General features: G+C 60.1%; 40 protein-coding genes (2 of these 40 running past the window's edge). 20 read left to right on the forward strand and 20 right to left on the reverse strand.

Annotation, left to right across the window (positions count from 1 at the left end; translation table 11 throughout):
• Positions 1–613, forward strand: partial view of an MASE1 domain-containing protein gene (locus tag IEX75_RS11680; RefSeq protein WP_188794518.1) — the final stretch only. Its footprint begins 1034 nt before the window's first position; 613 of the gene's 1647 nt are visible here — the last part of the coding sequence; its start codon lies beyond the left edge, outside the window; its stop codon occupies positions 611–613.
• Positions 614–656: 43 nt separating this feature from the next.
• On the opposite strand, the gene IEX75_RS11685 is transcribed toward IEX75_RS11680, so the two are convergent.
• From IEX75_RS11685 to IEX75_RS11740, 12 genes are all read right to left on the reverse strand, one after another.
• Positions 657–881: a hypothetical protein gene (locus IEX75_RS11685; RefSeq protein ID WP_188794519.1), complete on the reverse strand. Its 225-nt coding sequence runs from the start codon at positions 879–881 to the stop codon at positions 657–659.
• Between the two features lie 217 nt (positions 882–1098).
• Complete coding sequence (locus tag IEX75_RS11690; protein ID WP_229720794.1) at positions 1099–3990, reverse strand: TonB-dependent receptor; 2892 nt, start codon at positions 3988–3990, stop codon at positions 1099–1101.
• 285 nt (positions 3991–4275) lie between these two features.
• Positions 4276–6228 carry a glycoside hydrolase family 127 protein gene (locus IEX75_RS11695; protein ID WP_188794520.1) on the reverse strand — a complete coding sequence of 651 codons (1953 nt, stop codon included), beginning with the start codon at positions 6226–6228 and terminating at the stop codon, positions 4276–4278.
• A gap of 163 nt (positions 6229–6391) precedes the next feature.
• Positions 6392–8743, reverse strand: coding sequence for a twin-arginine translocation signal domain-containing protein (locus tag IEX75_RS11700; RefSeq protein WP_188794521.1), 2352 nt, complete (start codon positions 8741–8743; stop codon positions 6392–6394).
• A 363-nt stretch (positions 8744–9106) separates the two neighbouring features.
• The gene (locus IEX75_RS11705) at positions 9107–10543 is read right to left on the reverse strand and encodes an amino acid permease (protein ID WP_188794522.1); all 1437 of its coding nucleotides are present in this window, start codon (positions 10541–10543) and stop codon (positions 9107–9109) included.
• A 321-nt stretch (positions 10544–10864) separates the two neighbouring features.
• Complete coding sequence (locus tag IEX75_RS11710; protein WP_423373299.1) at positions 10865–12646, reverse strand: DUF885 domain-containing protein; 1782 nt, start codon at positions 12644–12646, stop codon at positions 10865–10867.
• A gap of 210 nt (positions 12647–12856) precedes the next feature.
• Complete coding sequence (locus IEX75_RS11715) at positions 12857–14443, reverse strand: aldehyde dehydrogenase family protein (RefSeq protein WP_188794524.1); 1587 nt, start codon at positions 14441–14443, stop codon at positions 12857–12859.
• 1 nt (position 14444) lies between these two features.
• Positions 14445–15350 carry a dihydrodipicolinate synthase family protein gene (locus IEX75_RS11720; RefSeq protein WP_188794525.1) on the reverse strand — a complete coding sequence of 302 codons (906 nt, stop codon included), beginning with the start codon at positions 15348–15350 and terminating at the stop codon, positions 14445–14447.
• The gene (locus tag IEX75_RS11725; protein WP_188794526.1) at positions 15347–16636 is read right to left on the reverse strand and encodes an FAD-dependent oxidoreductase; all 1290 of its coding nucleotides are present in this window, start codon (positions 16634–16636) and stop codon (positions 15347–15349) included. Before IEX75_RS11725 ends, IEX75_RS11720 begins: the two co-directional genes overlap by 4 nt.
• Positions 16629–16871, reverse strand: a complete 243-nt coding sequence (locus IEX75_RS11730; protein WP_188795615.1) for a (2Fe-2S)-binding protein — start codon at positions 16869–16871, stop codon at positions 16629–16631. Before IEX75_RS11730 ends, IEX75_RS11725 begins: the two co-directional genes overlap by 8 nt.
• On the reverse strand, positions 16868–17989 hold the full coding sequence (locus IEX75_RS11735; RefSeq protein WP_423373028.1) for an NAD(P)/FAD-dependent oxidoreductase: 1122 nt from the start codon (positions 17987–17989) through the stop codon (positions 16868–16870). The genes IEX75_RS11730 and IEX75_RS11735 overlap by 4 nt, the downstream gene beginning before the upstream one ends.
• Positions 17968–18909 carry a 4-hydroxyproline epimerase gene (locus IEX75_RS11740; RefSeq protein ID WP_188794527.1) on the reverse strand — a complete coding sequence of 314 codons (942 nt, stop codon included), beginning with the start codon at positions 18907–18909 and terminating at the stop codon, positions 17968–17970. The genes IEX75_RS11735 and IEX75_RS11740 overlap by 22 nt, the downstream gene beginning before the upstream one ends.
• Before the next feature lie 397 nt (positions 18910–19306).
• Here IEX75_RS11740 and IEX75_RS11745 point away from each other — a divergent pair, with 397 nt between their 5' ends.
• A complete protein-coding gene (locus IEX75_RS11745) occupies positions 19307–20413 on the forward strand; it encodes a transglycosylase SLT domain-containing protein (protein ID WP_188794528.1) in 1107 nt (368 codons plus the stop codon).
• Between the two features lie 244 nt (positions 20414–20657).
• Here the strand turns inward: IEX75_RS11745 and IEX75_RS11750 are convergent, their stop codons facing one another.
• Positions 20658–22604: an alpha/beta hydrolase family protein gene (locus IEX75_RS11750; protein ID WP_229720795.1), complete on the reverse strand. Its 1947-nt coding sequence runs from the start codon at positions 22602–22604 to the stop codon at positions 20658–20660.
• Between the two features lie 160 nt (positions 22605–22764).
• Between IEX75_RS11750 and lgt the strand changes: the two genes are divergently transcribed.
• The 6 genes from lgt to IEX75_RS11780 all read left to right on the forward strand — a co-directional run bounded on the left by lgt (position 22765) and on the right by IEX75_RS11780 (position 27058).
• The gene (gene lgt, locus IEX75_RS11755; RefSeq protein ID WP_188794530.1) at positions 22765–23655 is read left to right on the forward strand and encodes a prolipoprotein diacylglyceryl transferase; all 891 of its coding nucleotides are present in this window, start codon (positions 22765–22767) and stop codon (positions 23653–23655) included.
• 10 nt (positions 23656–23665) lie between these two features.
• Positions 23666–24460, forward strand: a complete 795-nt coding sequence (locus tag IEX75_RS11760; RefSeq protein WP_188794531.1) for a thymidylate synthase — start codon at positions 23666–23668, stop codon at positions 24458–24460.
• 153 nt (positions 24461–24613) lie between these two features.
• Positions 24614–25102 (forward strand): dihydrofolate reductase, encoded by a 489-nt coding sequence (locus tag IEX75_RS11765; RefSeq protein WP_188794532.1) that lies wholly within the window; start codon positions 24614–24616, stop codon positions 25100–25102.
• Positions 25103–26065, forward strand: coding sequence for a Nudix family hydrolase (locus IEX75_RS11770; RefSeq protein WP_284358141.1), 963 nt, complete (start codon positions 25103–25105; stop codon positions 26063–26065).
• 40 nt (positions 26066–26105) lie between these two features.
• Positions 26106–26384: a putative signal transducing protein gene (locus IEX75_RS11775; protein WP_188794533.1), complete on the forward strand. Its 279-nt coding sequence runs from the start codon at positions 26106–26108 to the stop codon at positions 26382–26384.
• 155 nt (positions 26385–26539) lie between these two features.
• On the forward strand, positions 26540–27058 hold the full coding sequence (locus IEX75_RS11780) for an adenine phosphoribosyltransferase (RefSeq protein ID WP_188794534.1): 519 nt from the start codon (positions 26540–26542) through the stop codon (positions 27056–27058).
• Positions 27059–27137: 79 nt separating this feature from the next.
• On the opposite strand, the gene IEX75_RS11785 is transcribed toward IEX75_RS11780, so the two are convergent.
• The 4 genes from IEX75_RS11785 to IEX75_RS11800 all read right to left on the reverse strand — a co-directional run bounded on the left by IEX75_RS11785 (position 27138) and on the right by IEX75_RS11800 (position 32631).
• Positions 27138–27719 (reverse strand): DUF3501 family protein, encoded by a 582-nt coding sequence (locus IEX75_RS11785; RefSeq protein WP_188794535.1) that lies wholly within the window; start codon positions 27717–27719, stop codon positions 27138–27140.
• A 35-nt stretch (positions 27720–27754) separates the two neighbouring features.
• Complete coding sequence (locus tag IEX75_RS11790) at positions 27755–29098, reverse strand: heterodisulfide reductase-related iron-sulfur binding cluster (RefSeq protein WP_188794536.1); 1344 nt, start codon at positions 29096–29098, stop codon at positions 27755–27757.
• A 61-nt stretch (positions 29099–29159) separates the two neighbouring features.
• Positions 29160–29579 (reverse strand): rubrerythrin family protein, encoded by a 420-nt coding sequence (locus IEX75_RS11795; protein ID WP_188794537.1) that lies wholly within the window; start codon positions 29577–29579, stop codon positions 29160–29162.
• Between the two features lie 367 nt (positions 29580–29946).
• Positions 29947–32631 carry a M1 family metallopeptidase gene (locus IEX75_RS11800; RefSeq protein ID WP_188794538.1) on the reverse strand — a complete coding sequence of 895 codons (2685 nt, stop codon included), beginning with the start codon at positions 32629–32631 and terminating at the stop codon, positions 29947–29949.
• Between the two features lie 143 nt (positions 32632–32774).
• Here IEX75_RS11800 and IEX75_RS11805 point away from each other — a divergent pair, with 143 nt between their 5' ends.
• The 12 genes from IEX75_RS11805 (at position 32775) to IEX75_RS11930 (ending at position 53434) form a co-directional block, all read left to right on the forward strand.
• Complete coding sequence (locus IEX75_RS11805) at positions 32775–33521, forward strand: response regulator transcription factor (RefSeq protein ID WP_229720796.1); 747 nt, start codon at positions 32775–32777, stop codon at positions 33519–33521.
• A 724-nt stretch (positions 33522–34245) separates the two neighbouring features.
• Positions 34246–43071, forward strand: coding sequence for an ESPR-type extended signal peptide-containing protein (locus IEX75_RS24155; protein ID WP_229720797.1), 8826 nt, complete (start codon positions 34246–34248; stop codon positions 43069–43071).
• Positions 43072–43210: 139 nt separating this feature from the next.
• The gene (locus tag IEX75_RS11895) at positions 43211–45148 is read left to right on the forward strand and encodes a S8 family peptidase (RefSeq protein WP_188794539.1); all 1938 of its coding nucleotides are present in this window, start codon (positions 43211–43213) and stop codon (positions 45146–45148) included.
• A 423-nt stretch (positions 45149–45571) separates the two neighbouring features.
• Positions 45572–47155, forward strand: a complete 1584-nt coding sequence (locus IEX75_RS11900) for a S8 family serine peptidase (protein ID WP_188794540.1) — start codon at positions 45572–45574, stop codon at positions 47153–47155.
• A 230-nt stretch (positions 47156–47385) separates the two neighbouring features.
• The gene (locus IEX75_RS11905) at positions 47386–47625 is read left to right on the forward strand and encodes a hypothetical protein (RefSeq protein ID WP_188794541.1); all 240 of its coding nucleotides are present in this window, start codon (positions 47386–47388) and stop codon (positions 47623–47625) included.
• 116 nt (positions 47626–47741) lie between these two features.
• Positions 47742–48104, forward strand: a complete 363-nt coding sequence (locus IEX75_RS24455) for a BP74-related protein (protein ID WP_423373026.1) — start codon at positions 47742–47744, stop codon at positions 48102–48104.
• A gap of 72 nt (positions 48105–48176) precedes the next feature.
• A complete protein-coding gene (locus tag IEX75_RS24310; RefSeq protein WP_268236477.1) occupies positions 48177–48311 on the forward strand; it encodes a hypothetical protein in 135 nt (44 codons plus the stop codon).
• Positions 48312–48329: 18 nt separating this feature from the next.
• Positions 48330–48686 carry a BP74-related protein gene (locus IEX75_RS11910; RefSeq protein WP_423373298.1) on the forward strand — a complete coding sequence of 119 codons (357 nt, stop codon included), beginning with the start codon at positions 48330–48332 and terminating at the stop codon, positions 48684–48686.
• A gap of 172 nt (positions 48687–48858) precedes the next feature.
• On the forward strand, positions 48859–49035 hold the full coding sequence (locus IEX75_RS11915) for a transposase domain-containing protein (RefSeq protein WP_188794543.1): 177 nt from the start codon (positions 48859–48861) through the stop codon (positions 49033–49035).
• A 145-nt stretch (positions 49036–49180) separates the two neighbouring features.
• On the forward strand, positions 49181–50125 hold the full coding sequence (oxyR, locus tag IEX75_RS11920) for a DNA-binding transcriptional regulator OxyR (RefSeq protein ID WP_188794544.1): 945 nt from the start codon (positions 49181–49183) through the stop codon (positions 50123–50125).
• A 44-nt stretch (positions 50126–50169) separates the two neighbouring features.
• Positions 50170–51036, forward strand: coding sequence for a peptide chain release factor N(5)-glutamine methyltransferase (gene prmC / locus IEX75_RS11925; RefSeq protein ID WP_188794545.1), 867 nt, complete (start codon positions 50170–50172; stop codon positions 51034–51036).
• An 85-nt stretch (positions 51037–51121) separates the two neighbouring features.
• Positions 51122–53434, forward strand: coding sequence for a TonB-dependent receptor (locus IEX75_RS11930; RefSeq protein ID WP_188794546.1), 2313 nt, complete (start codon positions 51122–51124; stop codon positions 53432–53434).
• Between the two features lie 86 nt (positions 53435–53520).
• Here IEX75_RS11930 and IEX75_RS11935 read toward each other — a convergent pair whose 3' ends face one another.
• The 3 genes from IEX75_RS11935 to dxs all read right to left on the reverse strand — a co-directional run.
• Positions 53521–53727: a hypothetical protein gene (locus IEX75_RS11935; protein ID WP_188794547.1), complete on the reverse strand. Its 207-nt coding sequence runs from the start codon at positions 53725–53727 to the stop codon at positions 53521–53523.
• Between the two features lie 206 nt (positions 53728–53933).
• Complete coding sequence (locus IEX75_RS11940) at positions 53934–56534, reverse strand: MMPL family transporter (RefSeq protein ID WP_229720798.1); 2601 nt, start codon at positions 56532–56534, stop codon at positions 53934–53936.
• Between the two features lie 228 nt (positions 56535–56762).
• Positions 56763–57671 carry the 3' portion of a 1-deoxy-D-xylulose-5-phosphate synthase gene (gene dxs / locus IEX75_RS11945; RefSeq protein ID WP_188794548.1) on the reverse strand. Its footprint extends 882 nt past the window's final position, so 909 of the gene's 1791 nt are visible here — the last part of the coding sequence; its start codon lies off the right edge, out of view; its stop codon occupies positions 56763–56765.

A 57671-nucleotide genomic window follows, 5' to 3' on the forward strand; every position in this document is an offset into this window, starting at 1 on the left:
CGTACAGCGCTTCCTGTCCCCGGATGAACGCGCGATCCTCGTGAGGGACGCGACACAGACCAAGGACCGCATTTTCGGGCTTGCCGAGTCGTTTCATCCCATCGCGTGGCGCGAGCGCGGATTGCCTGCAGCGCTCAAGGAAACGATTGGGCGTGTGCTTGACGAAGCGGGCATCGCTTACCGTTTCGAAATGGGCGGCCGCGGGTTGTCGAAGTTGGCGCCGTCCGTGCACCAGGCGATCTATCGCGCGGCATGCGAGGCGATCGCGCAGGTATGCACGCAACTCACCTGTTCGCAAGTTACCTTGCTGCTGCGTGGAGGCGAGTTGCATGGCCGGCGGTGGGCTGCTCTGCGTGTGGTGGGCATCAATGACGAAATGGACGTCGGCAGGTTGGCGCGCCGCATTGCGCTGTCCGGCAACATTGCGGCAAAGCTCGGCGTGAATCCGAATCAGGGGCCATCCCTGACGACACAAGCGGAGTTGTTCGACGGCATTGTGCACTCCGCCCGCAGCGCGGCGAGCAGCAGCGTTTCCGTGCTGCTTTATGATGCGCAGCACCTATGGGGAATTGAGCGAGTCCAGCCGCGTCAAGCTCAAATGTGGGTGCGTTGAAGTCATCGCAGCACCCACATCGCGCCTCCTGGCATGCCTGGCATCAGCTGCGGCGACCTCCTCCGCAGTTGTACGTGTTGCAGATCGTGTCCGTCGTTTGCGTTGCGTCGACCTGCGTTGCGCCACGCTGTGCCGTGATCGTTGTTGAACCGTTGCGGTAAACCTTGGCGGTATTCGATGCGGACGTCTGCGCAAAGGCAGTGGACGTCATGCCGATAGCGACCAGGCTGGCGAGTAGAACGTTGCGGATTTGTTGGATGCGTACCATTGGGTTTTCCCCTTCGAGAGCCGGTAGACCACCTACCGGATGGGCCGAATTTAGCAGGGGAAATAGCTGCCCAGTGACGGAACGCCTGGGCGTTGGATGGCCGAAAAACCCTCGTACAGCGGGGGTTTTTGATCCTTCACATCCGCTACACGCATGATGTCTCGCAGCAGCCCATGCCGGCGATCGCATAGCGCACGATCGCCGGCCCATGGCACTGTTAAAACGACACAGTCGCCCGCATCCAGTAATAGCGGCCGATCAAGTCATAGGTATACGCATCCGTGTTGCCATTGCTGCCCCATTGATAAAACATCGGCGGCTGTTTGTCGGAGAGGTTGTCGATGCCGGCGGAGATCGTGGTGTGGTATTTCGCCAGCGTGTAGCTGCCGGAAATGTTGTGGTACACGTAGGCGCCGATGGCGTGCACGATGCCGGGAATGTTTTCGTCCGCCGAATAGCCTTGCGAGAGATCGGTGCTGCCCACGCGGGTGCGTCCCACGTAGCGCATCGTCCAGCTCGCGCTCCACGGGCCTTTGTTCCAGTTGAGCGTGGCCAGGCCGCGCCAGCGCGGGAATTCGCCGTACACGGAGCAGTAGGAGCCGGCGCAATGCGTGACCGGCACGGCGCTGTCGCCGGGCGCGGTGTCCACGTCGTAGCGCTGCATGTAGGTGCTGGCCAGGCTGAGGTTGAACTTGCCGTAGTCCCCGGCGTTGAAGTTGTATTGAATGGTTGAATCGATGCCGCTGGCCGAGGTTTCGCCGAGGTTGACGGTAGGCAGGCTGATGTAGCTGATCTGGCCGTTGCCGGCGCGATGGATCAGGCTGCAAAGCCGATCGCTGTAGTAGCACTCGTTGAGGATGGTGGTGGGGTCCAGGCCGTCCACGATGGTGTCGCGCAATTGAATGCGCCACGCATCGGCGCTGAGCGACAGACCCGGCAGCCAGTGCGGGTCGTAAACCATGCCGTAATCGAATGAATGGCCGTATTCCGGTTTCAGGTCATAACCGGCCGCGACCGAGCCGGAGCCTCTTACGCCAAGCTGCGGGTTGCTCTGCTGGAAGCTGCCATCGGTCGGCACGTTGGCGCAGGCCTGTGGATGTCCGCCGGTGTAGCCGTTGCAGATATCGGTGGCGGCGTCGGCACCGCCTGCGGTACCGGCGAACAGTTCGTTGATGTCCGGCGCGCGGAATACCTGCGATGCAGTGCCGCGCACCAACAGGTCGGCAACCGGCTTCCATTCCAGCGCAACCTTGCTGTTGGTGGTGGTGCCGGAAAGGCTGTAGCGGGAGAAGCGCGAGCCGATGTCGATGTTCAAGGAGTGCGCGAACGGAAGATCGGCCAGCACCGGCACAAACAGTTCGCCATAAGCCTCTTTCACGTTATAGCTGCCGCTAAGCTGGGTGGCGCAGAACTCCACCACGCCGCAAAGACCGGCGTAAGGACCGTTGTTGAGGGCGATGGCCGTGGGCGTATCGGTGCCATCGGACTGCGATTCGCGTCGATAGGAAAGACCGGCGGCCAAGTTCACCGCGCCGGCGGGCAAGTCGAACAGCTCACCGTTGGCGCCTATTTCAAATTGTTCGAGCGTGTAGCGGTAGAAAGAATCGGGATTCACCACCAGTTTCCTCAAGGCCGCCACCGAGGCCGGGTCGTTGGGATTGAAGATGTTGATGGGCGTGCAATTGGCAATCGGCGCCGACGGTGTGCCGCAGGTGACCACACCGTTGCCGGACAGGAATGACGGGCCGATCGCCTGCTCGAAGGCGGAATAGTCGAGGAACCCGTTGTTGAGCGTTTTTTGCCTGACCTTGCCGTAATTGAAGTCCACGTTCCATTGCCAGCTGCTGTCGCCGAAATTGCCGCGCAAACCGGGAGTGAACTGAAAATCATAGGTCTTGTTGACGTAGGTGCGATTGCCCAGCGAGGTCAGGCGAATATCGAAATCGTTATAGCCATTGCCGGTCGTGCGATCGGTGCCGAAGTTGAGCCCGAACGGGTTGTAGTAATTGGTGGATGGAATAAAGAAATCATCCGAGTTCGCGAAGATCGGCACCGGCGCAATGATCGAAGACGCTGACGTCCGGGTATAGAACAGGTTGAAATAGGCTTCGACGTCAGGCGTGACTTTGTAGGAGCCGAACAGTGAGATGTTGGTGCGATCCTGCGGCGTGAGCAGCAAGTTGTAAGGTGCGTAGTTGTAGGAGTCGGTGGCGGAGTTGTACGGATGGTAGTCCGCCAACGTGGTGATGCCGTTCACGCCACTGTTGAGCGTGACATTGGTGCCGCTGGCATTCTGGATCAAACCCGTGGGCGTCGCCGACGAACCCACTCGCACCACTTGGCCATTGCGAAACGCCAGCGTGTAGGCCGAGTAGTCGCGTGCACCCGATGCGATCGGGTTCTGCGTCTGGTGGGTTATCGACACGATGAATTTCGCGCGCGCGCCAGACAAGCCTGCAAGCAAGTTGAAGCTGCGGCGATTGCCATCGCTGTGCGAGCTTTCACCGTAGTCGGCGCTCACTTGCACGCCCTGGTAATGGTCTTTCAGGATGAAATTCACCACGCCGCCGATCGCATCGGAGCCGTATATCGATGAAGCGCCATCCGTAAGCACCTCGACGCGTTCGATCATGTTGGAGGGAATGCTGTTGACATCGTTGTAGGCCACACGATGCCCGTTCACCAGCACCAAGGTGCGGTTGTCGCCCAGGCCGCGCAGCGAAACGGTCGACGCACCGGTGCCGCCGCCACTGTTGATGCTTGGATTGGTCGCGTTGCCCGCGACGGAAGGCAATGACTGCATCAAATCGCCCAGCGTCGGCTTGCCGCTGGCGGCAATCTGGCCGCTATCGATCGTGGTGACCGGATTGGCGGTTTCCAGATCGACACGCCGGATCAGCGAACCGGTCACCGTCACGGCCTGAAGCGTCTTGGCCTTGGTATCGGAGGTGTCGTTGCCTTGCGTTTGCGGCGTCGTGCCGGTGTCTTGCGCATGCAATGCGCCGCTTGCGAGCAGGCCAAATGCCAGCGCGACACGAATAGCCTGCGCCATCATCGGGGAACGGCGGCGCGGCGGTTGGCTGACAGAAACAGGCAGTGCATTAACCATGTTGTTTTCTCGCTGAAATGGGCGTGGCGACTGTGGTGACGGATGAAAAAGGCGCAGCACTAGCCATGCACCGGCACGCGGCGCAGACCGAAGACAAGGTTGAAAGGCTCCATGCCTGTTCGCTGCCGTCACGTGGGCGGCATGCGCAATGGTTATTCCTGATAGGTCCTTGACGACGCAGCGCACGCGCTGAACCGTTCCCCCTGACGAACGCAGCGGCGAGCGCTCGCTGCTGCGGATCGTTCCTTGTTCGTGCTCACCGCGATAACGGTAAGCGCACGACGCTCATCCGTTGTCGGACGTGTCGTGATCGTTCTGCCAGTACACCGCATAGCGTTCGCCGTAGACCTCGTTCAACGGCGCGACAGCTTGCTTGCCCTGGCTGGTAGTGGCTTCAAAGCGCAGTTCGTCTGTGGAGACGATGCGCATCCAATCCGTTGCATTCGGAGTTGCTGCGGTGATGCGCGGCGCGGCTTGTGCGGGCGGCTCCGGATCCGGACCGGTGCCGTAGCCACCGTATTGCACGGCATGCGTCAGGCCCTGGCCACCCAGCCGCGCCGCAAGCACCAACGGTCCGTAAAGCATGGCGATCTGGCTGTCATCGCCCGGTAGCGGCATGGTGTGAAGTTGCATCGGCAGGTCGAGTTCGATCCGATCGCCATCGCGCCATTCGCGCCGCACGCTCAGGTAGCTGCCGGGCGATGCAAAGGTATCCAGCGTTTCGCCATTGATGCGTACGTTTGCGTTGGAGCCGATCCAGGATGGAATGCGCAGATGCAGCGCGAACGGCTTCGATTGTGCAAGCTTGAGCTGCAGGCTGGTGCGCGGCTCGCGCGGGAAGCGCGTGTCCTGGCGCAAGGTGACACCTTGCTGTGTCCAATTCAGCTCGGAAGGCACGAACAGGTTGACGTAGAGATCGCCACCGTCGTGGAAATAGATGTTGTCGTTGAAGCGCGCGAACTCTTCCGCTCCGGTGCCGGTGCAGCACCAGAATGAATCGGTAGGCGAGTTGTAGAACTTGTTGGCGCCCGCGCGCAGCGCGTAGAAATAGAGCTTCAACCCGTCCGCATCCTGGGTGCCGAGGCGCGCGTTGTAGAGCGTGCGCTCGTAGTAATCGAAGGCGCGCGGGTCGCCGTTCCAGGTGTAAACGTGGCGCGTGAGCTTCAACAAGTTATAGGCCACGCAGGATTCGGCGGTGTACAAACCGAGTTGACCCTTCAGGTCGCCAGGGCCGGTCTGCCAGAACTCACCATTGCTGGAGCCGCCCGTGGCGTAGGTGCGGTGTTGCGTGACGGTTTCCCAGAAAAACTCGGCAACGCGCCGGTAGCGTGGTTCGCCGGTCAGTTCGTAGCGCCGTGCCGCACCGATGATCTTGGGAACTTGCGTGTTGGCGTGCAGCCCCTGCAATTGATCGCTGTAGGAGGCCAATGGATCGAACAGCGACGCCTGGTCGAAACGGTGCGCAGCATCGCGATAGCGCTCGTTGCCGGTGATCGCGTACAGCTCATACATGGAATCGTTGATGCCGCCATATTCCGTCTTGAGCATGTGCGCCATGTTGGCATCGGAAAAACCGTTGGCCCAGTGGACTATCCAGTCGCCCATGCCGGTGGCCACTTGCAGCGCTTGCTGATTGCCGGCAAGGCGATACATGTCGAGCATGCCGGCCTGGATCTTGTGGAGGGTGTAGAACGGCGCCCACACTTTTTGTCCGCTGCTCAGCCGATCGAAGAAGCTTTCAGGGAAAGCGCTGAGATAACCGTTCGGGCGTTGGCATGCGGCAAGCGCCTTCACCAGCTCGTCGCCGCGCGCCTTGAGCGCTTCGTCGCCGTTACTGGCATAAGCCAATGCGCATGCAGACAGATAATGGCCGCCGGTGAAATGGCCGCGCAATTCGCAATCGGGTTTTTCCCAACCGCCCAGTGGCGTGGCGTGCGAGGCCAGGCCGGCTTGCAAGCGGAAGGTATGCACCAGCCGGTCGGTGGGCAGGCTTTGCAGGTAGCGGCTGTTGATGGCTGCTGCCCGCGTGAAATCGCTGTCCAGCAAGCGCACCTGGTTCAGCGCAAACGGCTGCACGCAGCGTACCGGCTGGTCGGGTATGGCCTGCTTGGATGTTGCTGCTGTTCCGGCCGGTTCGGCCAGATCGAAGGCGCGCAACCGCGGTGCTGCCATCGTTACGGCAAGGGCTGTTGCTGCGCCCTTGAGAAATCGCCTGCGTTGATCTGCCCCGTGTTGCATGCCGCTCCCCACACACTGGTAACCGCTAAGTCACGAATTGGTCGTACTAGTAATATTAAATCGTGATGGGCTTCATCCTGCCGCAGCAATCAACAAGACGTCTTGTGCCAATTGCTGCCTCTCCATGCGGAATTCTGCATAAACACGCCGTTATGGCGCTTATTCAGGTGAAGCGCGCGTGCACGTGAATGCGCTGGCCGGGGCTGCCTTGCAGTTTCACGTCATCGCCATGCCAATCGGCAGCGGTGCCGTTCACCTGCACGGCGGCTAAAGCCTTGCCTGCCGGAACGCGCAAGCTCAACCATAAGGTGGGAACGCCGCGGTCGGGCAGCGTCACGATGCCTTCGATCGTACTCTCGTCCGTGGCCCGCAGTTGAAACCCGGTACGGCCCCAGCGCGTGGGCGCGTCGCTTATGCGGATCGATTGCCCGCTGCCGATCCAGGCGCGTGGAATGGCACGCCCCAGATACAGGGTTTCGCCGGCACTGTCTTCGAACACCAGCATCCAGCGCAGCAGCAGCGGAATGGTGAGTTGCGCCGGCATGCAAAACAGCGGCATGCCGCCGGTGATATCCGACACTTCGCCGGCCGTCCAGCTTCCCGGCGTGTGCGCGTGATAGCGATGGGCGTATAGGAACAGCAGAAATTCGTCGATGCGGTTCAGGCGCAACAGCTGTTGCGCATAACCGTAGGAAATGAAACCGAGAATGTCGCGGCTGTCCGGCGCTACCGGTGCGACGTTGGCCACGACGCCGATGCTGGTGGCGCCGTGGCCGCGCAGGCAGTCGATGACGAGGTGGCTGAGATCGCCGGGTAACACATCTGCTTGCAGCAGCTCGGAATAGGCGCGATGCGGCCATTGCTGTTCGCTCGGTTTCTCCTTGGCCAGCGATTCGCGGAAAGTGAGCGTTACGCCTGGCAACGGTCCGACGTAGGGTGGTTTGAGGTCATGGCGCACGTTGGCGCGCAGCGTGCGTTCCACTTGATGCGCAAGCAGGTCTGCACGCTGTTGCCACTGTGTTGGCTGGGAACTCCCGCCATGCGTTATCGCTTGCCACACTTGCGCGATATCGCGCAGGCCGCGCGCTGCCATGGCGCTGTTGGCGTAATAAGGTTTCCACCACAACGTGGGATCGGGAAACAGGCAGGCGTCCGATTCGTTCCAGCCATGAATCAAGCCGTAGCCTGGATCGCTGCTGGATAATTGCAGGCTGGCATCATGTAATGCCAGCAATAGCTGCACCGTGGCTTCGATCTTGGCGCGATGCTTGTCGAGCAGCGCGCCATCACCGGTGTAGTGGAAATAACGCGCCAGCAGCGAGAGCGTTAGTCCAAATTGTCCGGTCTCCGCGCCGCGCATGTTGATCATGCCGTCCGGCTGCACGAAGTCGGTGAAGTATTCGTCCAACACCGCAGCGGCCTGTGCGAAACGTCCCCACTCCAGGTTTGCATAGAGCGAACTGGTGAAGGTGTCCTGGAAGCCGTCGTATTCGTTGCCGTAGTAGTCGCGATCCACCGCGCCATATTTCGGGTACGTACCATCCGGACGCACGATCAACTCGCGCGCGAAGGCGTGATGCACCATGTCGGTCCAACCAGCGGCAGGCACTTCAGCGATGCAGAGGTCAGCAAGTTCGGCCTGCCAATAATCGTGAAAGCGCAGCAGCGCAGCGTAGAACGCGGATGCATCCGGCGGCATCCGCCGCGGCGGGTAACTGGGATAGCTGTGGCCGTAGCTCACGTGAACCATCTTGCCGCGCTCGATGCGTGCGGTGCGATGCCAGGTCTGCACGACGAAGCGGTCCGTGGCGTCCACATCGGCAAACACCAGTACGTCGTACCAGCTTTGCTCATCGATGGGGATCACTTTGTGCACGGCCGGCAGCCAACCGCCAAGCAAGCCTTCGCGACGACGCGCGACGCGTTTTGGATCGTGCAAATCCGCAAACACCTGGTCGGTGTGATACGTGCGCGTGCTGCCGGAGGTGTAGACCGGCATCGTATCCGCGCATTGGCGCGTGCCCACAAAGGTGGTCCACGGCAGGCGGCCGTAGTAGTTCTCCGGATTGAGCTGGGCGGCGACTGGCGGCGCCGCACGCCGCACTTCGTCTTCCGCCGGTTCGCCGTGGCGCAACAAGTGATCGGCCAGCAAGTCTGCTTCGGCGAGCGCGATATCGGCGAGTTTCATGCCGAAGTAGGGCGTATCTGTTTCGGCGTAAACCGGTTCGGTGCGCTTGCCAAGCACGCATGCGTGATGGCCGTCGCTTAGTGTCAGTGTGCCATGCGGATCGCGCAAATCTTCGAATACCTGCCATGGTTGGCCGGCTGACGTGAAGCTTGTCTGCAGCGTGTGCCCTTGCAGCGACAAACCTTGCACAGGCACGCGTACCGGAGGAAGGGTGGCGCGTCGGGCTGGTGAAGCAGCCGTTGGTGTGGATTGGCTACGGCTTACGCCGTTCAGTCCGACCGCGGCGCCAGTGGCAGCCAGGCCCTGCAGAAAACGTCGACGATCCACGCGATCAGCCCCTTCGAGAACGGTGATGCGTTGTCCCGTTCACTACAAAGAAATGGAAATGGCCCGTGCACGTCTTGGGGAGGAGGCACCGGCGTGTTCGACCGGTGGAGGTGGTGCCGTGCACGGGCCTGTTGGCATGGTGCGACTGCCTTCTAGGGCGGTCTTGGCGATATGCCGCGGGTTGGATGCGGATTTGGGCATAGTTGCCTTATGCCGCGAGGTTGCCAGGAAATCTGCCGTGTCTTCTGATTCGTCGCCCCGGCGAAAGCCGGGACCTGGCGATTTGCGGCTTTTTCAAGTCGCTGGGCCCCGGCTTTCGCCGGGGCGACGGATGAGGCCAGAACATAGGGTTATTACTTGCATTTAGGATGCGGATTCGCGCACGGCCGCCACACCATCGCTGGATGCACTCAAGCGACTGTGATGCCGTCCATATCCGACATACACCAGCAGCCCAAGCAACAGCCATATCCCAAAACGCCAGTACGTGATGTTGGGCAGGCCCCAAATCAGCCAGCAGGAAAAGCCCACGCCAATGATGGGTACCAGCGGTACCAGCGGCGTGCGGAAGGGGCGTTCCAATTCAGGACTGCGCCAACGCAGAACAGCTACCGCCGCGCAGATCACGATGAAGGCGCTGAGCACGCCGATGTTGACCAGCTTGGCGAGCTCATCCAGTGGAAACAGGCCGGAGGCGATCGCGGTCACGGCGCCGAGCAGCAGCGTGGTCCGGTGTGGTGTATGCCAGCGCGGATGCACCTTGGCGAACCATCCCGGCAGCAGACCGTCGCGCGACAACGCGAACCAGATGCGCGCACCGGCGAGCAGGTTGGCGAAGATCACGCTGGTGATGCCGCAGATCGATGCGAGCGAGATCGCCACCATCACTTGCGGCAGGCCGATGGCGCTGAACGCGCTCGCCACCGGTGCGGGCGTATCCAGCGTGGTGTAAGGCACGATGCCGGTGAGTACCAGGCAGATGGCGAAATAGAGCAACATCGCAATGCCCAATGACAGCAGCACAGCGCGTGGCAGGTCGCGTTGCGGATGGCGTGATTCTTCCGCGGCGGTGGTGAGCATGTCGTAGCCGAACACCGCGAAGAACACCACCGCGGCACCGGTAACGACGCCGTGCACGCCAAATGGCATGAACGGGTGCCAGCGCTCCGGCTTCACATACGCAGCGCCTGCGATCACGATGCCAGCGGCGGCAGCGATCTTGATCGCCACGATGGCGGTGTTGAAACGCGCGCCCCATTGCATGCGCATCGCCAGCAAGGCGGTGATGGCGAGCGACACGACCACGGCAGGAAGATTGAACAAGCGGCCCGGTGCGCTGCCGTAAGCGCCTTGCGCCCACACCGGTAGTGGAATGCCTGCCGCATCCAGCAGGGCTTGTACGTAGCCGGACCAGCCCACTGCGACGACGGCGGCGATCAAGGCGTATTCCAGCAATAGATCCCAGCCGATGACCCAGCCGGCGAATTCGCCAAGCACCGCATAGCCATACGTGTATGCACTGCCCGATACGGGAATGAGTCCGGAGAATTCCGCATAACACAGTGCCGCTGCACCGCTGGCGATGCCTGCCAGCAGGAACGACAGCACCACGGCAGGTCCTGCCTGTGTCGCGGCTACGGTACCGGTCAACACGAAGATGCCGACACCGATGATGCCGCCGAGGCCGATCGCGGTGAGTTGCCACAAACCGAGCACGCGACGCAGCCCGCTGCGTTCGCCGGTTTCCTGTTGCATGGCCGCGACGGATTTGCGGCGGGTCATGTCGGTGATCAGGCTCATGTCAGGCTCCCCTTAAGGAATATCGAATACGCGAACTGCACTGATCTTGTGGCACGTTTCTTCAGAGCGCCTCGCAGTACCTCACCGTCATTCCGGCGAAAGCCGGAATCCAGTCTAAATAGGCGTCCGAGGGACACAACACCTTTTATGTTGAGTGCTGCGCACGGCGTATTCGAACTGGATTCCTCGCTCCTCAAAGCCGAGCACATCCATGTGCTCTCCCCGCGTACCGGCTTTCGCCGGAATGACGACGGGGCAAGATTTCGGTTTCCCGAAACAGCTAGCTTCCGCCAATAGTGTTTTGAGAAAAGGGTGTTCCCCTCACTGCTGTGCATACGGCGACTTCCCACCATCCGCAATGAACTGATCGATCCGCTTGTGCAACACAGGCAGTGGCACCGACCCCGTCAACAGCACCGCGTCATGGAACGCACGGATATCGAATTTATCTCCCAGTGCCTTTTCTGCCCGCGCACGATCTTCGCGTATCTCCAGTTCGCCGAGGTAATACGACAAAGCCTGCCCTGGCCACGCAATATAGCGATCCACCTCGGTGTCGATTTCATGCTCGGCCAACGCGGTGTTCTGGCGCAGATAGTCACGCGCCTGTTCGCGTGTCCAGTGCATGTGATGCAAGCCGGTATCCACCACCAGCCGCGCCGCGCGCCAAGCCTGGTAGCTCAGGTAACCGAACTGATCGTACGGCGTCTTGTACATGCCCATTTCCTGGCCCAGGTATTCGCAATACAAGGCCCAGCCTTCGCCATAGGCGGAGATGTAGGTGTAGCGGCGGAAGTCGGGCAGGCCCTTTAATTCGGCGGCCAGAGGCATCTGCAACGCATGGCCGGGCGAGGATTCGTGCAAGGTAAGCGCGGGCAGCGAATAGAGTGGGCGCGAGGGCAGATCGTAAGTGTTGACCAGATAAATGCCAGGGCCGCCGCGGCCGCCGGTATAGATCGGCGCGAGATCCGCAGGCACCGGTTTGATCGTGAAGCGCTCACGCGGCAAGCGGCCGATGTAATTGCCCACCTTGCCGTCGACTTCCTTGGCAATCCAGGCGGCATCCTTCAGCAACTCATCCGGTGTCTTCGCATAGAAGCGCGGATCGGTACGCAGAAAGTGCAGGAAATCGGCAAAGCTGCCCTTGAAGCCGGTCTGCTTGATGATGGCCAGCATCTGTTGATGGATGCTGGCCATTTCCTTCAAGCCCAGTGCATGGATCGCATCGGGGCTCATGTCCAGCGTGGTGAATTCCTGAATCCGCGACTGATAGAAAGCCTTGCCGTCAGGCTGGTCTTCAGCGGCCAGGGTGGTGCGTGCATGGGGGAGGTAGTCGTTGCGCATGAATGCCAGCAGCTTCGTATAGGCAGGAAGCACATCCTGCTGGATCTCTGCCAGCGCCTGTTTGCGCAAGTCGTCTTGCTGTGCGGCGGGGATGGTCGCCGGCATCTGCTTGAACGGCGTGTAGAACAGATTTTGTTCGCCCTGTGCGTCGGCGACGGCGGTGATCGATGAATCCTGCCCTTGCAGGATCACTTTCGGTTGCGTGAAACCGCGCGCCAATCCCAGGCGCATATTGGCGATCTGTTCGTCGAAGTAACGCGGAATGTCGTACAGCTTGCCGAGATAGTTCTGGTAATCCTTCGGGGTCACGAAGTTGCCGCGCGCACTGAAGCCCAGGTCACTCCAGAACGCCGAGTCGGCGTTGAACGGCATCTGCCAGGTCTGGAACTTCTGGTTCGCCAACAGTGTTTGGATCTGCTGCTTGTAGACCTCGTAGTTGAGCTGGTCTTCCTGGCTGAGTTTTGTCTCGGGTATGGCGTTAAGTTGAGTTAGTACGTCGGCCCAATAATGTTCGCGCATCGCCTGGGTGGTGGCGTCTACCTTTGGCAGATATGCAGCAGCCTTTCCGTTGCTGTCCTCGTCATCGCCGCCGGCGAATTGTTGTTGGCGCCATTGCCATTCGCGGGTGTAGAGGGCGTGGAAGGCTTGGGTGGCGTCTTGCTTGGGTGGATCTGCCTGTGCCGTGACGGATATCGCCGCGATGCTGCAGGCGATCACAAGTGTCTTTACTCGCGATTTCCAGGCGTGCAATGAAAGTATGTGTTCCCTTACGGCCGTCATTCCCGCGAAAGCGGGAATCCATTTTCGGGGATGTATCAAAGCAAGATGGATTGACCAGCATTCGCTGTTGAAAAGCGCCTCCGCTTTCGCGGGAATGACGGCCATGGAGGTAACTTTCATCATCACGAATGTCCTCAGGTACGGAAAGTCGCTGGGCCCCGGCGTTCGCCGGGGCGACGATGGATAAAACTATCCCTGGCCGATATCTCCATCCGTCCATCGCCCATCCACCAAGCGCTGCACGCCACCGGGATTGCGATTACGCAACTCCACCGGCAATAGCGCCTCCGGCACATTGTCGTAACTGTGCAACGCACTGAAGCGCCGAATCGAAGCGGGCATGCCCACCGAGGTGAAACCAGGATTGCTGGTGCTCGGATACGGGCCGCCATGATTCATCGCGGCACTCACCGCAACACCGGTCGGCATTTTGTTGGCGATCAATCGGCCGACTTTGTTGCGCAGGATCGGCGCGAGCGCCAGCCATGCATCGTCATCGCTGCCATCCGCAGGGCGATAAATAGTGCCGGTGAGATTGCCTTCGAAGGAGGCCGCGATGCGTTGCATGGCCGGCAGGTCCGCCGCGCGAACGATCAGGCTGACGGGGCCAAACGCTTCCGCCTGCAAGCCTTCTGCATGCGCGAGGAAGGCATCGCCATCCACATTGAGCAAAGTCGGCTGGAAGCGATAGCCTTCGCCCACGCTGCCACCTGTGAGCACTTGCGCACCCGCTGCACGCAAACCGTCCACCGCGTGCAGAAGGTTTTGCTGCACGCCGCGCGAGAACAACACCTTGGGTTCGGCTTGCGCAAACAGCTGCGTGGCGGCGACGACGAATGCGTCGCCTTGCTCGCCCTCGGGCACGATTACGATGCCGGGATTGGTGCAGAACTGGCCGCTGCCCATCGTGCAGGATGCGAAGAACTCCTGCGCCAGCGCTTCGCCTCGTTCGGCCAGTACGCCCGGCAGCAGGAATACCGGATTGACGCTGGAGAGCTCCGCATAGATCGGCACGCCGGCCTTGTCCGCGGCAGCCTTGAGTGCAAGACCGCCCGTGCGGCTGCCGGTAAAGCCGATCGCACCCAGGCGCGCATCGCCCGCCCAGGCAAGGCCAAGCGCATTGTCGAAGTGATAAAGCATCTGCACCGCAGCGGCCGGCAAGCCTGCTTCGAGCAAGGCTGCATGTGCGAGTTGCGCCAGGCGTTGGCTGGTGGCCGGATGGGACGGATGCGCCTTGGCGATGACCGGATTGCGTGCCGCGATCGCGGAGGCGAAATCGCTGCCGGCGATGGCGTTGAACGCGAACGGGAAATTGTTCGGTCCGAACACCAGCACGGGCTTGTTGAGCGGCGCGCGATGGGCGCGCAGACCGGCTTGCGTGTCGATCACCGGATCGGTCCATGCGTAATGACGCACGGCTTGTGCAGCGAGGCGCAACTGGTTGCTGGTGCGTGGCAGCTCCACCGAACGCAGGCGAGGCTCGACCGGCAATGCGGTTTCCGCATGCGCCAATGCCACCAGGCAATCGCCATCGGCATCGATGGCGGCGGCGTAGCGTTCCAGAAAGTCGGCGATGCGCGAGGGAGATATTGTGCTCAATGCATCGGCTGCTTGCAGGGCAGCTTGCATTGCCGCTTCGATGTCTGCCTTGCCGCTGATGGGAAACGCAGGGCCGATCGCTTCGGCGCGTGCGGGATCTTCCGCACGAAAACTGCCGTGCGCATCTTGCGATGCGCACCAGCGTCCGCCGATCAGGACGTGTTCGAGCGTGCTCATGTCAGACGGCCGGTTTGGTCGCGATGGCGTGATCGATGATCTTCAAGGCCATCTCGCGTTCGGCGCCTGCCACCGGCAAGCGCGGTGCGCGTACGCGCTCGCTGCCCATGCCGACTTTTTCCTGCACCAATTTGATCAGCTGCACGAAGGTCGGCACGGTGTCCAGGCGCAGCAGCGGCAGGAACCACTTGTACAGCGCTTCGGCCGCCTTCGGACCACCGTCGCGGGCGAGTTCGTACAGCTTCACCGATTCCTTCGGATACGCATTCACCAGGCCGGCGATCCAGCCGACGGCGCCCATCGCCACGCCTTCGACGATGGCATCGTCCATGCCCACCAGCAGTTGCAGGCGATCGCCGAGCAAGGCGCGAATACCGGCGAAGCGGCGCACGTCGGCGGAGGATTCCTTCACCGCTTGCAGGTTGGAAAATTCACCGGCGAGTTCGGCGATTTGCGCGGGCGTGAAATCAGTCTTGTAGGCGACTGGGTTGTTGTAGAGCATGCAAGGCAGATCGGTGGCGGCGATCACCGCGCGCACGTGCGCGCCCATTTCGCGCCAATCCGTGGAATACACGTACGGCGGCAGCACCATCAGGCCGCCACAGCCGAGCGCTTTCGCTTCCTTGGCCAGCTTCACCGCTTCGCGTGTGGAAAGCGAAGCAATGCCGGGAATCACCGGTGCGCGGCCTTCCAGTGCTTTCACCAGCGTGCGCAGGATGTCGAGCTTTTCCTCGAAGCTCAGCGTGGCCGCTTCACCCAGCGAACCCAGCGGCACGATGCCACGGCAGCCGGCATCGATCAGTTGTTTGGCGTGGGTAGCAAGAAACGCGTGATCGACCTGGTCATCGGCGGTGAACGGCGTGGTGATGGCCGGCAAAACGCCATGCCACATGCTTGCGTTGCTCATGAGAAGGATCCTTCAGTTTCGGAGGAAGAAGCGAGTTCACCCAGCGATGCAAGCCGGGCAGGGAAAAGAGGCGGGCGTTGCCCGCTACGTGGAAAGAGGCCGAGTTCGGCCAAGGCGGTGCCGCATATGCGGCCCTGGCAGGCGCCCATGCCGCAGCGCGTGGCGAGCTTGGCGCTGCGTGCATCGTCGTAGTCTTTGAGTGCCTGCAGCGGTACGTCTTCGCAGCGGCAGATCAGGGTGTCTGGCTGGGCCAGATCGTGGATGTAGGGATCGAGCTTGAAGTGCTCGCGCAACGCGGCGGCGAACGTGCGTGCGTGGCGCTGTTGCCGAAGCAGGGATGCGTCGATGTCGGCACCCGCAGCCACCAAGCCTGCGATGCGGCCTTCCAGCCACGCGCAATCGCGTCCACCGATGCCGCAAAGTTCACCGGCTGCGTAGATGTTGGTGACGCTCGTGCGCTGTGAAGTGTCGACGTCGACGCAGGGGTGGGCGCCTTCTTGTTTCATCGCGCAACCAAGCATCTGCGCGAGTTCCACGTTGGGCACGAGGCCATAGCCGATGGCGAGCTGGTCGCACTCGATGCGTTGCGTACCATGCGGCCCGTCTATCTCGATCCGTTCCAGTGCGTGCTCGCCGAGCGCACGCGTCACGATGCTGCCGCAGTGATAGGGAATACCTGCCAGCTGACTGCGCAGCACGGCCGCTTGCAGCGCCTTGCCGGGCCAACGCCACAGCTTGCGTGCAAAACCATGCACGGCGGCGTCGCTCGCTTGCTCGTAAATACCCAGCACATGGGCGCCGTGCCGCTTCGCCGTGACTGCAGCGGCCAACAACAACGGGCCGCTCCCAGCGATCACGACACGGCGTCCGTCGAGCGGCCAGCCTTGCTTGACCAGCGCCTGCAATCCGCCTGCACCTGTTATGCCAGGCAAGGTCCAACCCGGAAACGGCAGCAGCAGTTCGCGTGCGCCGGTGGCAAGAATCAAGCTGCCATACGTGATGCGCCATCCTTCACGCTCGTTCTGCAGCAATAACGCGTTCTGTTCGGCAGCGATCACCTGCGTCTGCGGCATCCATGTCGCATGGGGATGATTCACCACCTCAGTGATGACACGCGCTGCTTGCCGCGGCCAGCCGTATCGGATGTCTTTGCGCCATACCTGGCCACCGGCCGCGCTTTGTGCATCGAGCCAGGCTACGCGTGCGCCCTGTGCGAGTGCAGCTTCTGCGGCAGCCAAACCTGCCGGCCCGGCGCCCACGATGACGATGTCGTAGCGCTTAGCCATCGGTTACCACCTGCATGCCGTCACGCACAGACACCATGCACGAGCGTTGTTGTGCAATGCCATCGATCTGCACGCGGCATTCGAAACAGATGCCCATGCCGCAAAACGGTGCGCGCATGTGTCCGCTCACGGAGCGGCGAAACGGGCGTTGCGATTGCGCAATCGCTGCCGCCACGCTGATGCCCGCGGGTACATCGAGCGCGTGCCCATCAATATTGATCCGCACCTGCGTCATACGCATGCCACCGCGCGTGCAGGATCGTAGGGGCGCGCATCGATCGCGGCGGCGCGTCCCAGCCACTGGTCAATCACCAATCGCGCACTGCCCAGCGAAGTCGTGATGCCCAAGCCTTCGTGACCGGCGGCAACCCAAACGTTGGTGTGTTCGGGTACGCGTCCCAGATACGGCAGGCCATCGGCACTGACCGGGCGAAAGCCGGTCCAGATGCGCAGTGCGTCGAGCTGACGGAGTGCCGGCAGATAACGGAATGTGCGTTCCAGCATGCGCTGGATCATCGGCATCGACACCTGCGATGTCTCGCTACCGTATTCGCGCGATGAGCCGATCAGAATCTGTCCGGTCGGCCGCGGCTGGACGTTGAAGGCGACGCTGCTGTCCGCATCACCGTGTGCGCTGTCTGCGTAACCGAGTTCCAGCAATTGATGATGGATGAGGCCGGGGTAGCGATCGGTGATCACCAGATGCCCTTTGCGCGCGCGCATCGGCAGCTGCGGCAAGAGTTCGGGCAAGGCACAGCCGGTGGCGACCAGCACGCTGCCGGCCAGCGAGGTTTGATCATCAAGCTGCACACCCTGTTGGGTGATGGCGGTAACGCGTTGTGAATAAAGCAGCGCACCGCGAGCACGCGCACGATCAAGCAGATGGCGCGCCATGCCCGGCGGATACACCACCGCTTCGCGCGCCACGTGCATGCCGCCTGCCAGACCGCGTTGCAGGGCAGGTTCGAGGCGATAGAGCTGTTCGCCGTCGATCAGCTCGGCTTGTACGCCGACCGCTGCAAGGCGCGCGATTTTCTCTGGAATATGCGCGTATTCGGCGTCGCTGCTCGCAACCCACAAGGTGCCGCAGCGGTTGTATTCAATCTGCGCGACCTGGGTGAAGTCTTCCCACAAGCCCAGCGAATAATTCGCCAGCGCGAGCTCGGCCGGGTCGTCGTCCATCGCCACCAGGTGCCCCATGGCCGCTGCGGTGGCGCCGCCGCCGATCGGGCCAGGCTCGACGATGGCGACACGAAGACCCTGCTGGCTGGCGTAGTCCGCACATGCGGTACCGATGATGCCCGCGCCGACGATGATCAGGTCGTAGCTCTTCACGCCGTACCGATACCCCACGCCAGCGGATCATTGCCATCGTCGATCAGCAATTGGCCTCGCGCGGTGATGTGCGCACTGCCGGTGATACGAGGCAACACGCCGCGCATACCCGGCGTGTATTGCGCTTCGAACACGCTGTCGAGAATGCCGGCTTGCCGCCACACCTGACCCGGCGCCAGTTTGCCGTCGGCAGCCAGGCAGGCCACTTTGGCGCAGGTGCCGGTGCCGCAGGGCGAGCGGTCGTAGGCCAGGCCGGGACACAGCACGAAATTGCGCGCGTCGGCATCGGCTTGCGTGGAAGGTCCGTTGAGTTCGATATGGTCGATCTCACCATCGGCGCCGCGAATGTTGGCGGCTTCCAGCGCCAGGCGAATCGCTTCGGTGTACACCGTCAAGGCGCGCTGGTTGGCGAGCGTGAGCGGCAGCGGGCTGTCGTTGGTGATGAAGAACCAGTTGCCGCCCCAGGCGACGTCGCCTTTCACCTTGCCGTAGCCCGGCACATCCAGCGCGACATCCTTCGCGTGGCGATAGGCTTCCACGTTGTCGATCGACACGCGGCCATCGGCATGCAGTTCGATGCCGACCATGCCGACCGGTGTTTCGAGCTTGTGTTTGCCGGGTGCGATGCGCCCGAGATGATGCAGCGTGCGGATCAGGCCGATGGTGCCGTGGCCGCACATGCCTAGATAACCCACGTTGTTGAAATAGATCACGCCGGCGCAAGCGGATGGATCGGTCGGCTGCAATAGCAGCGCACCGACCATCGTGTCTGATCCACGAGGCTCGCAGGCAATCGCCTGGCGCCAATGGTCGTAGCGGCCGCGGAATAATTCGCGGCGCTCAGCCAGCGAGCCGTTGCCGAGATCCGGAAAACCGGCGAGTACCACCCGGGTGGGTTCTCCGCCGGTGTGCGAGTCGATGAAGTCGATGGTGTGCATGGGCGCATCTTGGTCGTTGTGCGCTGCGATCGTCTAGAAGAGCTTGCAGAGTGAGAATGCGGAATTTCGCACAATGCGGATGTGCCAGGATGGCAACGAATGCTGTCCTCACGGGCATGTAATCGATCCAAGCGGAATAGGGCGGCGATGCCGGATTTGGTAGGTTGGGGGACGACGTTAGGGTTTGCATGCCAACTTGCGATGCGGTGTTTGGCCCCTCCTGCGCTTGGCCTTCGGCCCGATTTGTGCTTGTCTAGCGAACTCTGCCGGCCGGCTTAAAGGAAGACGACAGGTGCTGTTGCTGCAAGCGAATCCCTTTCCCCGCACGACCGAGTCACTTCCTGCCCGAGGAAGCGAGTCCGGCATACGCGGCGATCGGGGCACGAACCGGCAGGATGTGACGCAACGGGTCTACCTGTGCGCGCCGGCCGCGTTCCGCGCCAGGCGCCTTGGCGGTTCCGGCCACAAGATCGTGATCGCAGCTCCTTGCGGTTGGGCCAGGCAGCGGCGCATCGCGCATCGTCATCAACGCGTTGCGGAGGGTCTTTCCGGACTGGGTACTTTGACGGTGCTGCCGTCGTGGCAGGCCAAACTTTCATTCGATACGTCGCACTGGTTGCCTGCCATCAAGCTGCAAGCGCAGACGTATCGCGTGCCGATTATCGGCGGTTTGGGGTTGATGGCGGGTACGGCTGCGGTAGCGATTGGCGTTCATGCTTGGCATGCGCATGCGAACACATCGCTTGCGATGAAGCCGGTGAACATAGCGAAGCCGCTGGTCGCCGCTGCGCCTGCGCGACCGTCCGTTTTGTTTGCGGGCGTCACGGGCAACGCGGTGAGCGCACCCGTACGGCGAATCGCGCCGACCAAGCCGAAGCCATCACCCGCAACGACGCTTGGGCTTGCCGACGACGGCACCATCGTCGTGGTGGCGGAACCACACGCCGTTCGTGCGGGTGGTTTCAATCTCGACATCACATCACCGGGCAGCCTGTGGGCCAAGGCCGGCGCGCGGTATCGCATCGATCCGGTGCTGATCTACGCGGTGGCATTGGTGGAAACACGTGGCACCCAGCCGGATGGTTCGGTGGCGCCCTGTCCGTGGGTGGTGCGCATCAACGGCCACTTGCACAGCGGTTCGCGCGCAGAAACGGAACATGCGATCGAACTGGCCCATCTGCTGGCTGCGCCGGTACAGGATGTCGGCATCATGCAGGTGTATTACCCGGTGCATCGCGATCTTGAACCCGATCCGATCGCCTTGCTCAATCCGGTGCGCAATATCGAGATCGGCACGCGCTTGTTGCGCAAGGCGATGAATGAGAGTGGTGATCCGGTACTGCGCATTGGCTATTACCACAGCCATGATGCGACGCTGGCCCGTGGCTATGGGCAGTTGGTGCTGAGTGTGTACAAGGAATTGAAGCTGGCAATGGGGCGCTCGCCGACCCAGGCGGTGGTGTTGGCATCGGCGAAGGCTGATGCGGGGCATGTGGCGATGTAGGTTGGGGTGCAAACCCCAACATGGTCATGCGCGTGTAGACCGCGATGTTGGAGTCTGCACCCTAAACTACGCGTCTGTATCAGAGCGAGTTGTCATTCCGGCGAAGGCCGGAATCCATGCTTCGCACTTGCCATGGATTCCGGCCTTCGCCGGAATGACGTCGGGCAGAAAATGCCTTGAGGCAAGTGCTCAACTTACTCCAGCCCTCCCCTGCAAGCGGGGGGAGTTGATCTCGACGCTATCGTCAATTCGCCTGCCCGCCTGGCCCGATGTTCTTCTCCAGAAACGCCTGCACATGCTGATACATATCAACGATGTTCTTCTCGTTGTAAAACCCGTGACCTTCGCCTGATTTAGTCAGCCACTCGTATGGCTTGTGCGCAGCATCCAAGGCAGCGCGCATCGCCTTGGCTTGCGCGAAGGGTGCACGCTGGTCTTCCTCGCCATGAATCAGCAGGACCGGTACGTCGATCTTGTCGGCGAGCTTGTCCGGCGAATTGGCGGCCAGTTCGGCGGGGTCCTTGCCTATCGTTTGCTCCAGGTAGTTCTTGCCGAACGTGCTTTCATGGGTATCGCCTTTGTCGTACATCATGGCGAGGTCGTAGACGCCGGCGTAGCCAATGGCGCACTTGAACATGCCGGGTGCGCGAATCACCGTCATCATGGCCGAATAGCCGCCGAAGCTGGCGCCGAATACGCACACGCGCTTGGGGTCGGCAAAATGCTGGGCTTCGGCCCATTTCACGCCATCGATCAGATCCTGCTGGATGCGCGTGCCCCATTTGCCGTAGCCGTCTTGTGCGAAGGCAGGGCCGCGGCCGTTCGATCCGCGATAGTTGATTTGCAGCACCAGGTAGCCACGGCTGGCCAGAAACTGCGCGTCGTTGTCGAAGAACCAGGTATCGCTGATGTCGATGGGGCCGCCGTGCGGCAGCAGCACCATGGGAAGGTCATTCATGGACCCACCCGGTGGAATCGTGAGAATCGCTTCCAGCGGAGTGCCGTCGCTGGCCTTGAAGTGCATGGGAATGCGTTCTCCCATCTTTGCCGGATCGATGCTGTCCGTTTCCGCAAACAGCTTCTGGATTTTCATGCGCTTGAAGTCGAACAGGTAGTACGCGCCGGGATTGCGATCGCTGCTCACTTCGAACACCAGCATGTTGCCGTCTTCGCTGAAGCTGGAAAAATCGACGAATTCGCCCGGAAATTTCTTACTCAAGCCCTGGTAGATCTGCGCCAGTGGTTGCTTGGCATCGAGCATGGTTTCGTTGGGAATGCCGGTGGCTGATGCCGCAGCGAAAGGCACGCTCTGCGGCGTCCATTGAATGTGGTCGATGCTGCTGAAGTCATCCTTGGCCAGCAGTTGCGATTGAGCGCCATCCGCATCCGTCTGCACCAGCGCCATCGGGCCGCCCTTGGTGCTGGTGAGTGCGTAGAGGTGCTGCTTGTCCTGCGAAAACGTCAGTGGCACGAAGCGGCTGTCGTCCCCATTGTCGGCAAGCTGCACCCAGTGATCGTTCTGCTTGCGGTAGGTGACGTATTTATTGAGCTTGTTGACGCCGTAGGCATAGCGGGCATTGCCATCGGGATCCAGCGTGAAATCCATATCGCCCACGCCGATCTCGCCGATCATGTGGCGAATGCCCGTACCGGCATTCACGTCGTACAGCCAGCTATTGTTCTCATCCCCCCACATGTAGGTCTGCATGTAGAAGTGATCGTTGGCTTTCGGTGGCTTGCCGGCCACCAGGGCATAGCCTTCGTCGGTGCTGCGCGTCTGGCCGTGGGATTCCAGGCCCCATTCGCGGCTGAACATGGCATCGATATGTTTGCCGTTGACGTCGGTAGCGATGATTTCGCCGAGCAATTCGGGGCGATCGAGCGAGCCCACGAACTTGGCCAGTTCGACCACCAGCCGGTCGTTTCCTACCCAATGGAGATCGGCCGGCAATTGAAATTTGGGCATCTTCAGCAGGCTTTTGACATGGCTCATGTCGTCGAGCTGATAGATCACCACTGCATGGTCTTCACCCTGTTCCATGGCCACGGCCAGGTACTTGCCGTCCGGCGAGAGCTTGGGCAGTGAATAACCACCACGTTGCGCAAAAGCTTCCACCGGTACCTGATCGCCTGCCAGCGCCACCGTGACAGGAAAAAACGCCACACAACATGCCGCCACGAGGGCGCGCACTCGTCCATTCCGCATAGTCCATGTCCCCCGGTAACAAGTGATGTCCGGCGCGGCTTGGCACTCCCCCGAGTGGCCGCGCCGGCCGAGTGTAGCCAAGTCGCCGGAACCGGGGCAGTGTCCTTCCGCTAAACTGCGCCCTTTGGGTTTTATCGGTTATCCCATGACGCAGCCTTTTGTCGTGCAGTTCAACCCGGTCGCCGTGAAGCTGGGGCCGATCCAGGTCCACTGGTATGGACTGATGTACCTGCTCGGTTTCCTGGGGGGCTGGCTGCTGGGCGAGTACCGCCGCAAGCGCGGACGCTTGCCGGTCACCCGCGATGCGTTGGGCGACCTGATGTTCTACATGATGATGGGCATCATCCTGGGTGGTCGCATCTGGTACATGCTGTTCTATTACGCAGGCGGCAATCGCTGGATCTGGACCGATCCGCTGGCCTTGTTCCGTGTGTGGGATGGTGGCATGAGTTTCCACGGCGGCCTGCTCGGCGTGCTGGCGGCGGGTCTGTGGTGGTCGCGCCGGCACAAGCTGCATTTCTTCGATACGGTGGATTTCGTGGCGCCGCTGGTGCCATTGGGCTTGGGGCTGGGACGTCTGGGCAACTTCATCAACGGTGAGTTGTGGGGCAAGCCGGGCGATGTGCCGTGGGCGATGATTTTCCCCAACGCGCGCGACGAAGACGCCGCGCTTGCCGCGAACGATCCGCACCTCACGCAACTCATGCAACAGTTCAACGGCTTGCCGCGGCATCCCTCGCAGCTGTACGAGCTGGCGCTGGAAGGCGTGGTGATGTTTACCGTGCTATGGCTGGTGTCGATGAAGCCGCGCCCGCGTTATCTCATCTCCGGATTGTTCGCGCTGATGTACGGCTGCTTCCGCTTCGCGGTGGAATTCGTGCGCGTGCCGGATGTGCAGCTGGGTTATCTGGCGTGGGGCTGGCTCACGATGGGGCAAATACAGTCGCTGCCGTTGATCGTGATCGGCCTCTTTTTGCTGTGGCTTTCGCGCAAGGCACCGACGCTGGCGAAAGCGGAATCCGCGCCATCGGCGTAAGCTTGCACTTATGAAACCGTATCTCGATCTGCTTCGCCACGTGCTGGAACATGGCGCCGAAAAAACCGATCGCACCGGCACCGGCACGCGCAGCGTGTTCGGTTGGCAGCTGCGCTTCGATCTCAATGAAGGCTTTCCGCTCGTCACTACCAAGAAGTTGCACCTGAAGTCGATCGTGCATGAGCTGATCTGGTTCCTGCAGGGCGATACCAACATCGCCTATTTGAAGGAAAACGGCGTCAGCATCTGGGACGAATGGGCGGACGAGCAGGGCGATCTCGGTCCGGTGTACGGCAAGCAGTGGCGTGCATGGCCGACGGCCGATGGTCGCGTGGTGGATCAGATCCGCTGGGTGGTGGAAGAGATCAAGCGCAATCCGGATTCGCGCCGCTTGATCGTCAGTGCCTGGAATGTGGGCGAATTGCCGAAGATGGCGTTGATGCCTTGCCACGCGCTGTTCCAGTTCTACGTGGCGAACGGCAAGCTGAGTTGCCAGCTGTATCAGCGCTCCGGCGATATTTTTCTCGGGGTGCCATTCAACATCGCCAGCTATGCCTTGCTTACGCACATGATGGCGCAGGTATGCGGACTTGGCGTGGGTGATTTCGTGCACACGCTGGGTGATGCGCATCTGTACAACAATCATCTCGAGCAGGCGCGTCTGCAATTGACGCGCGAGCCGCGTGTGCTGCCGCGATTGACGCTCAATCCGCATGTGCAGTCGATTTTCGATTTCCGTTTCGAGGATGTGGTGATCGAGGATTACCATCCGCATCCGGCGATCAAGGCACCGGTGGCGGTGTAAACGGCGGGGATACCAATGCCCGCTCAAGAACCTGCGAAAAAAGCTGGAATTGGCATCCCGGCCTGCGTGCCGATCCCACCGCAAACGCTATAATAGGCGGTCGGCCGGCCAAGCCCCGGTCTTTATGACAGTCACCGTTTCTTTGGAGCATCCATGGCCATTTCGCTGATCGCCGCCCTCGACGAGAACTTCGCTATTGGTCGCAAGGGCCAGCTTCCCTGGCATCTGCCGGACGATCTGAAATGGTTCAAGCAGCTGACCGTCGGCAAGCACGTGCTGATGGGCTACAACACCGCGGTGTCGATCGGCCGGCCGCTGCCTGACCGCGTCAACATGGTGCTGTCCAATCGCCATGAAGCACCTTTCCCTGGCCAGATCACGGTGCGCTCGATCGAAGAGGCGCAGGCGCGCTCCGACGGTACCGGCCTGATGGTGATCGGTGGCGGCAAGGTGTTCCACGATGCGCTGCCGATGGCGCAGCGCCTGTACCTCACCTGGGTAGGCGCGGCGGTGGATGGCGCCGATACGTTCTTCCCCGGCATCCATTTCACGGATTGGACCGAAGTCAAGCGCACCCACCACAAGAAGGATGCGCAGCACAGCTACGACTTCGATATGGTCGAGTACATCCGCACGCACTAAGTGAGCGATACGTCCGGCAACATGCTGCATGTGATGGCCGGCGTGTTATGTGACACGCAGGGCAGGGTGCTGCTGGCGCAGCGTCCGGCAGGCAAACATCTCGCCGGTTTTTGGGAATTTCCCGGCGGCAAGCTGGAGCCGGGTGAAGCGCCGCGGCTCGCCCTGGTGCGCGAGTTGCGTGAAGAACTCGGTGTTCTGATCAAGCCGCAAGATGGCGTTCCCCTCGTCCGCATACCTTGGCACTACGGAGAGCGCGGCCTGCTGCTCGACGCTTGGCAATTCACCCATTGGCAGGGCACGCCTGCACCGCTGGAAGGGCAGGCACTGCGATGGCAGTTGCCATGGGAGGTCGACCTGGCCACGCTTGCGCCGGCGGATCGGCCCATCCTCCAGGCGCTGCGTCTGCCCGTGATTTACGCGATCACACCTGCCGACGTGCCGCCGGAGCATGCCGATATGTGGTACGTGCGCATCGCCGAGGCGATGGAGCGTGGCGTCCGACTGATCCAGCTGCGGTTTCCTCTTTGGCCGATCGAGCACGTGCGCGCGTTAGCCGCGCGCTTGCAACCGCTGGCGCTTCACCACCAGGCGAATCTGCTACTCAACCGCGATATCGACGGCGCGCGGCAGCTTGGGGCAGGTATCGGCGTGCATCTGAAATCCGCGCAGTTGGATGAGCTTCTGGAGCGCCCCTTGCCGTGGTCGCAGCTGATCAGCGCCAGCTGTCACGATGCGGCTCAGCTGTGCGTGAGCGTACATCTTGCTGATGTCGCGACACTCTCGCCGGTAGGCCCCACAGCGAGCCATCCTGGTACCCCCGCGCTCGGCTGGTCGCGCTTCCAGGCGCTCGCGCAGGCCACCCCACTGCCGGTCTATGCGTTGGGTGGCATGGCGCCCGCACTGGCCGATGAGGCGCGCAAGCACGGCGCCCAGGGCGTGGCAGGCATCGGCTCCTTTTGGTGAATGGCTTGCCGAGTCGCGCAGGCAGCGGTAGCGTGCAGCCATGCGTATCGTCTATCGCGCCCAGAATCTGATTGATGCCCATCTGGTGAAGGATGCACTGGAGCATGCGGAAGTGCCCGCCTTCATCTCCGGCGAATACCTCACCGGCGGTGTTGGGCAGTTGCCCGCCCTGGATTACGTGGCGGTGTTGGTGCCGGATTCGAGCGTGGAGGCGGCCGAGCCTGTCGTGCGTGAGATCGATCATGCGCTGGCCGAGGCCAGGCTGGCGATCCGCGAGTTGGATGACGATCAGGACAGTTTGGTGCCGCAGCCTGGCTAGTTAAGCGTGAGTGGGCTTCCGTATTTGTCCTGGGGACATATCTTGCCTTGTCGTCATTCCGGCTTTCGCCGGAATGACGACGATGAGATTGAGTATGAAAAGAAATGAGGTCTTTGGAATCTACGCATGAAAAATTTGATCACTGGAGCATTTGCATGACCTCATTCGAGAACCTGATTCGTGCCGTACCGGATTTCCCGAAGCCAGGCGTCACGTTTCGCGATATCACCCCGCTGTTGGCCGACGGCACCGCGTTCGCGAGCTGCATCGACGCGCTGATCGAGCCATGGCTGGACAGTGGCGTGAAGGCCGTGTGCGGTGTGGAATCGCGCGGTTTTATTTTTGCTGCCGCCATGGCGCAGAAGCTTGGCGCAGGGTTTATTCCTTTGCGCAAGCCGGGCAAGCTGCCGCCGCCGGTGATGCATGCGGATTACCAGCTTGAATACGGTACCGATCGGTTGGAGGCACGTGTCGGCACCGTGCGCCAGGGCGAACGCGTGCTGCTGGTGGACGATGTGCTTGCAACCGGTGGCACGCTCGGCGCAGCACGCCATCTGCTTGGTCAGCTCGGTGCTGAGTTAGTAGGTGCCTCGGTGGTGATCGAGCTGCTGGCCTTGCAGGGCAGGGCGTTATGGCCGCAAGAGGTTCCGCTGCGCGCAGTACTGCACTACTAGTGCATGCATCGTAGGTTGAGGTGCAAACCCCAACATCGCTATGTTTGGGCACATGCCGTGTTGGGGTTTGCACCCCAACCTACGTGAAATCCGCGGCCAATGTTTTGCGTAACGCCTCTGAAAAAGTGACTTGTTTGCGCATCCCCGAATGCATGGATGCGAGCGTCACCGCCGCACCCGTCTTCCAATCCTTGATCATCCCGTCATCCAGCTCAAACCGCAGAAAATGCACCGCCGCGGTCTTTTCTTCCGTGCTGCGGTCCATGTCCTCATCCGCCACCGCAGTCACCGGCGCGTGTCCTGCAACGGCCAATACGATGTCGTGTTCAATGCCGGTCAGCCGTGCCAGTTCGCGTCTGCGCTCCTCGACATCTTCGTATTCCACGAACAACGTGGCCTTGAGATTCTTGCCGTCCGGAATCAGCGGGTTGTAAGCCTCCAGCTCATCGTTGATGCCGCTTGCTTCGAAGATGCGCTCGATACGCAGCATCTCCTGCACTTGATACTGGATGGTGAGCCGATCCTCGAACACAAACGTGAGATGCTCGCCGAGGTGCACGATGCGGCTTTTCTTGTGCGCCATCACGCGGGCGCGAAATTCGTTGCGCTGCGCGGCATAGGCTTCGAGCGTAAGCAGATCGTGGCGCTGCAGTTTGTTCATGATGTGAGTTGAAGGTGGCGTGTTCATGGCGGTTGTCAGATGCCGTAGGCCTTGCGTAACAGACTCAACGGATGTTCCGCTGCAGGTTTGTCGCCCAGTCCGTGCGCGATATGGTTGCCGGCCATCGGGCAATCGCTGGTAAAGTGCGTGGCTTCGGCTTGCGTGACGCGGTTTTCCACCGGTTTGGCGAGTTTGCGCGACAGCGCATAGGTTTTGTGCTTAACGCCGTAAGTGCCGTCGTGGCCGGAGCAGCGTTCGATGGTGGTGATCTCCGTATCCGGCACCAACTGCAGGATGTCGGCCGTCTTCGGGCCGATCTTCTGTACACGCTGATGGCAGGGAACTTGCCAGGCAATCCTGCCCAGCGATTGCTTGAAGTCGGTAACGAGCAAGCCGGCCTTGTGGCGTTCGGCCAGGTACTCGAAAGGATCGAAGAAACGATCGCGCACCAGCGCCACCTCTTCGTCGTCCGGAAACATCAGCGGCAGCTCCTGCTTGAACATCAGTACGCAGGATGGAATGGCCGCCGTGAAATCCCAGCCTTCGCGTGCCATCTTGGCGAGCACCGGGATATTGCGCTCTTTGTACTTGCGCACGGTTTCCAGGTCGCCCAGCTCGAACTTGGGCATGCCGCAGCAGCTTTCCTGCTCGACCAAACGCGTTGGGATCACGTTGTGTTTGAGCACCGCGGCAAGGTCTTCCACCACGCCAGGCTCGGCGTGGTCGCAATAGCACGTGGCGAAGATAGCGATCTTGCCGCGGGTACGTCCGGCGGGTTTTGCATCGCCTACGCCGTCGAGCTTGCGCAAGCGCTTGCGGGCTGTGGGTATGTGATAAGTGGGCACGCGCGCTTGCGTATCCACATCCATGGTTTTCTCAAGCAGCTTGCGTGCGGTCTTGTTCTTGTTCGCCGCATTGATGGTTTGCACCACGACCGGAATCGACGCGAGTTTGCCGACGGCACGTGTGTTGGAAAGGATTCGCGCAGACATCGGCGCGCCATGCTCACGGAAATCGACGGCTTTGGCGCGCAGCATCAGGTGCGGAAAATCCACGTTCCACGGATGCGGCGGCACGTAGGGGCATTTGGTGAGATAGCAAAGGTCGCACAGATAGCACTGCTCCGTGACCTTGGCGTAGTCGCTTTTCTTTACGCCATCGATTTCCATCGACGCGGATTCGTCGATCAGGTCGAACAGCGTAGGGAACGCATGGCAAAGACTGACGCAGCGGCGGCAGCCGTGGCAGATGTTGAAGACGCGTTCGAGTTCGGCATCGAGCGATGCGCGATCCCAGAATTCAGGGTTCAACCAATCCAAAGGATGGCGGGTGGGTGCTTCGAGACTGCCTTCGCGCGTGGTGCCGATGGGGTCTGCCATGGGGTTCCGTCTCTGCCACGATGAAAGCCCTCTCCCCGGAGGGGGAGAGGGCGCTAAAGCATCAAGCGAGTTCGTTCAACGATTTCTGGAATCGATTCGCATGCGAGCGTTCCGCTTTCGCCAGTGTCTCGAACCAGTCGGCCACTTCATCGAAACCTTCGTCGCGCGCCGTCTTGGCCATGCCCGGATACATGTCAGTGTATTCGTGGGTTTCGCCCGCGATGGCGCTTTGCAGATTTTCCTTGGTGGGACCGAACGGCTTGCCGGTAGCCGGGTCGCCGCATTGCTCGAGATATTCCAGATGGCCGTGGGCGTGGCCGGTTTCGCCTTCCGCGGTGGAGCGGAACACGGCGGATACGTCGTTGTAGCCTTCCACATCGGCCTTCGATGCGAAGTAGAGATACCGGCGGTTGGCCATGGATTCGCCGGCGAATGCGTCTTTCAGATTCTGCTCCGTCTTGGAGCCTTTCAGCTTGCTCATGACATCACCTCGTGGCGTTGGGCTTGAGAGGGAAATGCAGAGGGACCTGACGGTCGACGCCTCGAGCGTAGTCTCAGTTAGGACGATTATGAAATTGATTGTTCTTATGAAGTTGATTGATTGAGACTATGGCTGCTGGTGTCGACGATGTGTGACGACATCGAGAAGTGCGTTGTCATTCGCGCGCACAAAAAAACCGGACGGCGAAAACCGTCCGGCCTTTTGATCTCCGAAAGTCACGTAGGTTGGGGTGCAAACCTCAACATTGTCATGTCGATTAGAACGGCAATGTTGGGGTTTGCACCCCAACCTACAAAAAGCCGGATAGCAAAAACTATCCGGTTCTTTCACTTTCGACCACGAATGCTCAGCGCAATATTGCAGCAGAGTCCTGCTTGGCCTTGAGCGCCGCACACAGCAAGATCTGCTCGCGCGTCTGCGCCAACCCGCGATCCGCGCCGGCCAGGTCCTTCAAGCGTGGCTTGAAGTAAGTGTCCAGGCGATCGGCCTCGGCCGTGGAACAGCCGCCACCACCGGCGAGACGCGGCACGAAGCCACTGGCGAAACTGCCGGTGCGTCCCAGCACCTGGTCGTAGTGCGCCGTGAACCATTGCCACAACGCATCGCGTGCTGCTGGTGTGTCACGGCCACCGCGCAAGATGGCAGCCATCTCGCCGACCTTCACCTGTTTGGTAATCGCGAAATCACGCGCCTCGTTCGCCAGCTCCGGCGTATTTGCCGCGCTGAGCGCAGCGAGCATGGCGTTGCGCAATGCTGGATCGGTGGTGCGGGGCAGTTCCGCGATCAAGGCATCCACGGCGGGCTTGCCGCGTTCCTGCACGGCGACGGCGAGTGCGTCGCCGAGCAGATCCGGATCGGCCGCAGCGAGATTCAGACTGCCATCCTGTTTCTTCGACAAGGCAGCATCGCCTTGCTTCAGCAAGGCAGTACGTACTTCGGGAACATTGAAGTCGAGTGCCAGCGCGTGCGCGAGTGTGGTGCGCAGAAGGCTGTCGCCGTCAGCCTCGCCTGCCTTGCGCTGGTAGCCAAGCTGCTCCATGCGGGGCAGGTAGGCCTTCGTTACCCAGTCGGCAATGGCGGTGCGCTGAGCATCGGTGTTGGCTTCATAGCGGTAGATCCACATCACCGTACTGAGGGGCGCCACCGCTACTTCACGCGTTTTCGCCGTGGCAAGCGGCTGGAGCGCGGTGAGCACATCGCTGGCATCCAAATCACCACGGCGGAAGCCGGCGTCGATGCTATCGGCATAGGCGAGCTGTTCGCCATCGTTCAATGCGTCAACGTGCTTGGTGAGGTCAGCCCATGCCGGCTTCGACATGCTGAAGCGATAGTAGCCGCGCGCATTCGCGTTCGGCATCACCCAGGCGGACGTGCCAGCATCTGCCAACACCATCGTGCCCTCGGGCTTGTCGAGCATTTCGCACTGGGTCTTGCTGCTACTGGTTGTGCCATAGCGCACGCACACCGGAATACCCCACACGCGTGTAGCATCGCCCGTGCTGCCGATCGGCAGGTAGCGGCCCTGGCTCAGGTGCAGGATGGTCTTGCCACCTTCATGTTCCAGCGTCGTTTGAACGTAGGGCACGCCGGCCTGATTGAGAAAGCTGTCGAAGGCTTGCTTGAACGCCGTGCCCTGATTCGCCGTGGTGGCGATCGCGTCGATCAGGTCGTCGGCCGTGGCATTGCCGAATTTGTGCTGCTGAATATAGGCGCGCATACCCTTCTGGAACACATCCTCACCAACGTAGCCCTCGAACATGCCGAGCACCGCGGCACCCTTGCGATAGGTGATGTTGTCGAACGCGGTTTCGATGTCGCCGATGCCGGTGATCGGTTGGCGGATCTTGCGTGCGCTGACCAGGCTGTCGTTCTCCATGGCGTTCTCGGCAGCAGCGATGCGATCCAGATCGGCACGGTATTCCGGATGCACCTTCATCGTTACCTTCTGTTGCATCCAGGTCGCGAAGGCTTCGTTGAGCCACAGATCGTCCCACCAGGCCAGCGTCACGGTGTCACCCGTCCATTGGTGCGCAAGCTCATGCGCGGTGACGTTGAAGGAATCGCGTACGTTTTTCGTCGGTGATTGCGGGTCGAGCAGCAGGAACCAGTCGCGGAACGTGACCAGGCCCGGGTTTTCCATCGCGCCTGCAGAAAAATCCGGTGCCGCAAGCAGATCGAGCTTGCCGAATGGATAGCCGAATCCGTAATAGTTCTCCAGTGTGTGGATAATGCTCGGCGTTTCGCTCAGTACATGCTGCATGCGATGGCCTTCACCCTGCGTGGCGACGCCGCGCAGTGGTAGCGGCTCGCTGCGGTAGCTGTCCGCCGTAATGGTCGGGCCGTTGACGACATCCCACGGACCCACGGCGAACGCGACCAGATACGTAGGCAGCGGCTGCGTACGGGCGAATTGCAAGGTTTTCCATGCGCCCCCGGCTGGTGTTTCGCTGATTTGGCTGGTATTGGCGACGCCGGTGAGCGCCGACGGAATGGTCAGTGCGATGTCGTACGGTGTCTTGAAATCCGGTTCGTCGAAGCCGGGGAAGGCGAAGCGCGCGCTGACCGGTTCCATCTGCGTCATCGCATACGGGGTGCCGGCGTGATTGACCTTGTAAAGACCTTGCAGCTGTTGATTGAGCGGTGCGGTGTAGTCGAGAGTGAGGGTGATCGTCTGCGGCTGCAGCACATTGCCCAAATCGACGCGTGCAACACCTGCTTTCATATCAACCGTCACGTACTTGCCGGCATGCTGACGGCCACTTGCATCAGTGATGGTGACCTTGCCTACGTTGAGGTCGCGGCCGTTGATCCAGATGTGGTCGGCTGCTTGCTTCAGTGCGAGCTTGATGGTGGTGGTGCCTGTGAAATCCTGCTGCGCCGGATCCACCTTGAAGGCGAGCTGGTACGACTCCGGTGCCGCCCAGCGAGGCAGTCTGCCGTGCGGTACGCCATCTGCCGGCGTGGCGGCGATAGCGGCGCCGCAGCATGCGGCAAGCGCGGTCAGGACGAGGGATTGGGCAAGACGATGCACAGCGGAGCCTCCTACGGCACTTAAAAGCAATCACGCTAGGTAGCGTAGGACGTTTGCCACAGTGCCAAAAGACATATTCCTATGAATTTGGCCGCGCATCCCACCTAAGCTGATCAGGAACTTATTCACGAGCGAGCCCGTTGATGCCCGAACAGCGACTGTCGTCCGCCCACCTATTCATGCAGCACCTTCACGTTGTCGTGTTGGAAGACGATGCCGCACTTCGTCAGCAGATTCTTCTCCCTGCGTTGCGCAGGCATGGCTTTGCGGTGCAGGGCGCTGCATGCGCCGCCGAGCTGTATCGGCACATGCTGGCGCGGTCGTTCGACATCGCGGTGCTCGGCATAGGCTTGGATCACGATAGTGGTCTTGCGGTCACGCAGCATCTGCGCGGGATGTCGGAGATCGGTATCGTCGTACTCACCGGCGATGCGGATCGGGAGCGGCATACTTATGCATTGAACGCCGGCGCGGATATCTGCTTGACCAAGCCGGTCGATGTAAAGGTGTTGTCGGCAACCCTGCAAAGCTTGGCACGCCGACTGATGCGGCGCGTATCGCGAGTTGATGATCATGCCACGACCGCACACGGCTGGCGGCTGGACGCCGGTGGTTGGCGATTGGTGTCACCGTATGGCAAAGCAGTTGCACTGACCTCGTCCGAGCAGTGCGTGGTAACGCTGCTCGCGCAGCAGAAAGGCCAGCCGGTACCGCGCGAATCGCTCATCCGCAGCCTGAGCCATCGGGCCGAAGAGTTCGACCCGCATCGGCTTGAAATGATGGTGCATCGCTTGCGCAGAAAAGTGCTGGCACAGACCGGCGAGCGCTTGCCGCTGCTTGCTGCGCGTGGGGTGGGATATCTGCTTTCCTGCGAAATAGGCGGCCAGTAGCCTGATCGGGTTTGGGGTGAATCCTGATATATCGCTGCGTTTTTTAGACCATTGTGCTGTCATTCCTGCGAAAAGCGGGACGTAGCGCGCAGCGCGGAACATGTCCGAAGGATGGCCCCGGAGCGGTGCGCAGAGCGAATCATCTGCCCTCGCTTTTTGCATCAGGGCAACATGGATTGACCAGCATTCGCTGTTGAAAAGCGTGCCGCTTTTTCGGGAACGACGGCAGTGAGGGAACTCGTACTTTCATGGGCAACCTGCGCAGTAATCACAGGTTCTTCTCACCACGGTTGACAGCCGTTTGTCATTCGGCGTGACGCTAATGTAGTGCTGTTTTGTCAGGGAATAACTCGGCTTGTTGCTCATGAAAGCCTGCAGTGATCTGCCAGATGAAGGCGAGATATCGCATTTGCCGCGATTGCAACTAAGCCATAGCAACGCTTTCGCGTTTCATGCGTTGCAGCAACCCCGCACGCGGTTGATGGTGAGAAAAGTGAGGATTCGTGAGTTTGGTGAATTTCACGTGAGTTTTCGTGAGTGAACCACTCGTCGCGAATCAAGATGCTTTTGCCAAAACACATTCCCGGTCTTTAGTGGATCAAGCATCGACAGGGATTACACGGACAGCAGAGCCGCGGGGATTTCACCGGCATCCATACCTCGGCGCGCACGTCACCGCACGTGTGTTCTGCGTCATCTACTCGCATGGAGAGGGCAATAAGGCATGAACAAGATCTACAGCAAAGTCTGGAACGCATCGCTAGGACAGATCGTGGTGGCTTCGGAACTGGCCAGCTGCAAAACCGGCACGGGTGGTGCTGGCAGCAAGGGGCATTCCGGTGTTGCGCTGATCAAGCTTTCGCTGGCGATCATGCTTGGCCTGGGATTGGCGCCAAAGGCGGCGTTGGCGGGTAGTGCTTGCGGCGGAGTGTTCGCCGCCCCGCCTGTGGCTGGCGGGTTTGATGCCTTCGCGTGTGGCGACGACGCAAATGCCTCTGGCGATTACAGCGTGGCAGTAGGCAATCAGTCGTCGGCGCAGGGTGAATATGCTATTGCGCTGGGTTATTCGTCGTCTGCTGATAGCGATGGCAGCCTGGCCATTGGCCATGATGCGAAAGCCGCCGCAACGAACAGTACGGCGATCGGCGAAAAGAGCCGTGCATCCGGGCAGAACAGCACCGCGTTGGGTGCTGAGAGCAGGGCGACCGGTGCAAACAGCAGCGCCTTCGGCTGGAGGAGTCAAGCCTCCGGCCAAAACAGCGTCGCTTTGGGTGCAGGCTCCATCGCGTCGGAGAACGACACCGTATCCGTTGGCAGCGACAACCTTCAACGCCGCATCACCAACGTAGACGCTGGCGTCAATGACACCGACGCCGTGAACGTGTCGCAGTTGCGCGACCTTGGCGACAGCCTTAGTGATGCGCAGCATTACTTCAAAGCCAGCGGCATGAACGATGACAGCGATGATGCGCGCGTCGAAGGTGACTTGGCTGTAGCTGCGGGTGCCAACGCGCAAGCAACCAAGAACGCCACAACCGCGATCGGCGCTGAAGCCATAGCTGACGGTATTGGCAGTACCGCGATGGGCCAAGGCAGCATGGCGTTCGGTGATGCGTCGGTTGCCGTGGGACAAAGTGCGCAATCGTGGGGCCTCGGTAACACGGCCTTGGGCGCATCCGCTGTGGCCGATGCTGATCAGGCGGCAACGGCACTGGGTGCACTTGCTCAAGCATCGGGCGATGGCTCCACGGCCATCGGTGGTGCAGCCTACAGTGTTGGCCCCGGTAGCCTGGCCGCTGGGTTCAATGCTACAAGCGTCGGCGAAGCGTCAGTGGCGTTGGGTGCCTACAGCGAAGCTGTGGGGCAATACGCCATGGCAATGGGTAGAAGCAGCCTTGCAACCGGCGATCGCAGCATCGCGCAAGGTTATCAGAGCCAAGCGAACGGTTACGGCAGTATCGCTATCGGCGAAAGTGCTCAGGCCAGCTATTCGAACAACGTTGCTATTGGTTCGGGCTCCAACGCGGACAACTTATTGGCCACTGCCGTGGGTGGCGGCGCATCTGCTACCGGTCACGGCACGCTGGCTGTCGGTTCGGGAGCCTGGGCGCTTGGCGACAAAGCTACGGCACTCGGTGCTGACGCAGGCAGCGAGCATGCCGTCGATCAAATCACAGCCGTTGGTTACAACGCCGTAGCTAACGGCGAGCGTGGCATCGCGATCGGTGCCGACAGCTTTGTTGAAGCCGATGCCAACAACGGTATCGCGCTCGGCACCCAGAGCAGAAGTAATGCACATCATGGCACGGCCATTGGCGACAGCAGCAAGGTGGACTTTGGCGCCGCGGGTGCCGTGGCACTGGGCGCCAATTCCCTTGCGGATCGCGCAAACACCGTGTCGGTTGGTTCGGCTGGCAACGAACGTCAGATCACCAACGTCGCAGCGGGTACGGAAGCCACCGATGCGGTGAACAAATCGCAGCTTGATGCGCTGGCCGGCCAGGTCGGCGATGGCAACAAGTACTTCATCGCCAATGGTGAAGGGGAGTTCTCGCTGGACGACGCCCTCGCCGCAGGTGATTTCGCCGTTGCCGCGGGAAGTTCGAGTTACGCTGGAGGCGATCGCTCGATTGCAGTGGGTAGGAAGAGCGAGGCGACGGCCAATGGCGCGATAGCGCTGGGCGCGGGTAGCCATGCCCAAGGCGTCAGCAGCGTTGCTGTGGGTGAAGTGGCTGGCGCTGGCGGCTCGTTCGCCGCTTCGCTGGGCTTCGATGCACAGGCAGCTGCTCTGGGTAGCACCGCGGTCGGCGCATTCTCGCGTGCCAATGGCGAGGAGAGCACGGCGCTCGGCGATAACAGCAACGCTTTTGGCGTGCGGTCCATTGCCGCCGGTTATGCCAGCCAGGCCAGTGGCGATGCGTCCAGCGCATTCGGCGGAGACAGCCAGGCAGGGGAGTTCGCCACAGCGCTGGGTCATGGCAGCCAGGCAACCGGTATTGGCAGCACGGCACTTGGAGCTGGGAGCCAGGCGTCGCAAGACGGCAGCATGGCCCTGGGCGTGCAGAGCGTGTCTGCCGGCTTGAACAGCCTGGCATTGGGTAATGGAACCCAGAGCTTAGGTATAGGCAGCATCGGCATCGGCCAATTTGCCGTGAGTACAGGCGATGGCTCTATTGCTATCGGCACCGAATATATGGTGGACGGAGGATTCGGCATCCCTCAGCCGACGCGAGCCTCAGGCGTCAACGCCGTGGCCCTCGGCGGTGGGGCGATTTCCTCGGGTCTGAATGCAGTGGCCCTCGGTGCGGCTTCGCAGGCATATCACGACAATTCGGTAGCGCTAGGCTTTGGCTCGGCTACCGACCGTGACAACTCGGTTTCGGTTGGCATGCAGTCCAATCAACGCCAGATCACCAATGTGGCTGCCGGTACAGAAGGCACGGATGCAGTGAACCTGGATCAGCTCAATGCCGCTGTGGGTGATGGCACTACCAATAAGTACTTCAAGGCCAGCGGTGACGAATTTCTGTTCGATGACGCGCTGCTGGATGGCGCGCATACCACTGCGGCAGGCGCAGGCAGTGTTGCGGGTGCAGACCAGGCTTCCGCCTTTGGTTATCGAGCCGCGGCTACTGGCCTGAATTCGACGGCAGTAGGCAACAATGCCACGGCCAGCGAAGACCACGCTGTATCTGTCGGCAGCGATAGCACGGCAAGCGGCAGATATGCCTCGGCGTTTGGTGCCTCCGCGACGGCAGCTGGGAATTTCTCTACCGCCTTGGGCGCAGGTAGTGCGGCCGCCGATGATGCGACGGCAATCGGTACGGATGCTGTTGCAAGCGGCGACGCTGGCATTTCTGTTGGCCTGCGGGCGAGTAGTCGTGGTGAGCAAGCTATTGCGATTGGCACGGATGCTTATGCAAATGGCGATGGCAGCATTGTGCTGGGTGGAACTTACGTGCCGCCGCCGGGTGATTTCGGTTTCCTCGACGCTGCACAGGCCTATGGACGCAACGCCGTTGCCATCGGCGGAAGTGCTTTCGTTTCCGGCGACAACAGCATGGCCATTGGCGCAGCCTCGCAAGCGTATGCTAACAATGCCGTCGCACTAGGTGCGGAATCTCAAGCAACCAGAGATAACACGGTGTCAGTTGGCTACGCTGGCGGCGAACGTCAGATCACCAACGTAGCAGCCGGCACGGAAGGCACGGACGCGGTCAACAAGAACCAGTTGGACGAAGTGGCCAGCAATGTCGGAGCTGCCACCAAATACTTCAAGGCGGCAGGCGATCAAGGCGTAGGCGTGTTCGACGATGCGATTGCTGCGGGCGATTATTCAGTTGCCGCGGGTAGTTCCAGCTACGCCAGCGGCGATCGCTCTGTAGCAGTGGGCAAGAACAGCAATGCTATGGCTACGGGTGCGATAGCGCTGGGTGCGGACAGTTACGCCGATGGCATGCAGTCCATTGCTGCGGGTTACGCCAGTCAAACCAGCGGCAACGGAGCCAGTGCATTCGGCGGACAAAGTCAGGCCGCCGCGTCTGCGACAGCCATGGGTTATAGCAGCCAGGCAGAGGGTGAGTTCAGTCTTGCTACCGGCTTTGGCGCCAGCAGTGCAGGCGGCGGAAGTGCAGCCATGGGTACCTATAGCAGTGCCGAAGCCGACTACAGCATGGCTTTGGGTACTTTCAGCACGGCGCGCGGTGAAAACAGCATCGCAACTGGTTTCAATAGCCTTGCCAAAGGCGACGATAGCATTGCCGTTGGCCATACTGCATCGACATTCGGTCGTCGCAGTACTGCGATTGGTTATCTCAGCGCGGCTCAAGGCGATGACAGCATCGCGCTGGGAGGCGGTAGCTTTGCTTTCGGCGACAGCAGCGTTGCACATGGCCTCAATGCATGGGCGGGTAGCGACAACAGCATCGCCATCGGTCGCGAAAGCCGGGTTGGTGGTTTTGGTGCTCCGGAAAGCCTGAATTCTGTCGCGATTGGAGCATGGGCCCAGGTTACCGCCGAGAATGCGGTTGCCCTTGGTGCAAACTCATACACCGATCGTGACAACACAGTCTCGGTGGGCAGTGCTGATAACGAACGCCAGATCACCAACGTTGCTGCCGGCACGCAAGGTACCGATGCGGTGAACCTGGATCAGCTCACCGCCGCGGTGGGCGATGGCAGCACCAACCGCTACTTCAAAGCTACGGGCAATGGCGTCGATGATGTTGTCATCAAAGATGGCAGTGAATTTGCCACCGCTGCCGGTGCTGGCAGTTATGCCGACGGCTTTGGTGTATCCGCTTTTGGTACCGGAGCCACGGTGATCGGTGATCAATCCACTTCGATTGGCTACAGCAGTTCAGTGATTGGTACGCAGAGTGTGGCGGTGGGTAGCAATAACAGCGTCACTGGTGATCACTCCATTGCCATCGGCAACTCGCATCAGGTATCGGGCAGCGGCGTAGCCGCTATCGGAAACCAGGCCGATATCAACAGCGATGGGGCCAGTACGCTGGGTCAATCCAACTACGTAGGCACCCATTCAGCCGATGCCGTCGCTTTGGGTGCCCTGGCGGCCGTGGGCAATAGCTCCGCCAACGGCATCGCTGTCGGCACCTTTGCCACCGTCGGCAATAACGCTCAGAACTCGATCGCAATGGGTACGCTCAGTTACGTCGGTTCGGAGTTCTCGGTTGCCATTGGTGGCATGGCAATAGACAACGAACAGTTCGACATCAGGAACACAGCGGTCACCGGTGAACAGGGTGTGGCCATCGGCGGCGGTGCGCAGGTCGCAGGCGATTTTGGCGCGGCCCTTGGCAACTTCAGCACGGTGACGGCCAACAATGCCGTGGCACTGGGCGCCCGCTCGCTTGCTGATCGCGATAACAGCGTGTCAGTGGGACGTGTCGGTAACGAACGCCAGATCACCAACCTCGCGGCCGGTACGGAAGCCACTGACGCGGTGAACAAGTCGCAGCTCGATGCGGTAGCCAGCCAGATCGGCGGAAGCAGCAAGTACTTCAAGGCCAACGGCGACAGCAACGACGACGCGATTGCCCAAGGCGACTACGCCACTGCCGCCGGCTCGAGCAGCTATGCCGAGGGCTTCGGTGCATCGGCTTTCGGTAGCGGCGCGAATGCGCTTGGCGATTACAGCATCGCCAGCGGTTATGGGAGCCTTGCTCTGGGTAGCAATGCGGTGGCGCAAGGTGCAAACAGCCAGGCGAATGGTGGTCAATCCATCGCCATTGGCGCCAACAGCATGTCCAACGGCAATTTCGGTGTTGGCGTAGGCGCAAACAGCCAGGTGGATGGTTTTGGTTCGACCGCCATTGGCGGTCTGGCGCGAGTCGATGGGCCATTCAGCGTCGCCGTGGGCTTCACCTCCTATGCGAACGGCACCTTCAGCACCGCTCTCGGCAATTCAGCCGTTGCCAACGATATCGCAACGGCTGTGGGCAGCTTCAGCTTCGCCGATGATGCAGGCAGCGCGGTGGGTGCCTTTGCGTCGGCTGGCCAGATAGCTGTTGCAGTGGGCAATGACAGCTCCGCTGCGCAGGGCAGTGTGGCCGTGGGTTGGAATGCGCAGGCTGAAGGCCTCGCTAGCACCGCACTGGGCAAATCGGCGGTCGCCAGCGGTGAACAGAGCACGGCGGTGGGTGAGTCGGCGTTGGCTAGTGACAGCTTCTCGACGGCGCTCGGTTCGCAAGCCCAGGCTACGGCAACCAGCACGGCACTTGGCGCAGCTTCCAAGGCATCTGGCGTCTTTTCCAGTGCGATGGGTCTAGGCGCCGTCGCCTCGGGCGCAAGCAGCACGGCGATAGGTGGCGGTTCGTTAGCGTCCGGAACCTTATCTGTAGCGTTGGGTGGGAGCGCAAGCGCTTATCTCGATCAAGCGACAAGCATCGGTGCGGCAAGTTCGAGCAGAGGCATCGAGAGTATCGCCATCGGTTATAGCGCGACCGCCGAGTGGAGTGCGGACAATGCCGTCGCCTTGGGCTCCTATGCCTATGCGGGGTCGGCGAATAGCACGGCCATCGGCGATAGCAGCGCTGTGTCCCAGAATGCCAATGGCGCCGTCGCACTGGGCGCGGGCTCTTATGCGGACCGTGCCAATACGGTATCGGTGGGTGCTGCTTCGGAGTGGACAGACACTTGGGGTACCAAGCACGACGCCATGACACGCCAGATCACCAACGTCGCGGCCGGTACGGAAGGCACCGATGCGGTGAACGTGGATCAGCTCAATGCCGCCGTAGGCGATGGCAGCACCAACCGCTATTTCAAGGCAGATGGCAAGGGCGACGGCACTGACGATGCCATGGCCAGCGGCATGCTGGCCATAGCTAGCGGTGCCAATGCAAAGGCGTCGGCGGCTGGTGCGGTGGCAATCGGTGCAAGCAGCCAGGCCAATGGAATCAATTCGACGGCGGTGGGCAACACCGCACAAAGCAATGGCCTATTAAGCGCAGCTGTGGGCTTCAGGGCAACCGCAAGTGGTGATGCCAGCACCGCCATCGGTTCTTTGGCTGTTGCGAACGATTCTGCCACTGCTCTGGGCGCCAGCAGTCAAGCGGATGAAGAGGGCAGTGCATTGGGTGCCGGTGCGTTGGCTGGTCAGCGGGGCGTTGCCGTGGGCAACGACAGCAGCGCTGATCTGGGTGGTGTGGCCGTCGGTGTAAGCACGATTGCAAGCGCAAACGGCACGGCGATCGGCACCGAAAGCTGGGCGACCGGCGCCATGGCAACCGCATTGGGCTACAACAGCTACGGTACCGGCGACAACACCGTGGCGCTTGGCAGCAATGCCAGAGCCACCGCAGACAACAGTGTGGCTCTGGGTCAAGGCTCGCTGGCCGATCGTGCAAATACGGTGTCGGTTGGTGCAGCACACGATTGGCAGGATGCGACCGGCACGCACAAGGCCATCGATCGCCAGATCACCAATGTGGCCGCTGGCACGCAGGGCACCGATGCGGTGAACGTGGATCAGCTCACCGCCGCGGTGGGCGATGGCAGCACCAACCGTTACTTCAAGGCTGGCGGTAACAACGATGGCACGGATGACGCCATCGCGAGCGGCACATTGGCTGTGGCCAGTGGAGCCAAGGCGAATGCTTCGAACGATGGTGCAGTAGCGCTTGGTGCGTTTAGTGGCGCAAGTGGGGCGAATAGTGTCGCCCTTGGTTACAACGCCAGGGCGATCGGCAATAACAGCCTGGCCCTGGGGGCGCAAAGTGAGAGCAGCCACTTCAATAGCGTGGCTCTTGGCAGCGGCAGTGTTACCGATCGTAGTAACTCCATATCGGTAGGTAACAGCAACCTTCAGCGTCAAATCACCAATGTCGCCGCCGGCACAGCCGATACCGATGCGGTCAACGTCGCCCAGCTCAAGAAGGTCGGCCTGGTGGACGGCAACGGCAATATCATCTCGGCTGTTACGTATGACGAAGGCAGCAATGAGAGTGCAGTGACGTTTGGTAACTCCTCACAAGGTGGTACCACGCTGCGCAACGTTGCCGCGGGGATGAGCGATACCGATGCCGTGAACGTCGCCCAGTACAAGTCTCTGGCTGACACCATCGGTGGTGGTGCTGCGGTGGGTGCCAACGGCATGATCGCCCAGCCACAGTTCAACATCATGGGCGGCAGCTACAACAACGTAGGTGATGCCTTCGGTGCAGTGAACACGGCACTGGGTTCGCTGGATTCGCGTGTGACTAATCTGGAGAGCAATGGCGGTCCTGGTGGCGGCAATGGTATTCCGGTTGGAACAGGCGATGGTCTGCCCGTTGGCAGCGGCAGCCATGCGGATGGCAGGAACGATGTCGCCGTCGGCACAGGTTCCGCTGTCAACGCTCCGAACGGCACCTCGCTGGGCAACAACACGCAGGTCGCCACAACGGCTGACAATGCTGTTTCGGTAGGTGCCGATAGCAGCGTTGCGGCCACATCCGGCACCGCCGTCGGCCAAGGCAGCTCGGTCACCGCGTCCAATGCCGTGGCATTGGGTGCCGGTTCCGTCGCGGATCAGGAGAACACGGTGTCCGTGGGCAATACTGACCAGCAGCGTCGCGTGACGAACATGGTTGACGGTGTGGCAGCAACCGACGCGGCGACGGTGGGCCAGGTCACCCAGTTCACGCAAAACGCGATCAACGCCGCGCAGAGCTATGCCGATGCAGGTGACGCGCAAACGCTAAGTGCAGCCAACGCCTATACCGACCAGAAAGTTTCGAACTTGGTCACCAACGACAATTTCAATGCCTTCAAGGATTCGGTGAACAACCAGTTCCATGCGGTCAATCAACGCTTGAATCGTGTCGGTGCAATGGGTGCAGCGATGGCTGGCATGGCGGGTGCCATTGCTGCGGCACCGGGTACCGACAACCGCGTCAGTGCGGCGGCAGGTACTTATGGTGGAGAGAACGCATTGTCGGTCGGTTTCTCGCGTCGCCTGCCAGGTAACGGTGCCGTGTTGGTCGGCGGCTCGGTGGCTGGCGGTGGTGAAGCCAGCGGCACGGTTGGCGTCAGCTTCGGTTGGTAACGAGATAGCGCACCTTTCTTTCCGGAGAAAGGTGCGCGTCTTCCGATGTCATGCGACATGGCAAGAGCCCATGGTTCGCGCCATTCGTTACTCCAATCCGGAGCGGGGAAAGCTCCGGACCCACTTCAAGGAATCATGCATGAAGTCATTTCAGTACTTGCGCATTGGCGCAGTCGCAGCAGCACTAACGCTGGTTATCCCGGTGCTTCAGGCCGCAGACACCACATCGTTGCCCACCAAATATCTTGCTGTCAAAAAAGCAGATCAAAGCTACGAGGGTTTCATCGTCACCTATAAAAATGGTTCGACGGAGCGCAACAGCAGCACGGCCGCGATGCAGAAGGTGAATGCGGCCATTGGCCGTACCGGGTTGAACAAGGCCACGATGTCGTCAAATGTCGTCTCGACACCCGCTGTTTCGGCGTCTTACAAGCGCAAGCTCGCGGTGGGCTCAGATCTCATACATACCTCGCGCAAGCTCAGTCAGAGCGAAGCCAATACGTTGATGGCGGAGATCGCAGCCGATCCGGCCGTGGCATACGTCCAGCCGGATTACAGGATGTATGCCGTGCGAGACATCAAGGCGCCTGCTAGCATGGCCAAACCCACGGATGCGCCTGCTGATCCGTTCGCTCCGAACGATCCGGACTACGCGAATTATCAATGGAACTTCTCGAATGCGATTGGTGGCGCCAATGTCAACAACGCGTGGAATATCGCTGATGGCACAGGTGTGACCGTCGCTGTCATTGACACGGGTATCACGAAACATCCGGATCTGGATACATCGCTGGGTGACGCAGGCTACGATTTCATTGAGAGTGCGGCCATATCCGGTCGCCCTACCGACGGTACTGCACCGGGTGGCTGGGATCTGGGTGACTGGACGACCACGGGCCAGTGCTACAGGGCGTCCCCGGCAGAAGGCAGCAGTTGGCATGGCACCAACGTGGCGGGCGTGATTGGTGAGCTTACTAACAATAGTGTGGGCATGGCCGGCATTGCCTACAACGCCAAGGTGTTGCCCATACGTGTACTCGGTCATTGCGGTGGTACGGACTCGGATATCTCCGACGCGATCGTATGGGCCTCTGGCGGCCATGTGGATGGCGTGCCGGACAACACGCATCCGGCGCAAGTCATCAGCATGAGCCTCGGTGGTGCACAGCCGTGCAGCCCTGAAGTAGCGGAATATCAAGCTATTCAAGACGCCATCAGCCGCGGCGTTGCCGTGGTGGTAGCCGCAGGCAATGACAATGAAGACGTATCAAACGCTACTCCCGCCAGCTGTCCTGGTGTGATTGCCGTAGCATCCAATGGTATTACCGGCAAGCGTGCGTTCTATTCCAACTACGGGACCGGTATCACGATCTCGGCACCGGGCGGCGGCATCTACCAAAACGATGCATCCTCCGGTCAGCAAGCCAATCCCGAAGGCTTCGTCTGGGCCGCCATCAACCCAGGTACGGAAGGGCCTCTCGATGCTGACCCGGTCACATCGTATGAGGGCATGGCAGGTACTTCCCAAGCAACTCCGCATGTCACCGGTACGGTGGCAATGATGATTAGTGCTGCAAGGGAAGCAGGCCTATCGGATCCCACTCCTGCTCAGATTCACGACATTCTGGCGAAGTCGGCTCGTCCATTCCCAGTTGTGGAAGATCAGCAGATCGGCACTGGCATCCTCGACGCTTATGCGGCGGTCAACATGGTGGTGAACGGTGATGGCAATGGCGGTGGTGGCGATGATCCATCCATTCTATTGACCAAGGGAACGCTCCTGCCTGGACAGAGCGCCACGAGTGGAAGCATCCTGTATTCGATCGATGTGCCAGCAGGCGCCAAGACCTTGAACCTACGCACGCTTGGTGGCACAGGTAATGTAGCGCTGTACGTGAAGGCGGGCAGTGCTCCGGCTGCGGATGGCAGCAATGCCGACTTCAAGTCCGTCAAGCCGGGCACCAGCGAAGCCGTAGTCATTCAAACTCCGCAGGCCACCACCTATTACCTTCGCGTGGCTCCGCAACAGGGCAGCAGCTTCAGCAATATTTCGGTGCTGGCCGACTACAACCCGTAACAGCCATTTGTGCTGTCGAAAGCCCTGGCTTTATGCCAGGGCTTTTTTTCATCCATATATCTGGCAATCCCATTTCATTGCACGCAATGAGTGCATTGCCTACTCAAGTAGAGTGTTTGTAGTACAAGCCATTGTTCACTTGTATTACTGACTTTTATGAGGCTGTGCTCATAGCATCGACCCGTACCAGGCAGAAATCGGCCTTGGTTTCCAGCTCCGTTTGCTTTGGGAGTTGGGTAATTTCAGATACACGCCATCTGCGATCCCATCGTTTGCAAGACAAGCATTTCATCAGGTTTGGTTTCCTTCCTTGTTTACGAAGAAAGGAAACGGGATTGAGTCGTTGACTCAATCCGTTTGTGGGGAATCCGGGATAACCGCCGTATTGGCTCAAGAGCCCATTCAAGACAAGGAGAAACGCATATGAAGTCGTTTTCCACTTTTCGCTATACAGCACTGATGGCAGCCATGTTGTTGATCATGCCTGCCACCCACGCCACGGGTATGCAGCAGCCAACAATCTCGAAGATGTCGGCCGTAGGTAGTCAGGAGACTGATGCCTATGACAAATTCATCGTCTCCTACCGCGAGGGCAGTGGTATTCGCAACAATCCCACGGAAGTGGTGAAGGATGTCCAATTTGCGATAACGACCTCTGGCGTCGATCGCGTAACGTCAAGCTCTAAGGCGGATGCCCAGCCGCTAACCGTCATCTACAAGCGCAAGCTTGGCGTAGGTGCCGAACTGGTTCAGACCTCGCACAAGCTCGATATGGCGGAGGCCAATGCGTTGATGCAAAAAATCGCAACGAACCCCGATGTGGTTTATGTAGAGCCTGATCGGAAATTGCGTATCGATGAAGTGAGCCTGCCGACTTTTCCGTCGTTCCGCGCGGACCTTGGCAGCAAGGCATCTTCTATTGCACCGTTGGTATTCAACCCAGATGACCCTTACTACCAGAACGATCGTCAATGGAATTTTCGTTGGCCTGGCATTAGTAGCGCGAACATCGACCATGCGTGGGACTTGGCAGATGGCACCGGTGTTACGGTAGTCGTTATAGACACAGGTATGGCGCCAAACCCTGATAGCAACGATGACTTCGTGTGCGAGGGATATAACTTTTCGAAGGATGATGCCGACTATGGAAAGAGGTGTGGATGGGATCCGGGCCATCCCCGAGGAACTAGCTTTGGACCCAGTAGTTGGCATGGCACTAAAGTAGCGGGAATCATCAACGCTAGAACCAACAATGGAATGGGTTTGGCGGGCGTGGCCTATGGCGCCAAATTGATACCACTTCGTACCGCTGCCTATGACGGCGCTTATGATTCCGACATCAGCGATTCGATCGAATGGGCATCAGGTGGTCATGTGGATGGATTTGACGACATCGAGCGCCCGGCTCAGGTCATCAACATAAGCATTGGAAGTTACTTCACCAATCCATGCGCGACGCCCAACGTGATCGGCCTAGCCGTGCAGCGTGCGATAGCCCGTAATGTGGTTCTTGTCGCTTCCGCTGGCAATGAAAGCAGAAATAGCAGTGATCCCAACGACCCCACCTTTCGCGGTTACCACCTGCCCTCTACCTGTCCCGGCGTCATCGCCGTTGCTGCCACGGATTATTCTGGCAATCGAGCCGTGTACTCCAACTATGGCGCAGCAGTGGCGCTAGCGGTACCTGCCGGGGATGGCATTGGAAACCCTGAGCAGATGTACTACGAATGGTCTTGGATGCTAAGCAATTCGGGCGAGTATGAGCCCGTCCAGGACACTGTGCCGAAAATCGCTCCCGATGCCGGAACGTCATACGCAGCGCCGTTGGTCACAGGTACCGTGGCGCTTATGATCAGCGCTCGACAGCGCGAAGGGCTTCCCTCCGCTACGCCTGCTCAAATCAGGGACTGGCTGACCAGTAGTACAGACCCCATTACGCCGGATAAGCCCATCGGCAGCGGGGTTTTGGATGCCCATAAGGCTGTGGTGACTGCGATCACGAAATGACGCCAAGTGTGCACAAGTTGGTTCATACGCTCCCTATCACTGAAATCGCTTTATACAACGTTAAACCGCAAGCTAGTCCAGTTTGTCTTTAGCTGACCAAGTGCAGCAAAGGTGGCGCCATTGCGCCACCTTTTTATGAAATATGTTGCGCCAGCTCAATCTGTTTGTGGGGAATCCGGGATAACCGTCTCTTTGGCTAAAGAGCTCACTAACGATAAGGAAAAGTGTGTATGAAGTCGTTTTCCACCTTTCGCCATACAGCACTGACAGAAGCGATGTTGTTGATCATGCCTGCTGTCCATGCCACAAGCACAGTTTCTCCGTCTGCCAACTACATCGCCGCAAGTCAGGCGGACCAGACGTATGACCGCTTCATCGTGACGTATAAAGATGGCACGACTCAGCGCGTTAACAGTACAAGGTACAGCCAAAACCTTTGCACAATTTTCAAGGAGGATCGTATCGTATGAAAGCGAAGAAAATCCCGTTGATCGTATTGGCGTTAGCTGCTGGCATTATGGGCTGTTAAGCGATCGCACAGACGCGCTATTTCTCTTTTGTAACGGCAAATCATCCCCAGGCTGGGATGGACGCAACTACATTTGGTACCCACGAATTTGTCATAGCAGCTGATCCAATATTGGCGCGGCAAATTGAGTCTATTATTCACTATTCAGACTTGCACAGAGGCCTAGTGCATGTACAAGGAAAGATCGTACGCGGTCGGGTTGCTTATAACGAAGAGTACCCATTTCATCTTGATCCAGATTCCATCACTCTATTCAAGGATGGCGTCAAGCAATGCGATGCAAGCGCGTTTGAAGTCGAAGACAACATAGAACGTATGGGTGTGCCGAACAGCGGATTTTTGGCGGACGGTCACTGGTGTCCTCATTCATTGCGCTTCATAAGAGAGATCGTATACCCGTTTCCTTCCGCACGTCATTAGAGTGCTTGTACGTTGCCCGTACAGCCTACAAGGAACGGCAAGAACCTTAGCCTTCTTTCTGAGGAGAAAGTCATGAAAGGGCAAAAAATGCTATTGATGACATTGGCTTCAGCCATTGCGGCGACAAGTTTTTCGGGTGCGGTGCAAGCGCAGGCGCGTTATTTCTCTTTTGTTAGGCCAAATGATCCCATTTCATCGGATGATTAACATAATGGCAGTGGTTTCATTTCGTTTGCGCCGCATGAATTTGTCATTGAGGTCGATGATCCAGTGCTGGCAATGAAAATAGAAAATATTATTAACAATAAAATCGGTCCTAATGATCCGGTGCATTTAAAAGGAAAAGTCGTTCGTGGAAGGGTTGCTTACAATGAAGAATACGCCTTTCACCTAGACCCTAAATCCATTGAGCTAATCAGTCATACAATCGAAGTTTGCTCTGCGACCGCATTTTTAGTCGAGGAACATCTGGACCGTGTCGGCGTGCCCGTCGATGAATTTTTAAAGGATGGCGAGTGGTGTCCCTGGGATGCCCGCTTTGTAAGGGAGATCAAATACCCGTTTCCTAATCCATCGAAATAGCAGCGTGTTCGCCATAAATGAAGAATAAATCAGAGCATCCCTAGGGCGCGGTACGCCACAGGCAATAGCGCATGATTGAAGGCTCAACATAATCGCGCTTATGTCGAACTCGACATAAGCGAAAAACTGGATGTTTTGTTGGGCTTAGCTCGTTGCCCAACACATCGGTACCATGCAAAGTTTGTTGATGACCTGCCGGCTGCAGGCCATCAATTCGTACACCTATCTGGTCGACGTACTACAGTGCATCGACCGCCATCCGGCGCGAGTGGACGTTTTCCGCCGAGCATCGTTCTACGCTCCCCAACTCGGGGCGGAGACGGCAGAATCCGTGAAGCCATCGCTGTAGCAACCGACTTGGGTTGTTGAAGGCCTAGTGCTCCTGCGCCGGGCTTTTTTTAATGGGAAGGTACCGGCTAAGGGCAATCAGGACTTGCATTGCTAAAATCGATCGCTATGATAGAAATTAATAGATGTCATCTATTATTTAGTCCATGAACCTGCGCGACCTCCACTACCTCGTCTCCCTCGCCGAACACCGCCATTTCGGGCGTGCAGCGGAAGCCTGCTTCGTCAGCCAGCCCACGCTCTCCACGCAAATCAAGAAGCTGGAAGACGAGCTGGGTGTCGCGCTGGTGGAGCGGACACCGCGCAAGGTGTTGCTCACCGAAGTCGGCCGTGACATCGCCAATCGCGCGCGCGAGGTGCTCAACGAAATCGAGCAGATCAAGAGCATCGCCCGCCGCACGGTCGACCCTGAATCGGGTACGGTACGCCTGGGGATCTTCCCCACGCTTGGTCCTTATCTGCTGCCACACGTGATTCCTAGCGTGCGCGAGCGTTTTCCACGCCTGGAGTTGCTGCTGGTCGAGGAGAAAACCGAAGTCGTGCTGCATCGCTTGCGCGAAGGGAAGCTCGACGCTGGCATCCTCGCCTTGCCCATTCACGACGACAACCTGCACGCGGAATTGCTGTTCGAAGAGCCTTTTCTGCTGGCGGTACCGCAGTCGCATCCGTTGGCGAAGCGTCCGTCGCTGAAGCTCAACGATCTGTCGGATCAGAGTTTGCTGCTGCTCGAAGATGGCCACTGTCTGCGCGACCAAGCGCTGGAGGTTTGCCATATGGCCGGTGCAGGCGAAAAGAGCGGTTTTCGCGCGACCAGCCTGGAAACCCTACGCCAGATGGTGGCCGCCAATGTGGGCATCACGCTGTTGCCTACGCTGGCGGTGAAACCGCCGGTGGCGCCGGCGCCGAATCTGCAACTGGTGGAATTCAGCGGCCATGCGCCGAGCCGACGTATCGCGATGGTGTGGCGCAAGAGTTCGGCGATGAGCGGTTTCCTGAAGCAGCTTGCGGAAGTGTTCAAGCATCTGCCGCATGATTTGCTCGATCCGCACAGTGCGGCGACAGCATCGGCGAAGCGGCGGCGGGTGGCTTGACGCCAGCTTGCCTTGGCAGACGCAGTACGCGCCGGCTATGCGATATGACCCCCAACACGCCTGATATACGTCGCGCACTCAACGAAGCCACGCAACGCCTCAGCGACCGCGTGGATGCGGAGGTGTTGCTTGCCTACGCCTTGAGTAAACCGCGCAGCTGGTTGATTGCCCATGCCACCGATCTGCTCTCGCCCGATCACGCCGCCGCTTACGCCGTGCTTATCGAACAGCGTGAAGCAGGCGAGCCCGTCGCCTATATCACCGGCCGGCGCGGCTTCTGGTCGCTCGATCTGGAAGTAACGCCTGCCACGCTTATTCCTCGTCCGGAAACTGAATTGCTGGTCGAGCTGGCGCTGGAACGTCTGCCCATCCAACAGGCATGCCAAGCGCTGGATCTGGGTACGGGTTCCGGTGCGATTGCTCTGGCTATCGCGCACGAACGTCCGATGACGCAGCTTGTTGCTACCGATGCGAGCATCGATGCACTTACCGTGGCGCAACACAATGCACGGCGCCATCACATCGGCAATATCCATTTCATTCACGGCGATTGGTTTGCCCCGCTGGATGATCGCCGCTTCGACCTCATCGTTTCCAATCCACCTTATATCGCAACCGGTGACTTGCATTTGCAGCAGGGTGATTTACGTTTCGAACCCATGAGTGCACTCGTGTCGGGAAACGATGGTCTCGATGATATTCGCCGCATCGTGCGTGATGCCGGTCTTCACCTTGTGCCAGGCGGATGGTTGTTGTTTGAGCACGGTTGGCGTCAAGGTGATGCAGCGCGTGCACTGCTTCGCGACGCAGGTTTCGTGGAGCTTTCAACGGCACGCGACCTTGAACAACGCGATCGCGTGAGCATGGGACGTTGGCCAGTCAGTGGCGGTTGTGATTCACCACAAAGTTAGGCGTAGACTCAAGCCACTGAAGGGGCCCGGATTCCATCGGTGCATTCGGGCATGAACACATAACGTTTATCCCGGATGTGCCGCCATGAATCGTCGTGTTGCTGCTGTCCATGTGTGTGTGCCCCGTTACCTGCCGCACGTGATTCGTCTGCTGATGATCTCTCTGGCCACACCTGCGGCGATGGCGCAGACAAGTACGCCGCCCGCATCATCAAGCACCACGGCACCTTCTTCTTCGAGCAGCGACAAGCAGACCGTCACCTTGAATGAGGTGATGGTGACGGCCAACCGCCGCCGCGAACCGGAACGCGAGGTGCCCATGCACGTCGATACGGTGCAGGCCGCCACGTTGCAGCAACTCGGTGCGAAGAACCTCAACGACTACGTGTCGTATCAACCCGGTGTGTTTTTCGCGAGCGCAGGGGGGGCGGGGCAGGGTGAACTGGTAATGCGCGGCGTGTCGACCGGCAACCAGACCAGCCCAACTGTGTCGCTGTATATCGATGACGTGCCAGTGGGTGGCAGTACCGCGTATGCGGCATCGGCGACGTTTCTGTTTGATCCGGCCTTGCTCGATCTGGATCACATCGAATTCCTGTATGGCCCGCAGGGCACGCTGTATGGCGCAGGTTCCATGGGCGGCCTGGTGAAATACGTAACGGTCAAGCCCGATCTCAGCGGTTTTTCGGGCAACGTAGGTGGTGACGTCTCCAACACCAATCGCGGTGGCACCAGTTATTCTGAGCATGCGTCGGTCAATCTTCCGCTGGTCAAAGACAAGGTTGCCCTGCGCGCATCCGTGGTGGATCAACACATCACCGGCGTGTATCGCGCGGTAGGTGAAACACCGGCCGGCGGTGCAGATCGCACGCATACCAAAGGCGCGCGCCTGCAACTGGAAATCGATCCCATCGACAAGCTCACGTTGAATGTGACCGCCATGGCGCAAAAGATCATGGCGGATGGTTTGTCGATGGGTGATTTCAATCTGCAAGGGCAGCCGATTTCGGGTGGCCCGTACAATCGTGCGCTCAATCACCGCGAACCGTTTACGCAGACCTTGCAGCTCTACTCCTTCCATGCCGGTTATGACTTTGATTGGGCAACGGTGGACTGGATCAGTGCGTATCAGGATTTCGTCAACCACAGCGTGCAGGACTATCCGGATTCATTCCTGGGACTGTTGAACCAGATCGGCCCCTTGTTCGGGGTGAATCAGCCGCTCAGCTCGCTGTATGTCGATTCGCAGTACACCGTGCATAAAGCGTCGCAGGAAATCCGTGTGACGTCGAAAAAGAACCAGACGTTCGATTGGCTATTTGGCGTATGGCTGAATCGTGAGGACGTGTGGGAGCAATACGTGCTGCAAGGCGACAACGTACCGCCGCCCGGCACGGCGCCGCTGATTGCACAAGCCGTTGATTCCCGGTTCGAGGAATACGCCGGTTACGGCGATCTCACCTGGCACATCAACCCGACGCTCGATCTCACCGTGGGCGCGCGCGCCAGCGGCAATACCCAGACGCTTTCCAACTTTGAGGATGGTGCATTTGCCGGAAGCCAGGGAGGCTTTCGCGAGCACGTTAAAGATCAGGACGTAACCAAGATGGTCACGTTGAGTTGGCGTCCCACCAGCACGGACAACTTCTACATGCGCGCATCCACGGGCTACCGGCCGGGTGGTTTGCAGGCGCCACTGCAGAGCACGCTGCTGGTACCCAATCCCAATGCGACCAGCACGTTCGGTTCCGACAACCTGGAAAGCTACGAACTCGGCTACAAGGGCAGCTATCTGGATCACCACTTGAACGTGGGTCTCGATGGCTATGATATCGAATGGCATCACATGCAGCTCTATACCTACACCTTGGGCAATACGATCATTCAGAACGCGGGTGACGCGCGCATCAAGGGTATCGAGATGCAGGGTAACTATTCCAATGGGCCATGGGAGCTCGGCGCATCAGGTACATACACGGATGCATTCACCGACAACGGCGCACCACAACTCGGCATTCAACCCGATGCTCGGTTGCCGTATTCGGCGCGATGGGCGGGCACGGTAAGCGGCAAATACAAGTTCATCGTGGCCGGAACGGATGCCTACATCGGCGCCGTGGTGCGTGGTTCAAGTCGTCGCAACGCTGGTTTCGACGGCGATACCAGCGACCCGAACTTCAAGCTACCGGGCTTCATGTTTCTTGATCTCAATGTCGGCGTGAATTTGCGAGGCGGTGCGAACGTGGATTTCTACGTGCGCAACGTGACGAATCGACAGGTGCCGATTGGTACGTTGAACGATGAGGCGGTGAATTTCCTCGCCACGGTGGGTGGCCCGATGCTGGTGCAGATGTCGACACCGCGAACGGTGGGAATGGCGTTCAACGTGCCGTTCTGATGCGAACGCTGGAGTTGCCCGGGCTTGGAGTAGGGCAACTCCAGCAGCAGAGCGCGCAATACGGGATTGCGCTGTAGGTTTAACCACTACCTCGGCGGATCGACGACGATGCGGCCGAGCTTGCCGATTTCATGGCCCTTTTTATCGAGCCCCACCAATTCCACTTGGTTGCCAGTCGGGCAGTTGTTGGGAATGGTTGCTTCCAGTTTGTTGCCGCTCAAGGTCTGAACCATGGCGGTTTGATGGTAGTTGCTATTGTTCAGCCTGAAATCGATCTCGCTGATGGTGTTCATGTCTTCACCTGTGAGCGTGATCTTTGCACCAGGCTTAGCGTGGCTTGGATTTACCGTAGCGTTGGTTGCCATAGTGGTGTCCTTGTCTCAGGTGCATGCTTGGCGGGAATGCCAAGCATGCGAGCAGTACCACCCTGGTTATAAAACATGCGTCAACGCGGAGTGAGACAAGGGTTTGGCGTGTGATGTCCATCGCAAAACAGCGTTCAATGCCCGGTTCCGCTCACCTGCTTGGGCGGTTTGATCGCATACAACAACGCCGGCAAAAAGATAAACGTCGCCAGCAACACCGCCACCAGACTCACCAGCAACATGCCGCCCATGCTGGCCATGCCCAAGTCATGCGACAGCGCCAATGAACCGAACGCGGTGCCCGTCGTGAGCGCAGAGAACAGCACGGCACGTGCCGAAGCAGAACTCACGAAACGCCGCATGCCCGCGCGCCAGTTCATCACGAAGTACACATTGAACGACACGCCCACACCCAGCAGCAGCGGCAGCGCGATGATGTTGGCGTAATTCACGGCCATGCCCAATGCGCGCGCGAGCAACGCCGTCAGCAACGCCGACATGCCCAGCGTCAGCAGCACGATGCCGGCATCTTTCAGGCGACGAATCACCAGCATCAGTACGATGGCGATGGCGATGATGGCCAGCGTGGCTGCGAATTTGAATGCCTGCATGATGGTATCGGCCGAGGCGATGGTGGTCACGGCAGGGCCACCTGCTTCAGGAGCAACACGTTGCACCGCTTCCACGAACTTGCGCAGACCGCTCGTATCCTGCTCGCTGACCGTGGGTGATACCTGGATGCGTACCTGGCCGTTCGGGCTGACCCAATCGCGCTTGATCGAATCGGGCAGCGACTGCAGCGTGACACCTTGCGCGTTCAGGGCATTGCGCAGGCTATCCAGTTGCTTGGGCAGGAAGCGGCTCACCGCTTCGTTCATCATCATCAGCCGGTCGTCGGGCGCCTTGGCGAGTTTTTGCAAAGCTCCCTCGATGCTCTGCAGCGGCGAATCGGCCGTCATTTCCGGCTTGGCGTCGTTGATGGCATCCAGCGTGTCGCTGATCGCCGAGCGCAAGGCTTGCGGCGTGACCGGTGGCGCGGACGGATCGACATCCAGCGACGGCAGCATCAGCACCTGTGCCTGGTTGAGCTGATCGAGCGATGCTTGCTGATTGGCCGGTACGAAGGTGGCGGCGGAAATCACCGTAGATACTTCCGGCAGCTTCGACAGCTTGTCCGTCAGCGTGCGTGCGGTGTCCAGGTTGGGCACCATGATGTTGATGTTGAACGGGTTGGTGACCGGGTTATCGGCCAAGCTGCGCAGCGTGCGCATCGGTTCGGAATTCGGGTCCTGCGTATTGAGCGGATTGGCGTCGAACGGCATGCGCACGCCCGCGATAAAGCCGACGATGCCAAGCACGGCGAACACGATCAGCACTGGCTTGTGGTGGCAATGCAGGAAAGAATCGAGTTTCGGCCCGAACGGCAACGACAGCTCCCTGCTTTGGCGCGCGGGCTTGGCCAAGCTCAACAACGCCGGCAGCAGCGTGAGCGTGCATACCAGCGCAATACCCATGCCCACGCCTGCAATGGTGCCCAGTTCCGCCACGCCGACGAAGCTGGTGGGCGAGAACGCGAGGAATCCGCAGGCGGTTGCTGCTGCCGCGACGGCGATCTGATTGCCGGATACGCGCGCGCCTTCGGCGAGCGCCTTGTCGATGTCATCGTGCAGCATGCGTTGTTCGCGCAGGCGCACCGCGAACTGGATGCCGAAGTCCACCGCCAAGCCGACGAACAGCACCGCAAACGCCACCGAGATCACGTTCAGCGTGCCCACGGCCACGGCGGCAAAACCGACCGTGAGCGCAAAGCCCACCAGCAGCGTGATCAGGATCGGCACGATGCGGCGGAACGAATGCATCGCCAGATACAGCCACAGCGCAAGCAGGAACAGGCTGACCACGGTGCTGGCCACAATGCCCTTGGTGAGGGCGCCGAATTGCACGTCGGCCAGCGCGACCGAACCGGTGTAGTCGACATGCACGCGGCCGGCTTTCACGTCCGGCAAGTCTTTGGCGATGCGTTCCAATGTTTGTGTCGCGGCCAAGCCTGGTTGCAGCGAGCCGTCTTCCAGTACCGGATGGGTGAGTACGAAGGTGGCGTTCTGCGGCTGTTGTGTGATGTCCGAACCCAGCAGGCTTTGCCACGACAGCGGCGTGGGGTGGCCATCCGCCGCGTTGTTCAAGACCTGGGTCAACTGATCCAGTGCGGGTTTATACGGGGAAAGGTCGGCGTGCTGGATGCGTACGCCGGCTGCCATCAGCGATACGCCGTTCAACAGACCGCGTGCCGATGGGTCGGCTGCCAGCGGACCCAGCAGCGGCTGCGCGTTCATCAGGGAACCGAGCATCTTGCTCAAATCATCCGGACCGAGCAGCAGCAGACCTTCCTGATGGAAGAAGGGATCGGCGTCGGGACGGCTCACGTCGATGAAGTGTTTCTTGTCCGCGGCCAGCGCCTTGGCCAATGCGGCGGCTGTCTCGTCGGATTCCTCCGGCGTGTCGCCGCGCACCACCACCGCGAGCACATTGTTGAATTGGGGGAATTCCTTGTCGAAGGCCATGGCGTGCTGGCGCCACGGCAGCGTGCTGGCGAACAGGTTGTCGGTATTGGTATCCACGCCCAATCGCCCGGCGGCGATCCATAGGCTGACGCCGGCCAGTGCGAAGAACACCAGCACCACGGCCAAGGCGTAGCGCCGGCAGAATTGGACTAGTCGGACGATGAACTCGGTCACGGGCCGGATGGCTCCTCAAGCCGTGTATGAAAAATGTTAAGGATAGTGCATAACGCGCAGCTTTCTCTTAGGCGTAGGTAACTACCGCATTTTCTTGAGGGCGAAACGGGCATGGGACAACCCGGTTTGCGATGCAGCCAGGTAGGTTGGGGTGCAAACCCCAACATGAGGACGATGGGCATGGCGACGTTGGGGTTTGCACCCCAACCTACTGTGCTCTAGGGGGAATCAGGCGCTTGCCAGATTCAGCGCCACCGCCTGCGGAAAGCGGCCCCGGATCGCCTTGCGGATCCCTGGCAAATCCAGTCCGGCCTTGCTCAACACTTCCTCGCGGCTGCCGTGCTCCAGGTAGGCATCCGGCAGGCCCAGATGCAGGATCGGCACGGTCACGCCATGTGCTGCCAGGCATTCGGCCACGGCCGAGCCCGCGCCGCCAGCGATGGCGTTGTCCTCGATGGTCACGAAGGCGTCGTGGTTGTTTGCCAGTTCCAGCAGCAACGTTTCATCCAGCGGCTTCACGAAGCGCATGTTGACCAGGGTGGCATCGATTTCGGTGGCGATTTCAGTAGCCGGGGCGAGCATGGCGCCGAAGCTCAGGATCGCCAGCCGACGACCGCGGCGGCGGACATCCGCCTTGCCGATCGGCAGCGTATCCAGCGTCTTGCGTACCGCCACGCCGGGACCGCCGCCGCGCGGGTAGCGAATCGCCGCCGGCCCGGGATGATGGAAACCAGTGCTCAACATCAGACGGCATTCGTCTTCGTCGGCAGGCGCCATGATCAGCATGTTCGGCAGGCAGCGCAGAAAGCTCAGGTCAAAACTGCCCGCATGCGTGGCGCCATCCGGACCGACCACGCCAGCGCGGTCAATGGCGAAAGTGACATCCAGATTCTGCAACGCCACGTCGTGGATGGCCTGGTCGTAGGCGCGCTGCAAAAAGGTGGAATAGATCGCCACCACCGGTTTGGCGCCTTCGCAGGCCATGCCGGCGGCGAGCGTCACCGCGTGCGGCTCGGCGATGGCCACGTCGAAGTACCGGTCAGGATATGCCTGGGAAAAATGCACCAATCCCGAGCCTTCGCGCATTGCGGGCGTGATGCCGAACAGGCGCGCGTCCGCCGCAGCCATGTCGCACAG

The organism is Dyella nitratireducens, assembly GCF_014642835.1.
Lineage (GTDB): Bacteria > Pseudomonadota > Gammaproteobacteria > Xanthomonadales > Rhodanobacteraceae > Dyella_B > Dyella_B nitratireducens.

Excerpts from the sequence above, each read along its gene's own strand:
- IEX75_RS11685 (WP_188794519.1), bottom strand. The coding sequence starts at position 881 with ATGGTACGCATCCAACAAATCCGCAACGTTCTACTCGCCAGCCTGGTC.
- prmC (WP_188794545.1), top strand. The coding sequence starts at position 50,170 with ATGACCCCCAACACGCCTGATATACGTCGCGCACTCAACGAAGCCACG.
- IEX75_RS11895 (WP_188794539.1), top strand. The coding sequence starts at position 43,211 with ATGAAGTCATTTCAGTACTTGCGCATTGGCGCAGTCGCAGCAGCACTA.
- IEX75_RS11775 (WP_188794533.1), top strand. The coding sequence starts at position 26,106 with ATGCGTATCGTCTATCGCGCCCAGAATCTGATTGATGCCCATCTGGTG.
- IEX75_RS11935 (WP_188794547.1), bottom strand. The coding sequence starts at position 53,727 with ATGAACACCATCAGCGAGATCGATTTCAGGCTGAACAATAGCAACTAC.
- IEX75_RS11715 (WP_188794524.1), bottom strand. The coding sequence starts at position 14,443 with ATGAGCACGCTCGAACACGTCCTGATCGGCGGACGCTGGTGCGCATCG.
- IEX75_RS11900 (WP_188794540.1), top strand. The coding sequence starts at position 45,572 with ATGAAGTCGTTTTCCACTTTTCGCTATACAGCACTGATGGCAGCCATG.
- IEX75_RS11705 (WP_188794522.1), bottom strand. The coding sequence starts at position 10,543 with ATGAGCCTGATCACCGACATGACCCGCCGCAAATCCGTCGCGGCCATG.
- IEX75_RS24455 (WP_423373026.1), top strand. The coding sequence starts at position 47,742 with ATGGACGCAACTACATTTGGTACCCACGAATTTGTCATAGCAGCTGAT.
- IEX75_RS11905 (WP_188794541.1), top strand. The coding sequence starts at position 47,386 with ATGAAGTCGTTTTCCACCTTTCGCCATACAGCACTGACAGAAGCGATG.
- IEX75_RS11790 (WP_188794536.1), bottom strand. The coding sequence starts at position 29,098 with ATGGCAGACCCCATCGGCACCACGCGCGAAGGCAGTCTCGAAGCACCC.
- IEX75_RS11805 (WP_229720796.1), top strand. The coding sequence starts at position 32,775 with ATGCCCGAACAGCGACTGTCGTCCGCCCACCTATTCATGCAGCACCTT.
- IEX75_RS24310 (WP_268236477.1), top strand. The coding sequence starts at position 48,177 with ATGAAAGGGCAAAAAATGCTATTGATGACATTGGCTTCAGCCATTGCG.
- IEX75_RS11795 (WP_188794537.1), bottom strand. The coding sequence starts at position 29,579 with ATGAGCAAGCTGAAAGGCTCCAAGACGGAGCAGAATCTGAAAGACGCA.
- IEX75_RS24155 (WP_229720797.1), top strand. The coding sequence starts at position 34,246 with ATGAACAAGATCTACAGCAAAGTCTGGAACGCATCGCTAGGACAGATC.
- lgt (WP_188794530.1), top strand. The coding sequence starts at position 22,765 with ATGACGCAGCCTTTTGTCGTGCAGTTCAACCCGGTCGCCGTGAAGCTG.
- IEX75_RS11760 (WP_188794531.1), top strand. The coding sequence starts at position 23,666 with ATGAAACCGTATCTCGATCTGCTTCGCCACGTGCTGGAACATGGCGCC.
- IEX75_RS11740 (WP_188794527.1), bottom strand. The coding sequence starts at position 18,909 with ATGCACACCATCGACTTCATCGACTCGCACACCGGCGGAGAACCCACC.
- IEX75_RS11725 (WP_188794526.1), bottom strand. The coding sequence starts at position 16,636 with ATGGCTAAGCGCTACGACATCGTCATCGTGGGCGCCGGGCCGGCAGGT.
- IEX75_RS11690 (WP_229720794.1), bottom strand. The coding sequence starts at position 3,990 with ATGGTTAATGCACTGCCTGTTTCTGTCAGCCAACCGCCGCGCCGCCGT.
- IEX75_RS11765 (WP_188794532.1), top strand. The coding sequence starts at position 24,614 with ATGGCCATTTCGCTGATCGCCGCCCTCGACGAGAACTTCGCTATTGGT.
- IEX75_RS11720 (WP_188794525.1), bottom strand. The coding sequence starts at position 15,350 with ATGAGCAACGCAAGCATGTGGCATGGCGTTTTGCCGGCCATCACCACG.
- IEX75_RS11780 (WP_188794534.1), top strand. The coding sequence starts at position 26,540 with ATGACCTCATTCGAGAACCTGATTCGTGCCGTACCGGATTTCCCGAAG.
- IEX75_RS11695 (WP_188794520.1), bottom strand. The coding sequence starts at position 6,228 with ATGCAACACGGGGCAGATCAACGCAGGCGATTTCTCAAGGGCGCAGCA.
- IEX75_RS11915 (WP_188794543.1), top strand. The coding sequence starts at position 48,859 with ATGCAAAGTTTGTTGATGACCTGCCGGCTGCAGGCCATCAATTCGTAC.
- IEX75_RS11785 (WP_188794535.1), bottom strand. The coding sequence starts at position 27,719 with ATGAACAAACTGCAGCGCCACGATCTGCTTACGCTCGAAGCCTATGCC.
- IEX75_RS11730 (WP_188795615.1), bottom strand. The coding sequence starts at position 16,871 with ATGACGCAGGTGCGGATCAATATTGATGGGCACGCGCTCGATGTACCC.
- IEX75_RS11930 (WP_188794546.1), top strand. The coding sequence starts at position 51,122 with ATGAATCGTCGTGTTGCTGCTGTCCATGTGTGTGTGCCCCGTTACCTG.
- oxyR (WP_188794544.1), top strand. The coding sequence starts at position 49,181 with ATGAACCTGCGCGACCTCCACTACCTCGTCTCCCTCGCCGAACACCGC.